This window comes from Gilliamella sp. wkB308 (assembly GCF_001690185.1).
GTDB lineage: Bacteria > Pseudomonadota > Gammaproteobacteria > Enterobacterales > Orbaceae > Gilliamella > Gilliamella apicola_I.
This window is the reverse complement of record NZ_LZGN01000038.1, coordinates 173,014-230,684: the sequence shown is the minus strand read 5'-3', so window position 1 is coordinate 230,684 and position 57,671 is coordinate 173,014. Positions and strand designations below refer to the sequence as shown.

45 protein-coding genes and 4 tRNA genes are annotated in these 57,671 nt (G+C 33.7%); 20 read left to right on the top strand and 29 right to left on the bottom strand.

All coding sequences use genetic code 11. The features are described from left to right. Window positions 1-240: 240 nt before the first annotated feature. Window positions 241-1,167, bottom strand: coding sequence for an ADP-glyceromanno-heptose 6-epimerase (gene rfaD / locus A9G10_RS08995; RefSeq protein WP_065559205.1), 927 nt, complete (start codon window positions 1,165-1,167; stop codon window positions 241-243). 203 nt (window positions 1,168-1,370) lie between these two features. Between rfaD and A9G10_RS08990 the strand changes: the two genes are divergently transcribed. After that, entirely contained in the window at window positions 1,371-2,459 is a 1,089-nt protein-coding gene (locus A9G10_RS08990) for a glycosyltransferase family 9 protein (protein ID WP_065559204.1), read from the top strand. A 70-nt stretch (window positions 2,460-2,529) separates the two neighbouring features. Here A9G10_RS08990 and A9G10_RS08985 read toward each other — a convergent pair whose 3' ends face one another. The 13 genes from A9G10_RS08985 to A9G10_RS08925 form a co-directional block, all read right to left on the bottom strand. After that, complete coding sequence (locus tag A9G10_RS08985; RefSeq protein WP_065559203.1) at window positions 2,530-3,450, bottom strand: hypothetical protein; 921 nt, start codon at window positions 3,448-3,450, stop codon at window positions 2,530-2,532. Between the two features lie 11 nt (window positions 3,451-3,461). Further along, entirely contained in the window at window positions 3,462-4,409 is a 948-nt protein-coding gene (locus tag A9G10_RS08980; RefSeq protein ID WP_065559202.1) for a glycosyltransferase family 8 protein, read from the bottom strand. Window positions 4,410-4,560: 151 nt separating this feature from the next. After that, window positions 4,561-6,330, bottom strand: coding sequence for a lipid A ABC transporter ATP-binding protein/permease MsbA (msbA, locus tag A9G10_RS08975; RefSeq protein WP_065559487.1), 1,770 nt, complete (start codon window positions 6,328-6,330; stop codon window positions 4,561-4,563). Between the two features lie 28 nt (window positions 6,331-6,358). Further along, window positions 6,359-8,095, bottom strand: a complete 1,737-nt coding sequence (gene msbA / locus A9G10_RS08970; RefSeq protein ID WP_065559201.1) for a lipid A export permease/ATP-binding protein MsbA — start codon at window positions 8,093-8,095, stop codon at window positions 6,359-6,361. A 195-nt stretch (window positions 8,096-8,290) separates the two neighbouring features. After that, window positions 8,291-9,769 carry a D-glycero-beta-D-manno-heptose-7-phosphate kinase gene (gene rfaE1, locus A9G10_RS08965; protein ID WP_065559200.1) on the bottom strand — a complete coding sequence of 493 codons (1,479 nt, stop codon included), beginning with the start codon at window positions 9,767-9,769 and terminating at the stop codon, window positions 8,291-8,293. Between the two features lie 20 nt (window positions 9,770-9,789). Continuing rightward, window positions 9,790-11,001, bottom strand: a complete 1,212-nt coding sequence (locus A9G10_RS08960) for a glycosyltransferase family 9 protein (RefSeq protein WP_065559199.1) — start codon at window positions 10,999-11,001, stop codon at window positions 9,790-9,792. Window positions 11,002-11,251: 250 nt separating this feature from the next. Continuing rightward, window positions 11,252-12,484, bottom strand: coding sequence for a glycosyltransferase family 9 protein (locus A9G10_RS08955; protein WP_065559198.1), 1,233 nt, complete (start codon window positions 12,482-12,484; stop codon window positions 11,252-11,254). An 826-nt stretch (window positions 12,485-13,310) separates the two neighbouring features. Then, complete coding sequence (locus tag A9G10_RS08950; protein ID WP_065559197.1) at window positions 13,311-14,426, bottom strand: glycosyltransferase family 9 protein; 1,116 nt, start codon at window positions 14,424-14,426, stop codon at window positions 13,311-13,313. A 99-nt stretch (window positions 14,427-14,525) separates the two neighbouring features. Continuing rightward, complete coding sequence (locus A9G10_RS08945) at window positions 14,526-15,767, bottom strand: sigma 54-interacting transcriptional regulator (protein ID WP_065559196.1); 1,242 nt, start codon at window positions 15,765-15,767, stop codon at window positions 14,526-14,528. Continuing rightward, window positions 15,748-16,794: a beta-N-acetylhexosaminidase gene (gene nagZ, locus A9G10_RS08940; RefSeq protein WP_065559195.1), complete on the bottom strand. Its 1,047-nt coding sequence runs from the start codon at window positions 16,792-16,794 to the stop codon at window positions 15,748-15,750. Before nagZ ends, A9G10_RS08945 begins: the two co-directional genes overlap by 20 nt. Continuing rightward, window positions 16,794-17,417, bottom strand: a complete 624-nt coding sequence (locus tag A9G10_RS08935) for a hypothetical protein (protein WP_065559194.1) — start codon at window positions 17,415-17,417, stop codon at window positions 16,794-16,796. The genes nagZ and A9G10_RS08935 overlap by 1 nt, the downstream gene beginning before the upstream one ends. 6 nt (window positions 17,418-17,423) lie before the next feature. Next, complete coding sequence (locus A9G10_RS08930; RefSeq protein ID WP_065559193.1) at window positions 17,424-17,771, bottom strand: HIT domain-containing protein; 348 nt, start codon at window positions 17,769-17,771, stop codon at window positions 17,424-17,426. Between the two features lie 149 nt (window positions 17,772-17,920). Then, window positions 17,921-18,727: a sulfite exporter TauE/SafE family protein gene (locus tag A9G10_RS08925; RefSeq protein ID WP_065559192.1), complete on the bottom strand. Its 807-nt coding sequence runs from the start codon at window positions 18,725-18,727 to the stop codon at window positions 17,921-17,923. 261 nt (window positions 18,728-18,988) lie between these two features. On the opposite strand from A9G10_RS08925, the gene A9G10_RS08920 reads away from it, so the two are divergent. From A9G10_RS08920 to A9G10_RS08910, 3 genes are all read left to right on the top strand, one after another. After that, complete coding sequence (locus tag A9G10_RS08920; protein ID WP_065559191.1) at window positions 18,989-19,408, top strand: OsmC family protein; 420 nt, start codon at window positions 18,989-18,991, stop codon at window positions 19,406-19,408. 107 nt (window positions 19,409-19,515) lie between these two features. Further along, window positions 19,516-20,871, top strand: coding sequence for an APC family permease (locus tag A9G10_RS08915; RefSeq protein WP_218837377.1), 1,356 nt, complete (start codon window positions 19,516-19,518; stop codon window positions 20,869-20,871). 102 nt (window positions 20,872-20,973) lie between these two features. Continuing rightward, window positions 20,974-21,600, top strand: a complete 627-nt coding sequence (locus A9G10_RS08910; protein WP_065559189.1) for a LysE/ArgO family amino acid transporter — start codon at window positions 20,974-20,976, stop codon at window positions 21,598-21,600. 443 nt (window positions 21,601-22,043) lie between these two features. Here the strand turns inward: A9G10_RS08910 and A9G10_RS08905 are convergent. The 3 genes from A9G10_RS08905 to A9G10_RS08895 form a co-directional block, all read right to left on the bottom strand. After that, window positions 22,044-22,119 (bottom strand) — tRNA-Lys (locus A9G10_RS08905). An 18-nt stretch (window positions 22,120-22,137) separates the two neighbouring features. Beyond that, window positions 22,138-22,213: transfer RNA gene (locus tag A9G10_RS08900), tRNA-Val, on the bottom strand. Between the two features lie 35 nt (window positions 22,214-22,248). Then, window positions 22,249-22,324 (bottom strand) — tRNA-Val (locus tag A9G10_RS08895). A 206-nt stretch (window positions 22,325-22,530) separates the two neighbouring features. Here A9G10_RS08895 and A9G10_RS08890 point away from each other — a divergent pair. The 6 genes from A9G10_RS08890 (at window position 22,531) to tusA (ending at window position 26,803) form a co-directional block, all read left to right on the top strand. Beyond that, on the top strand, window positions 22,531-23,475 hold the full coding sequence (locus A9G10_RS08890; protein ID WP_065559188.1) for a PilN domain-containing protein: 945 nt from the start codon (window positions 22,531-22,533) through the stop codon (window positions 23,473-23,475). Beyond that, window positions 23,465-23,938: a hypothetical protein gene (locus A9G10_RS08885; RefSeq protein ID WP_065559187.1), complete on the top strand. Its 474-nt coding sequence runs from the start codon at window positions 23,465-23,467 to the stop codon at window positions 23,936-23,938. Before A9G10_RS08890 ends, A9G10_RS08885 begins: the two co-directional genes overlap by 11 nt. After that, a complete protein-coding gene (locus tag A9G10_RS08880; protein ID WP_065559186.1) occupies window positions 23,935-24,306 on the top strand; it encodes a hypothetical protein in 372 nt (123 codons plus the stop codon). The genes A9G10_RS08885 and A9G10_RS08880 overlap by 4 nt, the downstream gene beginning before the upstream one ends. Window positions 24,307-24,323: 17 nt before the next feature. After that, window positions 24,324-25,619 carry a secretin N-terminal domain-containing protein gene (locus A9G10_RS08875; RefSeq protein WP_081299169.1) on the top strand — a complete coding sequence of 432 codons (1,296 nt, stop codon included), beginning with the start codon at window positions 24,324-24,326 and terminating at the stop codon, window positions 25,617-25,619. A gap of 120 nt (window positions 25,620-25,739) precedes the next feature. Beyond that, window positions 25,740-26,555, top strand: coding sequence for a Cof-type HAD-IIB family hydrolase (locus tag A9G10_RS08870; RefSeq protein WP_065559185.1), 816 nt, complete (start codon window positions 25,740-25,742; stop codon window positions 26,553-26,555). 8 nt (window positions 26,556-26,563) lie between these two features. Continuing rightward, on the top strand, window positions 26,564-26,803 hold the full coding sequence (gene tusA / locus A9G10_RS08865) for a sulfurtransferase TusA (RefSeq protein WP_143425989.1): 240 nt from the start codon (window positions 26,564-26,566) through the stop codon (window positions 26,801-26,803). A 37-nt stretch (window positions 26,804-26,840) separates the two neighbouring features. On the opposite strand, the gene A9G10_RS08860 is transcribed toward tusA, so the two are convergent. Beyond that, a complete protein-coding gene (locus tag A9G10_RS08860) occupies window positions 26,841-27,245 on the bottom strand; it encodes a protein YgfX (RefSeq protein ID WP_065559183.1) in 405 nt (134 codons plus the stop codon). Between the two features lie 412 nt (window positions 27,246-27,657). Here A9G10_RS08860 and A9G10_RS08855 point away from each other — a divergent pair, with 412 nt between their 5' ends. From A9G10_RS08855 to A9G10_RS08840, 4 genes are all read left to right on the top strand, one after another. Then, the gene (locus A9G10_RS08855) at window positions 27,658-30,201 is read left to right on the top strand and encodes a penicillin-binding protein 1A (RefSeq protein WP_065559182.1); all 2,544 of its coding nucleotides are present in this window, start codon (window positions 27,658-27,660) and stop codon (window positions 30,199-30,201) included. A gap of 13 nt (window positions 30,202-30,214) precedes the next feature. Continuing rightward, complete coding sequence (gene rsmD, locus A9G10_RS08850; protein ID WP_257006733.1) at window positions 30,215-30,778, top strand: 16S rRNA (guanine(966)-N(2))-methyltransferase RsmD; 564 nt, start codon at window positions 30,215-30,217, stop codon at window positions 30,776-30,778. Further along, entirely contained in the window at window positions 30,778-31,035 is a 258-nt protein-coding gene (locus A9G10_RS08845) for a DUF1145 domain-containing protein (RefSeq protein ID WP_065559180.1), read from the top strand. Before rsmD ends, A9G10_RS08845 begins: the two co-directional genes overlap by 1 nt. A 72-nt stretch (window positions 31,036-31,107) precedes the next feature. Continuing rightward, window positions 31,108-31,183 (top strand) — tRNA-Gly (locus A9G10_RS08840). A gap of 598 nt (window positions 31,184-31,781) precedes the next feature. Here A9G10_RS08840 and A9G10_RS08835 read toward each other — a convergent pair. The 11 genes from A9G10_RS08835 to A9G10_RS08790 all read right to left on the bottom strand — a co-directional run bounded on the left by A9G10_RS08835 (window position 31,782) and on the right by A9G10_RS08790 (window position 41,663). Next, window positions 31,782-32,063 carry a YciI family protein gene (locus A9G10_RS08835; protein ID WP_065559179.1) on the bottom strand — a complete coding sequence of 94 codons (282 nt, stop codon included), beginning with the start codon at window positions 32,061-32,063 and terminating at the stop codon, window positions 31,782-31,784. A gap of 24 nt (window positions 32,064-32,087) precedes the next feature. After that, complete coding sequence (locus A9G10_RS08830; RefSeq protein WP_065559178.1) at window positions 32,088-32,837, bottom strand: SDR family NAD(P)-dependent oxidoreductase; 750 nt, start codon at window positions 32,835-32,837, stop codon at window positions 32,088-32,090. Between the two features lie 11 nt (window positions 32,838-32,848). Beyond that, window positions 32,849-33,625: an SDR family NAD(P)-dependent oxidoreductase gene (locus A9G10_RS08825; protein WP_081299167.1), complete on the bottom strand. Its 777-nt coding sequence runs from the start codon at window positions 33,623-33,625 to the stop codon at window positions 32,849-32,851. Between the two features lie 5 nt (window positions 33,626-33,630). Continuing rightward, complete coding sequence (locus tag A9G10_RS08820; protein WP_065559177.1) at window positions 33,631-34,785, bottom strand: oxidoreductase; 1,155 nt, start codon at window positions 34,783-34,785, stop codon at window positions 33,631-33,633. A 21-nt stretch (window positions 34,786-34,806) separates the two neighbouring features. Continuing rightward, window positions 34,807-35,946 (bottom strand): AfsA-related hotdog domain-containing protein, encoded by a 1,140-nt coding sequence (locus A9G10_RS08815; protein WP_065559176.1) that lies wholly within the window; start codon window positions 35,944-35,946, stop codon window positions 34,807-34,809. A 12-nt stretch (window positions 35,947-35,958) separates the two neighbouring features. Continuing rightward, window positions 35,959-36,471, bottom strand: a complete 513-nt coding sequence (locus A9G10_RS08810) for a DUF2867 domain-containing protein (protein ID WP_065559175.1) — start codon at window positions 36,469-36,471, stop codon at window positions 35,959-35,961. Further along, window positions 36,443-37,060: an NAD(P)H-dependent oxidoreductase gene (locus A9G10_RS08805; RefSeq protein ID WP_065559174.1), complete on the bottom strand. Its 618-nt coding sequence runs from the start codon at window positions 37,058-37,060 to the stop codon at window positions 36,443-36,445. Before A9G10_RS08805 ends, A9G10_RS08810 begins: the two co-directional genes overlap by 29 nt. Window positions 37,061-37,479: 419 nt before the next feature. Next, window positions 37,480-37,608, bottom strand: a complete 129-nt coding sequence (locus tag A9G10_RS12950; RefSeq protein ID WP_257006731.1) for a hypothetical protein — start codon at window positions 37,606-37,608, stop codon at window positions 37,480-37,482. Window positions 37,609-37,782: 174 nt separating this feature from the next. Further along, on the bottom strand, window positions 37,783-39,138 hold the full coding sequence (locus A9G10_RS08800) for a hypothetical protein (RefSeq protein WP_065559173.1): 1,356 nt from the start codon (window positions 39,136-39,138) through the stop codon (window positions 37,783-37,785). Window positions 39,139-39,141: 3 nt separating this feature from the next. Next, the gene (locus A9G10_RS08795) at window positions 39,142-40,512 is read right to left on the bottom strand and encodes a DUF6384 family protein (protein WP_065559172.1); all 1,371 of its coding nucleotides are present in this window, start codon (window positions 40,510-40,512) and stop codon (window positions 39,142-39,144) included. Beyond that, window positions 40,512-41,663, bottom strand: a complete 1,152-nt coding sequence (locus A9G10_RS08790) for a merozoite surface protein 3b (RefSeq protein WP_065559171.1) — start codon at window positions 41,661-41,663, stop codon at window positions 40,512-40,514. The genes A9G10_RS08795 and A9G10_RS08790 overlap by 1 nt, the downstream gene beginning before the upstream one ends. Window positions 41,664-42,396: 733 nt before the next feature. Here A9G10_RS08790 and A9G10_RS08785 point away from each other — a divergent pair. The 6 genes from A9G10_RS08785 to A9G10_RS08760 all read left to right on the top strand — a co-directional run bounded on the left by A9G10_RS08785 (window position 42,397) and on the right by A9G10_RS08760 (window position 57,600). Beyond that, on the top strand, window positions 42,397-47,562 hold the full coding sequence (locus tag A9G10_RS08785; protein ID WP_065559170.1) for an autotransporter outer membrane beta-barrel domain-containing protein: 5,166 nt from the start codon (window positions 42,397-42,399) through the stop codon (window positions 47,560-47,562). A gap of 338 nt (window positions 47,563-47,900) precedes the next feature. Next, window positions 47,901-49,151, top strand: coding sequence for a serine/threonine transporter SstT (sstT, locus tag A9G10_RS08780; protein ID WP_065559169.1), 1,251 nt, complete (start codon window positions 47,901-47,903; stop codon window positions 49,149-49,151). Window positions 49,152-49,362: 211 nt separating this feature from the next. After that, window positions 49,363-50,010, top strand: a complete 648-nt coding sequence (gene acuR, locus A9G10_RS08775) for an acrylate utilization transcriptional regulator AcuR (protein WP_218837376.1) — start codon at window positions 49,363-49,365, stop codon at window positions 50,008-50,010. Window positions 50,011-50,414: 404 nt separating this feature from the next. Beyond that, window positions 50,415-55,568, top strand: a complete 5,154-nt coding sequence (locus A9G10_RS08770; protein WP_065559167.1) for an autotransporter outer membrane beta-barrel domain-containing protein — start codon at window positions 50,415-50,417, stop codon at window positions 55,566-55,568. Between the two features lie 311 nt (window positions 55,569-55,879). Beyond that, entirely contained in the window at window positions 55,880-56,881 is a 1,002-nt protein-coding gene (gene acuI / locus A9G10_RS08765) for an acrylyl-CoA reductase (NADPH) (protein WP_065559166.1), read from the top strand. 491 nt (window positions 56,882-57,372) lie between these two features. Further along, entirely contained in the window at window positions 57,373-57,600 is a 228-nt protein-coding gene (locus tag A9G10_RS08760) for a ChaB family protein (protein WP_065559165.1), read from the top strand. Window positions 57,601-57,671 lie beyond the last annotated feature (71 nt).

Below are 57,671 nucleotides of genomic sequence, written 5' to 3'. Positions count from 1 at the left end.
AAAGAAAACCTAGTATTTTCATAAAAAAGGGATGAATTGATTGTATTGGAATTGAACAACCCGTAACTTAAATAACCAATATACTATACCAATTATTTACAGCCAGCACTAGATATTATTAAAAACATGAGGATAATTACGTTATCAACCCGTCCCTTAATGATGTGACGATAAAACGGTTTATTAAGGGACGATGTTGTTAATATAATTAAAAATGCTATTGCCCAAAAAGCGTAAACTTTATTGGTTATTTAACCATTTCATGTATTCGGTAGTACCTTCGGTCACTGATTTGAATTGAATCGGACAACCCGAATTTCTAAATTTGGTTAAATCTGCTTGCGTAAAACGTTGATAACGTCCTTCTAAATGTTCCGGGAACGGGATATACTCAATTTCACCTTTTTTATGATAGTTAAGTACCGCATCGGCTACTGTTTGGAATGATTCAGCTTTACCGGTTCCACAGTTATAAATGCCTGATACTTTATTTTCCCAAAACCATAAATTGACATCAACCACATCTTCCACATAAATAAAATCACGTTTGAAAGTGTCACTACCGGCAAATAATTTAAGTTTTTCGCCTTTGTGAAGCTGTTCATTAAGATGATATGCAACGCTTGCCATACTACCTTTGTGTGTTTCACGAGGTCCATAAACATTAAAATAGCGAAAACCACATACTTGTGATTTAGCCGTTGGTAATACTTGTCTTACGTATTGATCAAATAAAAATTTTGAATATCCATATACATTCAACGGTTTTTCATAAGCTCTATCTTCGATAAAGTTGTCGCTACGTCCACCATAAGTTGCAGCGGAAGAAGCATATAAAAATGGTATATCAAATTCTAAACAGTAGTGTAGTAGATCTTTAGAATATTGATAATTGTTTTCCATCATAAATTTGCCATCCCACTCAGTCGTTGAGGAACAAGCACCTTGATGAAAAATGACATCGATATTTAAATTTTCGTTGGATAAAATGGTGACAATAAAATCATCTTTATCCATGTAGTCAGCAATATCGAGATCAACAAGATTAGAAAATTTTGTCCCATCCTTTAAGTCATCAACAACAAGGATATCTTTAAATCCTTTTTTATTTAGACCTCTTACAATATTACTACCAATAAATCCTGCCCCACCGGTCACAACAATCATAATAATTACCTTTTTAATTAATGAATAAAGATATTATATTGTATAATATCGTTATTTTCGAGTGTTCTTATTCAATCAGATTTAAATATTCTTTATTTGTTTTTCATAATTTGAAAAACATTTTATCTTATTAATGGTTATGTTTTACTGATACAAATTTTGGTACAATAAAAAAATCAAGACAAAACGATTAGACCTAGCCGATGCTTAAAAAAATTATCAATACAATTAGCAAATTAAACAGAAAACGAAATTATTTATTTAAAAATGTAAAACTTTTTATTTTGTCCTTTAAGCTGAAACGGTCTCAATTAGATTTATCAAAAATAAATAAAGTCACCATTCAAGCATGTAAAAATGGACTTGGCGATGCTGTTATCATATCAGGACTGCCTAAAATTCTCGCCACTCATGGTTTTGAAGTAACAGTGCTGACAAAAAAATCCAATGCTTTTTTATTTGAATCTAATCCTTATGTCAGTCAAGTTATTTGTCTTGACAGACCATTAACCAAATCGCAGATTCGTGTTTTAAAATCTTTAGAATGCGATCTATTTATTGATCCAAACAATAGAACCAGTTATTCCAATTGGATTTTTAAGATCATTAAGAAAATAAAACCTAAACATACTATTGGCTTTAACTATCCCAATTGTTACCGTGTATATGACTCAATCATTACCTATACAGATTTTAGTGCGCATTTTAGTCAAAGGTTTATGTATATTTTAAATAAAATTAATATACAAACAAGCGAAAATGATTACAAATATGATCTTCATTATTCCGATGAATATGATTTACAAGTTGAAGATCTTTTATCTAATTATCCATCTAAAAAGATCTGTATTTTTAATCCTTATGCATCCTCAGATCGCCGAAGTTTTTCAAGCAAACAGGCACAAGATATCATAGATCTTATGTCAAGTTACCCAGATATAGTCACCATTGTCATTGGTTTGCCAGATAAAATCAGTAAATTACATCCATCACCAAATATATTAATTAATCCACTCAATCATTTTTTTCATGCAGCATCGTTAGTTAAACATTGTGATTTTGTTATTTCGGTTGATACCTCTATTGTACATCTTGCCAATGCTTATAATAAACCTTTAATTAGTGTTTATAGTTCTGAAATAGATACTTTTGATCCCCGATATAAAAACAACGATGTGTATAAACCTAATTATGAAAATGCAATACAGATCATTGCACCCGATAACTCAGCCCGAAATTTAGATATTATGAACTTAAAACACTATATAGATCAGCTGGCAATAAATCCTTAATCAGATTTCAATAAAAAAGTTTTATTGCCATGATGTTTATACAGCGTAAGCAGTACTCACTTATAATGAATTAAAAAATATCGTTATAAGCCTGTTTTTCAAAAATATCTGTATCAAGAGCACTATCTAAAGACATATTTGTAACCTCTACCTTCAACGCTTTCATGACATAACTTGCATGCTCAAAAGCAGGAAGAATATTTTTTTCAAAATCAGATGCTAATTGTGAATAGGTGATATTATCAGGTGTTTCATAAAATCGAGGTAAATGGAAATTATTTAAGTCAACACCAGCTAAATAAAGTTGGTTAAAGCCTAAGTAAACGGCTATTTGAAGCGCCCAGTAAACGACAGTTTTAGCCGGAAATACACCATTGACAATATTTGTCTCAAAGGCTAATGGCTCATGTTCCCGATGATCATTATGATAGAAGTAAATACTTTTATTTCGAGTAGGATCTTTTTTAATTTCAGACAATGTTTGAATTGGTTGATAAGTCAGTTTGAATGCATCTTCAATTAACGCTACTTTACAACGAATGGATTGGTTACCGAAAAGGTTTATGATTTTCACTAATCCATCAACTTGTAAAAATAAGAGAAGATCTGGGTTAGCAATAATTTGTTCTACAATCTCAGGGCGTTGAGAAAAAAAGTGAATATCCGTGATAACGTAAAAATTAAAATTTATCTTGTCCTTTAGACAATATGAGCCATTTACCCCTAAAGTCAATACCGATGGAGAGTGTTTAAACGTTATTTGATTAATAGATGGCCCAGAAGCAACCATGATTAATTGACCGGTAAAGGCATGTTTCAATGACTTAAGATCGATGATAGGAATCGTGATCCCTTTATAAGCAAAATCGACTATTTGCCCACAATCCCCACGAGAGATTTTGACATGAGGCCAACGTTTACGGTTATGTTTATAACGCTTAGTGTGCGTTAGTCGATAGATTACTTTAAACAATTCATCACTTAATTTCATTTTGATTAACTTTATTTTTTGTTTTTAAGTTTAATATACATCAATGCATATTTTAAGGCTTTTAATACATGACCACTTTTAAAGAATTTTTTTGCATAGACTCGGCAATCAGTGGGTCTCATTTTATCTTGATAGCTGTCTAAACAACTATCTCGCCATGGCGTAAAATGTTTATAAAAAAGATACCAATTCTGGGCAGCACCCACATGCTCATGGTACCAAGGTTTTCTCGCTCCCGTAAAATGAATAAAGTAAGGTAAATTTTTTTCAGTTTCAAAAAACTTATCTTTGTCTTTTTCGTTAATCCATGTGAATAAGTAGTTCCAACTAGAATCAACGATTAACACATCATTTTGTAATACCATGTTAAGCGCATCTTGATCAGGATAACGCAACTGACCTTTATGTGATAATAAAAGCGTATTTACTTTATCTTCGGTGTTAAAATCATTCCAGTTTTTTACATTAATGTATAAAAAACCTGAATTAAAATAATGCGCAGTCGATAAGTTTAATCGTTGAATATTTTTAGAAACGTTTTCATTATTTAGTGAATCAATACTGGCCGCACACACGACATTATCGATGTCGATATCATTTATTGCTGATATATCTTTAAAACAAAGTATGTCAGCATCTAGATAAATTAATTTATCCACTTTTCCATTTAATAAACGCGGGACAAGTAGTCGAATAAACATGGAACGATTAAGATGCTTTATCGCATGTTCGTTATCATATTTGTCCAAACATGCTTTAGGTATAGGATAGACGATAATGTCTGAGCTTAAACGACTCAATTGATCAATATCGTCTTGTTCAACATCATAAAGAAAAACATGAAATTTTAACGCATTATTTAAATTGTTAAAATAGATTGATTGAATAGCTATCGCTACATATTTTAAGTAATTTTTATCTGAGCAAAAAGCGATGTTAATCGTATTCTGTTTATTCATCTAAATTATTTCCATGATGCACCATTTACTACAAATAATATTTTTAAATTAAATATCTTGCAATTATTCTTTTTACTCTTAAAAATCCTATAGTAGCGATATTTCCGGTTTTACTAATACAGCCTTTGATTATAGTTTATGTTTACTTAATTTATTGGAATTGTTTACCTGTGTATAAATTAAAGTATATTCCTTGTTTCTCTAATAAAGCTGCGTGATTACCTTGCTCGATAATATGCCCGTCATCAATGACTAGAATCTCATCGGCATTTTCAATCGTTGAGAGTCGATGGGCAATCACTAAAGATGTTCGACCTTTTTGTAATTCATCCAATGCTTTTTGGATGGCACGTTCAGATTCCGTATCTAATGCAGAAGTTGCTTCATCTAAGATTAAAATCGGGTTGTCACGCAATAATGCTCTTGCAATAGCAATACGCTGGCGTTGACCGCCGGATAATAATACGCCACTTTCCCCGACTTTGGTGTCAAAACCTTTTTCAAAATTCATGATAAAATCATAAGCAAAAGCCTTTTTAGCGGCTGCTTCTATTTCAGCTTGTGAATACTGATCAAGTCGACCATACGCAATATTATTGGCAATGGTATCATTAAACAGAAAAACATTTTGCGAAACTAATCCAATTTGGTTTCTTAAACAAAACAGGGTTAAGTCTTGGATGTCATGTCCGTCAATCAATATTTCACCTTCAGAAATATCATAAAAACGTGTCAGTAAATTTGTGATCGTTGTTTTCCCTGAACCCGAACGCCCAACAAAAGCCACGGTTTTTCCTGCCGAAACAGTAAAGCTAATATCTTGGATCGCGAGTTGTTGTCGAGTTTCATAACCAAAACTGACATGCTTAAATTCGATATCCCCTTTTACACGCTCAATGTTAAGTTTACCCGTGTCTTTTTCGACCGGTTGCTCCAAAATGGAAAAGAGTGTTTGACATGCCGCCATACCTTTTTGAAAACTCGCATTCACACTGGTCAAACTTTTGATAGGTTGCATAAGCGCAACTAAGGAAGAAAAAACAACCGTAAACTCACCCGCTGTGATATTTAAATCCGGATTACTTGCCGTTAATAAGACAAAAGCAATTGCAAATGAGATAACTAACTGAACAATTGGGGTAGAGAGCGCTGAAATAGAGACTAGTCTCATACCGTCACGACGAAACTTATTACTTATTTTAACAAAATTGTTCGACTCTTCGTCTTGAGCACCAAATACAATGATCTCACGATGACCTTTTAACATTTGTTCAACAGACATAGTGACATTACCCATTGAATTTTGCATGTTTTTAGCTAATCGTCGGAATTTCACAGAAATAAACGTAATTAAACCAATAACAATGGGAGTAATAATGATCAGTGACAATGATAATTGCCAACTGTTATAAAACATCGTATAAAATAGTCCACAAATGAATGCCGATTCACGAATAATAATAATTAAAGCATCGGATGATGACGAGGCTACCTGATCGGTATCATAAGTTATACGAGACAATAATCGACCATTCGAATTTTGATCGTAATAACTAACCGGCGCATCGACAAAATGGTTAAATAACCTTTGTCTAATCCGCATGACAATTTTACCAGAGATAAATGCTAACGAAACCGAATAGCCGTAGTTAGCGATACCGCGTAATAAAACCAACCCAAAAATATAGATGGGAGCCATAAGTAAAAAACTTTTATCACCATCACTAAACCCTCTATCTAAAAGGGGTTTTAATATTGCAATGAGTGATGTATCGGCAAATGCACTTAAGAAAAGTAATAATACAGAGACAAATAAAATAAGTTTATGCTCAATAATATATGGCCACAGTTTCAAAAACGTTTGCCATGTTGATGAATCTTTATCGAGATCATGCTTTTCTTGTTGATGTTTTTTAGTCATATTGTTCTTCATAAATAAATTAATGATATTACGCATTAAATTGCATTTTATGCATTTGAGAATAAATACCATTCAGCGCTAAAAGTGATTCATGATCGCCATCTTCAACGATTTTTCCCTCATCAATAACTAAAATTCGATCTGCTTTTTCAATGGTTGATAATCGATGTGCAATAATGATAGATGTACGATTTTTTTGCAAAATTTCAATGGCTTCCTGTACCAATCGTTCGGATTCATTATCTAATGCTGAAGTCGCTTCATCTAAAATTAAAATCGGGTTATTACGTAACAGAACTCTGGCAATTGCAATCCGTTGTCGCTGTCCTCCTGATAGCAATACGCCGTTATCACCAATTTCAGTATTAATACCTTGTTCCAATTTATCAATAAACTCTAAAGCATTTGCTAATTTTGCAGCGTGCATAATGGCTTCTTGAGAATGTTTTCCTTTCTCTCCATAAGCAATATTATCGGCTATTGTTCCATTGAATAAATGCACGCGTTGCGATACATATCCAATCTGGCTTCGTAACGATTTTAACGTGTAATCTTTTATATTAATCGAATCTAACAGAATTTCGCCATTTGTTACATCATAAAAACGAGGAATTAAACTGGCTATGGTGGATTTACCTGCTCCAGACCGTCCAACTAAAGCAACCGTTTGCCCCTCTTTTATCGTAAAACTGATATCATTGAGTGAGGGGGTATTTCGAGTAGGATAAGTATAGGTAACATGTCTAAACTCTATATTACCATTAACTTTATCTTTCTCAATTTTACCTTCATCTTCCTCTAATGGTGAATTTAAGATACCAAATAACGATTCACAAGCTACCGCACCTTTTTGTAATTCAACATGTAAACTGGTTAATTCACGAAGTGGGCGCATAACCGCTACCATAGCAGAAAATACCACGGTAAAAGATCCTGGCGTGATATCCAAACTTTCACTGGCAACCAGATACAAGATGCCCCCTAAACCTAAAGTTGCAATCAACTGGATGATTGGCGTTGACAATCTTGAAACAAATTCAATTTTTAATACGCCACGTCGCACAGTATCAGTTATTTGGCTAAAATTACGTTTTTCGTAATCCTTGGCATTAAATATTAGCACCTCTTTATGCCCGTTTAACATTTCATCGGCAGCAGTGGTGATTTCACCCATTCCTTTTTGCATCGATTTAATGGTTTCTCTAAATTTTTTGGCAATAAATTGTGCGATAAAAATGATTAAAGGAACAATGATAAATAGCACTAATGCTAATTTCCAACTACCATAAAACATGACACAACAAAGTCCGATGGCATAGGTGATTTCTCGAACCAAGATAATTAACGCATCGGATGACGCTTTGGATAAGAGTTGTGTATTAAATGTGATAACTGACACAAGATCACCCACAGAACTCTTATCATGGAAGCTAACGGGGCTTTTAACAAGATGATTGAAGATTAACTGCCTAAATTTGGTGACAACTTTGCCCGACAACCACGATAGACAGTAGGTCGATGCGTAGTTTGACAATCCTCTTAACAGTATTAAACCAATGATCGATCCGGCAATGATCATCAATAACGAATAATTTTTCCCCATTAAACCATGATCCAATAACGGTTTTGTAAGAGAAATTAGCGTAGCATCAGTAGCGGCATTTAATAGCAATCCAAACACGGCCGCAATTAATGCTTTTTTGTATGGTGCAACAAAAGGCCAAAGCAGTCTAAGTGTTTTCCAAGAGGTATATTTGTCCGACATAAAGTTAATTAAAAATTATCAAAATAATAGGTATTATACTACAAATAACGATGTCTCGTTAGTTTAATAAATGCTTAAAAGAGTCTTAATTAATTATTCCTACAATTAAACTTTGTTAAGTTAAAATAAAATAGAATCTTCTCACAAAAAAAATGCATATCTGCTCGATATGCATTTTGATCACCTAATGGTCGATTATTTTTTACATTTAGCAACTAATTGAGAGGTTGAATAACCTTCTATACGCTCAAGAATGATAGCCTCGCCACCATAACTTACTACTTTTTGCGCTTCAGGCCAATTATCAATGGTGTAGCCTTCTTTCGCAATCACATCAGGCCGAAGCTCTTCAACAATATGACATGCATTATCTTCATTAAATACGATGACATAATCAACTAATTCGAGTGAAGCCAGTAACGTGGCTCGAGTGTTTTGATCTTGAATTGGTCTATCTGCACCTTTATATTTTTTTATCGAATCGTCTGAGTTCACGCCCACAATAAGAATATCACAAACATTTTTGGCTTGTTGCAAAGAACTTAAATGCCCTAAATGTAACAAATCAAAACAGCCATTTGTAAATCCAATTTTTTTACCTCGTTTTTTTAATTCATCAATAATTGGCTTAGCGTCCGATAAACTAATAATTTTATTTATTCGATGACATTGACTTTCACATTTTTTTGTCGCTAATTTTGCTTTTAATTCATTAAATGAAACTGTGGCTGTACCTAGTTTTCCGACCACAATTCCTGATGCAATATTGGCTAATTGCATTGCTTCAGCGATTGGTGCTTTTGCACCTAAAGCAATACCTAATGTGGCTAAAGAGGTGTCTCCTGCACCTGAAACATCAAAAACTTCTTTAGCTTCTGTTGGTATTTTGACAATGAAATTTTTATTTTCACATGAAATATAAGCCATTCCATATTCACTTAAGGTCACAATAATATTTTTAATACCATATTGTTTTAAGAAAATATCAGCACCTTGTTTTAATTCATCATCAAATTGAGGGCTATCCGGATTGAGTTTAATGCCAGTTGCATCAAAAAATTCTTTGATATTTGGCTTAATTAATGTCGCACCACGATACTTAGAATAATCATTGCCTTTAGGATCGACAATAACTGGAATATTAAACTTATTACAAAGATTAATAATCATCTGTGTAGTTTCTTGATTAAAAATGCCTTTATTGTAATCCGATAACAAAACAATATCGGTCATCTTAATGGCTTGCTTCACTAACTTAGAAAATTTAGGGAGTAATTCAGGTACAAAAGGAAGTAACTTTTCAGCATCAGCACGAAGTAAATGATTATGATTAGCGATGAATCGTGTTTTGATAATTGTTGGATGATTTTTTAATCGATAAAGATGGCTATGGCTTCCTGCATTTTTCAAAAGTGAAGTAACAAGCTTACCGTTTGTGTCTAAACCAACAAATCCTAAAAAAGTAGGTTTACAGCCAAGAGAGGCTAAATTTGCCGCCACATTACCTGCCCCACCTAACATTACCTCTTCATGATCCAATCTGAAAATGGGTACGGGTGCTTCTGGAGAAATCCGCTCTACCGTTCCATACAAAAAACGATCCAACATAATATCCCCAATGACCGTTACTTTAGTATTTCTAAATCTATCAAGGTAAGAATAAAATTGATTCATATTAATATTTCCAGTTTATGCTATTTCAATATTTTTTTAATTTCTTCGAAAATCGAATTTGGTTTGATACTTTTCATGCAGATATGATTGTTATTCTTATTGATACAATATGATGCCCATTTATTATTTATCCATTCGCATGTTAAAGGACACGCACTGGAAGAAATATTGACATTATCTGAATAACCATAAAAGTCTGCAGAGGTCGGACCAAAAATCACGACAGAAACACCGCCTTGTAAAGACTTTCTTAAATGAACCATTCCACCTTCTCCGTCAATATGTAACATGGAATTTTTCAAAATAGCTTTCAACTGATTTAAGGTCGTTTTTCCAACTAAGTTTAAATCCGTGCCTTTAATTAACTGACATCTATCTGTCGATACACCTAATTGAACAATTTTGTATTCTGGAAACGCTGTTTTTATCAGTCTGACTAATTCATCATAGCATTCAAGTGGATATAATTTAGTGGATTCACTTTGAGGATTTGTTCCATCCACCCCACGATTAAGCGTAATAAACTTGGTATCGGCTAATTTTAGATCTTTTAAAACTTTTTCATCATCAGATAGTGCTGGTAAAAATTTATAATTGTTGCGATCAATATTCAAAAAACCATAAATATCTGGCTGTTGCAATCTATTTTGATTATTGATTATAGAATACTGAATACTTAATGAGTCAATTTTAGGTGGATCGTACACAATTTTACCATTTATTCGATAAAATTCTTCATACAATTTAACCAATTTTTTTAATTTCAAATTTACATTTGACGGGAGTAAAACTAAATTATTTTTAACTATTAGTGGAAAACGATCTATTTTAAAATCAAGTAAGTAAGCTACTCGATCTTGATTCCACTCATCTTTATGATAGATATTAAAGACTGATTCCCCAATCAATTCTTTAACTAATTTGGTATTCTTTACGAAAATATCGATAGTTTTAATTTCATCTTTCAAATAATCTAAGAGATAACTACAGTAATTAAGATTAATTAAGATATCACCAATACCCCCTGTAATGAAAAAAGATAAACGATCTAAGCGATATTCAATTTCATAGGGTTCATTAGTAATCGGATCAAATTTTTGCTTGTTTGATTTAAAGTCAAAAAGTTTACACAAATTCCACCACAACAATTTTAATGCAGCTTTTTTATACTTATTGGAATAAAGTGATTTATATTTGTTAACTTTTTGCTGTAATTTATCAAAATAGTTCATAATTGATTTCTTATTTACTCATATCGTTTCAATATTAAAATATATTTACATTAACCTAGCTTTTGGGCGGGGTATTATACCTTAAAATAAAGGAAAATTTTTAGAAAAATTTCTAATAATTAAAATTATTTTTAGAGCAAAAAAACTGAATAAATAAGTAATTATATTTATAACTTGAGTAAACAATCGTGTTCTTTAACTATACTTGTTTAGTCTTTGACCTTTCCAATAAAGCGACTATTGATAATAATTAATTTATACTTTCATTATGCTTTAAAAATTTTTTGACTTGTTCAAAAACAAAATTTGTATCTATAGATTTCATACAGATATGGTTGTTGAGACTATTGATGCAAGTTTTTGCCCATGTTTCATTTAACCATTCGCAACTAAATGGGCAAGCTTTAGAAGCGATATTAATATTATCAGCATATCCATAAAACTCAGCAGAGGTAGGTCCAAAAATTACTACAGACACCCCACCATTTAAAGCCTTTCTTAAATGTACCATTCCTCCTTCACTATCAATATGTAGTACAGAATGCTTAAGCAATACTTTAAGAGCGTCTAATGACGTTTCGCCAACCAAGTTAATATCAACATTATCAATTAGTTGACATCGATCGGTTGATGCGCCTAATTGAACAATTTTATAATTTGGATAATTGATTTTGATAAGATTCACTAAAGCATTATAATTGTGTAAGCTCCACAGTTTAGTGGACTCAATCACATTACCTTGATTATCAACGCCCCTGTTAATAGTAATATATTTACCCGGCTGGAGCCTTAAATTGTTTAATATTCTGTTTTCATGAAATATTTTAGGGGTATACTTAAAATTGCGGCTAATATTTAATAAATTAGCTATATCAGGTTGTTGTATTCTTTTATGTCCATTGATAAGCGAAAACTGATTAGTCATGCCGTCCATAAAAGGTAAATAATCAAAAAAACGGGTATTTTTCTTGTAAAAATCTTTGTAAACGTCAATAAGTTTAAGCAATTTTTTATTTTTGGAATGTTTTGAATAAATAAGATTATTTTCTAAAACTTGTGGGTATCTTACTAATCCTATTTTCAACAGATATTTATCATCTATTGGTTCTAAAACTGGATAAATATTAAATTCTGCTCCACCATCTAAAGATTTCACCATACCGGCATTGTTGACAAAAATATCGATGATAATGTTATTAGGCTTTAAATATTCTCGTAAATAACAAGCGTAATTAAAACCAATTAAAATATCACCGATTCCCCCTGATAAAATTAAGGCTATTTTATTTAGATTTTTCTTAGATATTTTATCTTTACTGGTTTTTAAACTAATTATTTGAACAATGTTCCACCAAATTAATTTAAGCGCAATTTTCTTGTCATTAACTTTGTATTTTGTTTTATATTTATTAACTTTTCTCTGTAACTCTTTAAGATAACTCATAATTAATATTACCCCATGTATTAATTTGAATTTTTTCATCCATTACAATTCGTAATTTAATAAACGCTATCAATTAAATGGGTTGCTACATTTCATGTTTACATCAAAACGTTAATAGCATTGACAATTTACCGCTTTTCTAACTTTCTAATCACTATATTACGTACTATTTTGCAATTGGGTTGAAACATTCAATTATTCGTTTGGTAAAATTAGCTAATATTTTAGTTAAAGGTTTGATATATTTTAATCACACAAAAAACTGACACAGATCATACAAGTGGTATTTATCACAAATCTGATCTCATTTTTCTATACAGTATCGTTTAACATTATAATATAACGTTTAAAGTGAACTTATCAATCATAGGTCAAATAACATCAGTCATGATTAAACACCAAAATCAGTATTCAATGTACGACAAAAATTTGATTTTTATAATGTTATTTAGTTTATAGCCAATTATTTAAAACAAAATGCCTTTATTTCAATTATAATTTTTAACTCAACATTCTGTATTTTTTATGCCAATCTATAGAAATCACACTCTATTAAAGATTTTTAGATTATTTCACGACAAAACGATTTTATTGACTCTTAATACTCAAATTTTATTACAGTGTTATATTTAATAATTGATAACTGGTCAACATTATTTTTATAAAAAAGTTAACTAATAATTCCAAACTCAATATTGGATGGCGCTAAGTTTATACTATTCGTTACTGAATTGGGAATGAAAGTTGGTAAATATTAATTTTTAAAGTTCGTTTGTATAAAAAATGATTAATTTACTTAACAATTGCAATCAACATGACCTAAAATCAAACGATTATCGAAAGCGTAAATTATATTACGCTCAAATTACACCAACGGTCTGAAATTTTTTAATGTTTCTTTAATCTGTTCGATAATTAATTGGATATCTAGTTCAGCAATCGGATCGCCTGCCTTTGTAATCTTGTTTTGTTGTGTAAATAAAAGTTTAGCGTTCGTGCCGATAGGTGCCCAAACTTTATTCAGATTAAAACCCGCATTAAAACGATTATTATAAACGGCTATCATGGGTTTATTATAAGTTGATGCAACATGCACAACCGATGTATCCACACTGATGACTAAATGACATAGCGAAACAAGCGCTGATGCCACAACAAAAGATGGATTTCTATTAAGATGAATATTCGGTAATTCATCAATACCACAAATTTGCTTCTGTTCTCCGACAATAATGGTAGTACAATTTTTTTGTTGTGATAAAAAGGCGTTAATTCGTTTTATTTGTTCATGCGAAAAACTTTTCGCTTCAGACGATCCAAATGGATTAAAAACAATAATAAATTTATCCGATCCATTACACACTTGGTCAATAAACTTTTTAGCTGCTAATAATTCATCATGATAAATATTAAGATGATATTGAACACAATTATAACTAATTTTTAGAAGATCTAGAATCATACAGCTTCGTTTAGTGATATGAGCGTTCACCTCGTTAAAATCAATTGAAGTATCATATTGTAAGAATTTAGATTGATTAAACCCTATGGTATGCGTGGGGTTAAAAGATGAGATAAGTTCAACCCTTCTAATACTGTTATCGCCTTCATCATAAAGATCAATGGCAAGATCTATCGAAATATTTTTTGCGGTTTTGCAAAATTTTTTTATCTCTTTTTTATTAAAAAAGTATGCATTGTCGACTTCAATAAAACCATTAAATAAAAAGCTTAACCGTTCATCCACAACAACATTTACTTGATAATTTTTCTGTCTTAATTCATTAATAAGAAAAGATGCAACAATTGCATCACCAATACCAAAATCGCACATGACTATTAATAATGAGTGATATTTTTCAGCATCAAAAACGGTTTGATTTAATTTTCGTTTATTAAGTTGATTTGTTTTCAGATTATTCTTAATCTTTTTAATTAAAAAATTTCTATATCGATTAAGGCGTTTGAAGCATTCAATCATTCTTTATTGTCTCGTTAGTTTTCCATAATAAATAGTTCAACAATTTTATTTTATAAAACAAATCAATCGTAATTTTCAATCGGATTTTTTCAAAAATAATCATCGATTCATACCATATTCCCGTAATTTATTGGCGATTGCAGTATGTGAAACGCCTAACCGTTTCGCCAATTTACGGGAACTTGGATATTTATCGTATAACTGTAATAAAATCTCTTTTTCAAACTGTTTGGTCATTTCATCTAATGTCTTATTTTCGATATTATCAATGCCAGATATTTTTGATGAAGTTTGCACCGGTAACTCAATATCATTGACGGTCAATTTAGTTGAAGTCAACTGAGATAGAGCGCAATAAAGGATATTTTTTAGTTGTCTTACATTCCCAGGCCATGAGTAGCGAGCTAAATAGTCAAAAACTTCATTATCGACATTCGGGGCAGGGATGCCTTGTTTATCGGCAAATTCATTGACAAACATCATGGTTAGCGGAGCTATGTCTTCTTTACGCTCACGTAATGAAGGAAGATGTAATGAAAGTACATTGAGCCGATAATAGAGATCTTTTCTAAATTTTCCTTGTTCGACTAAATCGGCTAAATCAACTTTTGTGGCACAAATAATACGTACATCAACATACACCTCATTATCATCACCAACCCGACGAAAATAGCCATCATTAATGAAACGTAATAACTTGGTTTGCATTTGGAAAGACATTTCGTCAATGCCATCAAGTAAAACCGATCCGCCATTAGCCTGTTCAAAAAAACCTTTTTTACTTTCTATTACCCCCGGGTAAGCACCGGCTGCATGACCGTAAAGTTCGCTTTCAACCACTTCGTCTGGCATTGCAGCACAATTTAATGCTAGAAAAGTCTGATCCCCTCGTGAACTGTATTGATGACAGGCATAAGCAAGCAGATCTTTACCGGTGCCAGTTTCTCCCGAAATTAATAGTGGTTCACGTTGCATCGAAAACGCTTTTGCTTGTGCAATTAATTTTTGCATGGCATTACTTTGGATCGCAAAAATGTCAAAAGCCTGACTTGCCACAACATGAATTTTAGATAATCTTTTTTTAAGATATTCTAAGGGTTGGATAATAAAAATAGTTTTTGATGTTTCGTTAACTTTTTGCAACAGATAATACTGAGCATTAAGTACAATAATGGTATCATCTAGCTCATCAACACTTTGCATCTTATCCAATTGAAATATTGTCTGAAAGTCAAACGGTTGCTGTAACGTTAACAAAGTCGATGAAAGTAACGCTTGAGCCTTGTCGTTATATGCTATCAGTCGTTTATTATGATCAATTTCAATGATGGCTACTTGCATTATAGTCCGCCCATTTTTTGTTTAGTTTCATCAAATTATTATATCGATTTTGCCAATCAGCTGTTTTGATTAAATCCTCATAGCTGATTTTGTTTTTTGTTAATAGCGATTGCGCTTTGGTTGATCTTAGGGAATGTTGTTTATCTAAACTTTCCAATTGATCTAAAATCGCAAAAGTTCCTTGACGGTTATTACACGCTAACAACAGATCACAACCTGCTGCTAATGCAATTTTGGCTCGCTCAGCGTAATTTCCCATGACAGAAGCCCCTTCCATCGATAAATCATCCGAGAAAATGACACCATCAAAATGTAATTGTTGACGAAGCACTGTTTTAAGCCAATAGCTTGAACCGCTCGCTGGTTTATCATCAAACGCTGGATAGATAACATGCGCAGGCATAATTGCATCAAGTTTTTTATCAGCAATTAACCTGGAAAATATTTGCATATCATGTTCAATTAATGATTGATTGCGATGATCAACTGGTGTTTCTTTATGAGAATCAGCAATAACATGACCATGCCCTGGAAAATGTTTACCGGTTGTTTTCATTCCTGCACTATGCATACCATCAATCATGGCTGATGCAATTTGGTATGCGATATCAACATCTTGATGAAACGAACGTGAGCCGATAGCTAAACATTCATGACCTAAATCTAATACGGGCGCATAACTCAAATCAATATCAAAAGCAATTAATTCCATTGCTAACAACCAACCGGCATCAAAAGCTAGGGACTTTGCTTGTTCAATATCATTCAGTAACGCATACGATTGTGCAGGGGGAATTAATGTAAAACCTTGTCTAAAACGCTGAACCCGCCCCCCTTCATGATCCACTGAAATTAATAATCGTTCTGGGGATACTGAACGAATCTCTTTTATTAATTCTGATAATTGTTCTACATTCTGAAAATTACGGCTAAATAAAATGACGCCCGCAACTAAAGGATTTTGTAACAGCGTTTGATCTTCTTTGGTTAAGGTCGTCCCCTCAAAATCAATTAATAGCGGTCCCATTACTCATTTGCCTCAGTTTGATTATTATCAGTTTGCGTCTTTGGCTGAGCAAAATCTTTTGAAGTTACTCTCCCTAAAATTTCGCCATTTTGGGTAGAAAGTAATTCCATTGAAAGATCAGCATCTGTACCATTATCATCATTAGGTAATTGATAAAGTGTGGTAAACAATACATATTGCGCATTGATTGATTTAGCTAACCCAATCATTTTTCCTCGAGACACAAATTTATCATCCGAAGCAATACCGATTGCTTGTTTAGCTTGATTTATTGATTGCTTATTAACAACTGAAAAAATGGGTTGCTTACTCATTAGCTGGTGTAGCGCTTCATCAATTTGATTATTTGCAACAAATTCACCTGTGCGATTTTGTATATCACTGATTAATAATACTCTATTGCCTTCAGGGATTGATGAGGATTGTAATATTTTAGTAATAAATGGCGATAAAATACTTCGCCAATCTGTTTTTTTAACAATTTGCGGTGGAGTTTCTATAATGCCTATTGGTGAATTATCAATTGGAGGAGTATCGACTGTTTTTTTGGAATCAAGAAGATGACAACTCGCCAATAAACTGACAAATGTACTAACTGCTAATAACCTTATAATTTTTCTCATATTAAATTAACCTATTAATCGCCCCAAATTTTTTCCACCGATTAGATGCATATGAATATGAAAGACCTCTTGTCCAGCATCTTTATTACAATTCATGATTAATCGATAACCACTTTCATCAATTCCTTCTTGTTTAGCAATGTTAGCTGCCACAATCACCATATGTCCAAGTAACTGTTCATCTTGTTCAGTCACATGATTAACGGTTGGAATAAGTTTGTTTGGGATGATCAAAATGTGAGTGGGGGCTTGTGGTGAGATATCTCGAAAAGCGGTTACTTTATCATCTTGAAAAACGATATCTGCGGGAATTTCATGTCGGATAATTTTACTAAAAATAGTTTCTTCTGCCATTATATTTTCCTTATATAAAACCCGATAAAAGTTAAATTTGTGAAAGCATAACATACTTTTATTATAAAAGTGTATAGATAACGTTACAATTTACAGAAACAAAAAAACAATCTAAATTGCTTACCATTTCAAAAATTCACAGTATAACGCTAAGAAATCATTAATTTTAATGCCAATACCAGTAAGAACAGCCCAAACAACTTAATCAGTTTATCCACTGAAATTTTTTGCGCTATATGGACTCCCACTTTTGCCATAGGAATACTGGCTAGCATAATGGCTAATACAGCAGGAACATAAACAAAACCAACGCAATATTTTGGTAAGGGCATTACTTGCCAACCAGAAATGATATAACCTATCGTTCCACCTATGGCAACCGGTAGCGTAAAAGCCGCTGATGTGCCGATTGCTTTACGCATACCAATACCGAATTTTTTTAGAAAAGGCACGACTAATACGCCTCCACCTACACCAACTAAAGCAGCAAAAAGACCAATAATCCCGCCCATTGCGATAAAAATACTAGTATTCAACTTTACCACTTCTTTACCGTGATTGTGAGCAACTTGGCGGGTTCTAAAAACAAATTGACTACCAACATAAATCATAAAAATGACAAAAATCCATTTTAACCAAACCCCCGGTATTAAAGGCGTAATGTAGGTTCCTCCGATTGTACCAATAATACAACCTAAAACCATTTTTTTTAAAATAGACCACTCGATATTGTGGTTTTTATTATGCATCCAACTTGAAGACAAACTCGTCCCAATGATTGTCGCTAAAGACGTGGCTATAGCGATATGGTTTGTCCAAACACTATTAAGGGTAAAGTGGTTAAGTGTAAAAATTAGCGCTGGCACAATCAAAGCGCCCCCACCGATACCAAACAGACCAGCTAACAGACCGGCTACCGCCCCAATGCAAAAAAACAGAATAAATTCTAGTATCATAAAGCGTCCTTCTGTTTTAGTGAATAAAATTAAAATCGAGATCATTAATTCAGATCTAAAAGAATATTCCAAATAATCATTTAGTTAAACATCGAAATTGTACGATTTTACAGATTTTATATTTGACAGACCACGCAAGTTTAACATGACAATGTATTCAGTCATGATCAAATAGTGACAGATGACAAAAAATCGCTTATGTTAGTAAACAATCAATGAATAAAATAAATTCTTAAAAATTAAAATGGTAAGGAGTACATCATGAAAGATCGATTAAAATGGGTTGATGAATTTTGTTTTATGGGCGAAACAGCAAGCGGACACGCCTTAATCATGGATGGCGGAATTGAACACGGCGGACGCAATCGTGGTGCTCGTCCAATGGAACTATTACTGCATGGTGCTGCAGGTTGTATGGCTTATGATATTGTTGCTATTTTAAAAACAGCTAAAAAAGATATACGGGATCTGTGGATTGATATTGATAAAACTCAAGCTGATTCTTCTCCTAAAGTTTACACCACAATTAACTTTCATATTGTTGTCACAGGTAAAAATATTGACAACGAAGCCGTCGAAAAAGCCATAAAACTTGCATCCGAAAAATATTGTAGCGCCTCAATTATGTTAGGTAAAACAGCAAAAATGAGCTACACCTATGAAATAAGAGAACACCATTAATCGTATAGATCGAAAAGTTATATATAAATAACAAGTTGATCTTAGCTGTGTAACCATTCATCCATTAACATATTGAATGTATGTTTTGATTTTATATGAGAATGGTTATGCCGCAGTTAACAAAGAGTATGCGATTTCGAGATCTGGTCATTCTCGGATTGCTTTTTATTGGCCCCGCAGCGCCGGTTGGATTATTTGGGGTATTAGATGCAATGAGTGATGGCGCCACGGCGTTAGTGTACATAGTAGCAACATTAGTTATGGGATTTACGGCATATTCTTATGCCAGAATGGCAAATGCGTTACCCCATGCCGGATCGGTTTATGCTTACTGTTCTACGGGAATTCATCCTCATGCTGGTTTTTTAGTTGGCTGGTTATTATTGCTTGATTATTTGTTTATTCCAGCTGTGGCTTATTTATTTAGTGGAATATCTCTTAATGCCCTCATGCCTGATATTCCAGTTTGGTTATGGACGGGTTTAGCAGTTATTGTGACAACAGCACTTAATTTAATAGGGATTAAAAAATCGATTAATATCACTTTAGTCATTTTAATTCTTGAAGTATTAATTTTATTAGCGATTTTAGCTATGGGAATTTGGATATTATTAACAAGTGATATTGAACGAGACTGGTTAAGACCATTTACAGGAGGACAATTATTTACTTGGGAAAAATTATTTACAGCGGTATCCATTGCCGTGTTATCGTATTTAGGTTTTGACGCTATTGCTACTTTTTCTGAAGAAAATCGTGGTGAACGTAATTTAGTTAGTCAAGCTATCCTAACTTGTTTATTCATAGCCGGATTACTGTTTGTTATTCAAATTTATATCGGTTCATTACTCAGTCCCTACTCTCCCGAGTATCTGCAAACGCATACAGAATTACAAGGAAAAGCCTTTTACAATATTGTTAACCAAGAGATAAGTCTATGGCTTGGATTGGCTTTAGGTTTAATGAAAGCAATAGGCGCATCATTTGCTGCCATGGTCGGACAAGCTGCTTCTAGCCGTTTACTATTTAGCATGGGTCGAGATAAACGCCTACCAGCAATGTTTGCGAAAGTCGGTAAGCAAAGCGGTGTACCTACCGTCGCAATTTTATTTGCGGCAATTTTTAATTTAGGCTTGGCAGCGATTGCGGCAATCAGCCCAAAAGGATTGCCAACTTTAATTTCATTTGTTGATATTGGTGCACTCACTGCATTTATTATGTTACACCTTTCAGTGATCGGCTATTTCAAGTTTAAAAGACAGAGTTTAAACCATGGGATTTCTTCCTTTATATCTGATATTTGCTTGCCTATTATCGGTATCTTGGTCTTAATACCGGTATTACTGCATATTGATAATCAAGCCAAAATAGTGGGGATTATATGGTTAACAATAGGCATTGTTGTTCTGATTTTTAATCAAGGAAAATGCCAATTAACGGCATTCACTAAAGCTAATATATAACCTAATCAACTTAAATTTTTATCAACGATGCTATAGTGTATTGAATAATAGAATGGAATATATCAAAATAATCATTAAAGACAGTTAAGGGATTATTACACTATGTTGGCGGAAATATTACGGGGAGCGATGATCTCCGGTAGTCTTATTATTGCTATAGGCGCACAAAATCTATTTGTACTAAAGCAAGGTTTATTAAAAAATCATATATTCTTTGTATCAGCTATCTGTTTTATATGTGATTTTACATTAATGTCAATCGGCATTATGGGAGTCGGAACATTTATTAGTGCCAATCCTATAATTACCAATATTCTTGCCATTTTAGGTGCGCTTTTTTTGATATGGTATGGATTTAATGCATTAAAAAGTGCGATTAAAGGCACAAGTAGTATGCAAATTGAATCTCAAGATACAAAAAACAATAGTTTACTTAAAGTCGTGCTTGCAACTTTAGCAGTAACATTACTTAATCCACACGTTTATTTAGATACCGTTGTTATTGTTGGGGGAATTGCAGGAACGTTAACCAGTGAGCAGAAAATAGCATTTTTAATTGGTGCCGTTTGTGTTTCATTTATCTGGTTTTTTGGTATTGGTTATGGCGCCAGACTTTTAACCCCCTTATTCAAACAAAAAAGAATGTGGGTGATATTAGATTGCTTGGTCGGTTTGGTGATGTTTTATATCGCTTATCGATTAATTATGTATGTTATTCAAGGTATTTAATTGACTTAAATCATTAATATACTATTATTAACCAACAAGATTGTTTCAACACTTGTGATCATTATGATGATTGCAAGTTAAGTTGAAATATTTGCAAATCCCGTCAAATTTTATTAACTAACCTGACTAATCAATTCTCTTTAATCTATGGCATAGTGGCCTTTCATTTTAAACAATGGCTATGTTTGCATTGAAAACTAGCTCTAATGCGTTTTATTACTGAAATATCTGCAAAATTAAAATCTTTAGCTTATTTTGTTGGTTAGATTAGTGGATTGATAATAAATTCAAATGAAAATTTGATCATCATAGAAAATGATGACTCGCTTTTTATATTATGCATATCAAATTCGTTCCAGACGAATTTGTCGAACGCTTGCGTTCTCATCGCTTAGATTTATCTAAATTAATCTTGTTGATTATGTAAAAAAGAAGAAAGAAAGTGGTGGGTCGTGAGCGATTCGAACGCTCGACAAACGGATTAAAAGTCCGCTGCTCTACCGACTGAGCTAACAACCCATATAAGAAAACTAAAAGTGGTGGGTGATACCGGGTTCGAACCAGTGACCCCCTCCTTGTAAGGGAGGTGCTCTCCCAACTGAGCTAATCACCCCAAATGTTTTATTACTAAAACGTCACGGTAAAGATTGGTGGGTGATACCGGGTTCGAACCAGTGACCCCCTCCTTGTAAGGGAGGTGCTCTCCCAACTGAGCTAATCACCCTTACCGTGTGGATGTGCATTATAAGGCACGTCTTATTTCAGTCAACCTTTTTTTTCATAATTTCGCAAAATTAACTTTGTTCGATTTAATTTTAATCTTATTTTGCGTAATACTTCGCAAAAATCCTTTTTTCTCATTTCTATTTAATCAATCCTTATTATGCTTGGTCACAAGGTAATTTAAAAATCATAAGTGCACAATCGATCATGTTTATCCGAAAATGTCGTATTAAAATATATATTGAACCCCAGTGGTTGAAGTATCAAATTATCTATTTGGTTAACACTCAAAAACCAAAACAAAATGAGACAACTGTTAACTACCCTTATCAAAACTTCAATGATGTTGAACAATTAATTCTTGAGCTGAAAACCCGGATTCCAAAACAATCGGTTTTTGAACTCTATCTAAATGAAAATGATGTCCAAACCAAACAACTCAAACTTCCACCACTCAAATTAGGCTTAGGCGAACTAGCTTTATATGTTGAAGCATCGATTTATAAATTATTTGAACTCACTACTACAAACGTCTGTTATGATTTTATCTATTCTGCTAACAAACCTTATCTTAGCGTGACAATATGTAAACGTGATTATGTCAATGAATGGCTAGATTTATTTAAAAAACACAATTTAAAATTACACTTGATTGGTGGAGTAATTAATGAAGAGATAATCAATTTTTTACCTTGGCGACAAGAAAAACAGAAAAAACAGAAATTTTCGTTACTTGTCACTATGGTGTGCGTAATGGGTATCGCTTGCTGCATAATGGGTTATTTATGGCATCAAACGCAACTTAAGCTCAGCCATTACACCCTATTAAATGCCAAACAGCAACATAGCGAAAAACAGTTAACTCAACAATTAGCAACCTTTATTCCTAAACTGTCGGTTAGCCAACAACAAATCTATCACCTTTTAACACTACTTTCAGAACAATTACCACCTGTTATATGGTTAGAATCATTCCATTATCAACCGCAACAAGTAATGATTTCCGGTTATAGCTTTCGTCATATCGAGATTATCAATTTTAATCAAACTTTATTACGGCACGATAACATCTTAACAAGTCAAATTTATGACATAACCAGACAAGAAAACAATTTGTCATTTAAAATGGAAATCACATTTAATGAAGAGTGATTTTTTTAATCGCCCACTTTGGCAACAATATACTATCGGTTTTGTTACTATCATCACAATGATCATCATTAGCTATCTATTTTTCATTGAGGATATTGCTAATCAAGCCAAACAGCAATTTAAACAGCATCAGATTCAGAGTGAAAAAATAAAACAGCTACAAACTCAAATTGACCGATATCAAACCCAAATGAATAGATCATTCATTTTACTTTCAGAAAAAGATTTTGCTCATGCGATTACACAAAACCAGTTAACTTTACATGCATTCAGATACTATCGAACGGATAATAAAACGATGTGGGATATTGAGCTACATGGACAATTTGCTAATTTTCTAAACTTATTATCGACCTTTAACCACAATAGCTATTATATTGATTTATCTGATTTTAGGATTATTCGACAACATAATTATCTAATCATTTCGTTTACATTATCTTTCGATCAGGAAACAACATGAATCATTATTTATTCTCTAGCTTAATTTTTATCATGATGATTTGCTTTAATGCTGATGCAAATAACCGTTTGGCACGTGATCCATTCAATCAGACTGATTCGATATCGTGTCACGAACAAACAGACCAATTATTAGCACAAATACAAAGATGGCAACTAAAGGGAATCATACAATCACAGGACAATAATTATTATCAAATCTGGTTAACGTCAACACAGCAATGGTTAGCCATAATGAATAATGAAATTCCTCCAATATTATTGCCTTGGCAAATCAAAACGCTAACGAATGAAAACATTGTTTGGCAAGCAAATCTGGCTCAATATTGTCAAGAAAGTATTGTCTGGACGATGCCATTAAACAAGTAATATGAGGGAATTACCGCATGGCTAACATCCAATATTTTTTATTAAAACACCTTAAAAAATGGCAAATTATTATCACTGTTTTATTTCTTATTCAGGTCAATGCGAGTTTAGCAACTAACAGTCAATTATCTAAGGTTAACCATTCGGAACTTATCACGTTAAATTTTTATCAAACGGATATTGGTATTATTTTGCAAGCATTAGCTGATAGTAAACAACTTAATATGATTATGACCGAAGACGTTGCACAAAAACAGACTATTAAGCTTCAAAATGTCGATTGGCATAAAGCATTAATGATTATAATCAATAGCGCTAACTTACAAGCCAAAATTGATGACAATATCTTATTTATTTCAAAAGCAGAAGATCCCGAACAGATTAATCAAAAACAACGATTAGATAAATTATCACTTGAACAGCGTTTACCCTTAAATACTTTACCTATACGTATTCAGCATGCCGATTTAAACACATTATTGGATACCATCCATAAGCAAACGCTATTGTCAGAACGTGGTAAAATTATTGTTGATAAACGGACTAACTCGCTTATCATCACTGATATTCCCCCCAAATTGACAGCGATTAAAAGTCTTATCACATTGTTGGATAAATCAGTACCACAAGTCCATATTTCCGCTCATATTGTCAATATGAGTGATGAAAGTATGTCAGAACTGGGGATTAAATGGGGTTATTTGGGGCAGCCTTCACAGTTAATCAATAAGTTCGATGTAAAATTAGGCGCTGCCAGTTCAACGGCTAATCTGGGCTTTAATCTTGCGAAAATTTCTGGCAGTTTACTCAATTTAGAATTATCTGCACTACAGGCGGAAAATCAACTTGAAATTATTGCCAGTCCTAACTTACTAACCGCCAATCAAAATATGGCTTCAATTAAACAAGGCACTGAAATTCCTTACGAAGTATCAAGCGGTAGCAATGGCTCGACTTCTATTGAATTTAAACAAGCCGTTTTAGGATTAGAAGTAACGCCTAAAATCATTGGGGAAGAAAGGATGATTTTAGATCTCCATATCACCCAAAACACGGCTGGGCAAGCGATTAAACGCAGTGATGGCGGTGAAGCACTCGCTATTGATACGCAAGAAATTAAAACCCAAGTTAAGGTAAAAAGTGGCGAAACAATTGTACTTGGCGGTATTTTTCACCAAATAAATAGCAAAAACGATCATCATGTACCTTATGTTAGCCAACTCCCTATTATCGGTAGTTTATTTAAATACAAAAATAAAAAGCAACAAAAGCGAGAATTAGTCATTTTTATTACACCGCAATTAGTTGAGTAAATGAATACAGAGTTGTATCATACCCTAAATTTTATATTTTACTTTGAGGTCAATAAAGAATTCAAAGTATTGTTTTTTAAATCATTGTGATTTTCACTTTTTACACTAGTAGAGAATATTATGTTTCATGTTGTCGCTTCGGATTTAGATGGCACCTTATTAACGCCTGAACACAGTCTTTCACCTTATACAAAACAAGTTTTGCAAGCATTACGTCAAAAAGGCATTCATTTTATTTTTGCTACAGGGCGACATCATATTGATGTTGCGCAAATGCGTGAAAATATGGAAATTGATGCATTTATGATAACGTCAAATGGCGCCCGAGTTCATGATAGTCATGGAAACTTAATTTTTAGCCAAAATGTCGAACCGACACTCGCCAGTCAAATCGCCCAAGAGTGTACTGACGATCCTTTAGTGTTTACCCATATTTACCGAGGTGATCAGTGGTTAATTAATAAAGAAGATACCTATTCTCTTAGTTTTCATCAAGAAAGCCGCTTTACTTATGAGTTTTTTAATCCTTTTGACTTTGAAACTGATGACATTGCTAAAATCTATTTCACAACAAGTGATGATGCCCTTCATCCACATTTAGTCAAATTAAAAAATCGGCTTGATGAAAAATATGGTGATCAAGTCAGTATTGCCTTTTCATCATTAAATTGCCTTGAAATTATGGGCGCTAATGTGTCCAAAGGCAGTGCGTTAAAAAAAGTGGTCGATAAATTAGGATTAGCGTTAAACGATAGTATTGCATTCGGTGATGGCATGAATGATTATGAAATGTTAAAAATGGTTGGAAAAGGGTGTATAATGCAAAATGCCACACCAGATTTACGACAAAAATTACCTGAATTAGAAGTGATTGGTTCAAATGCTGATGATGCCGTACCGCATTATCTTGATAAACTTTTTTCAATTAATCCCTAAGCATATTATTGATAAAAATGAAAGCAGACAAAGAACTTAACACAACTGGATTACGCTGTCCTGAACCTATAATGATGGTTCGCAAAACGATGAGAGAACTTGCTGTTGGGCAAGTTCTTCTTGTAATTGCTGATGATTTGGCAACAACGCGTGATATTCCCAGCTTTTGCCGGCATATGGATCATGAACTATTAAGTTCACAAATTGAATGCCCACCTTTCTATTACTGGATAAAAAAAATGCATTAAATGCAGGTTAACATGTCGCTAAAGATGGATATGTTTATCAATCAAAATCAAGTTGATATAAATAATATCGAAGTGTTCGCCAATCGTCAGTTGTCAAATTATCGCTCATCAAAAAAAGGGTACAGCGTTGCCCTGTACGCCTTGATTTCAAATTCAAAAAAAGACTATAACGTAGTATTAAGGGTTTTCGCATTAAATGCCATCGCTGATTATTCCAATAAATCTGATTGATATGATGAAATAAAGCTAATTCACCTGTTATTGTTTGAAAATAGCTAAGACTGCGCCACCACTCAACTACCAATAAAAAGATCACCACAAATGTATAAGCGTTAAATGATGTGTCGGCAAATAAAAATAGGCTAGCCATTATTAACAATAAATAAAAACTTGATGAAAAGATGATTTGCAAGTAAGATTGCTTAAGTTTTGTACTCCACATAATGATCATCCAAAAATAATAACGTCTAACTTTCTCATATTTTGCTAGAAATATTTTAGAATTAATCAATAATTGTGAAACAACACGCACATAGAATCGTATACGATAAATCGTTATTTATTAAAATGGTTAACTTCAAAATTACGATAGATACACTAAGATCAAATTTTTAATGTGCAATTGAAAGATGATTGAAAGATTTTTAGAAAGAGTATTTTATTTTGTTGTTCGATTAAATTGAGTGCTCAGTATTGAAAACGAACAAAGGGACTTATCACTTTTTGTCTTATGCAATTTACTATAATTAGTATATACTCATCGACCTAAAAAAAGTTATAAACCTTACAGGAAATAGAGTTTTTTTAATTATTTCCAAATTTACCTTAAATCAATTAGGTAGGAATGATTAGTGATGTTAGTTAGAGTAATAAAGTTTTTTCTCAAATTTTTTGCTGGTTGCTTACTGTGTGGCTTAGTCATCGGTATAGCTGGTTACGCCTATTATTCAAAGGATCTACCAGATGTTGCTACTCTAAAAGATGTGCAATTACAAACACCGTTACAAGTACTCAGTAAAGATGGTGAGTTAATTGCTATTTTTGGTGAACGTCGACGTACGCCTCTTAAATATGATGAAATACCTAAAACGGTTATTAATGCGGTTATTGCAACCGAAGATTCCCGATTTTATGAACACTTTGGTATCGATCCAATTGGAATTGTTCGCGCCATGTATATTGGATTAAAACAAAAAGGATTTTCACAAGGTGGAAGTACCATTACTCAGCAAGTTGCTAAAAACTTCTTTTTAACATCCGAAAAAAGTATTTCTCGAAAAGTAAAAGAAATGATTTTAGCGATCCGCATGGAAAAAGAGCTGTCCAAAGATGATATAATGGCACTTTACTTAAACATGATAAACTTTGGTTCACGAGCTTATGGCGTTGCGGCTGCTTCCTATACCTTTTTTGGTAAAACACCTGATCAATTAACTTTAGATGAAGCTGCTTTATTGGCTGGTCTTCCGAATGCGCCTTCTGCATATAATCCAATTTCGCATCCGAATAAAGCATTGACAAGACGTAACTGGGTATTGGGACGAATGTTAGATCAATCCTACATTACGCAAGCGGAATATGATGAAGCCATAAAAAAACCTCTAAATGTCAGTTATCATTCTCCACAGATCGCCTTTTCTGCTCCTTATATTGCTGAAATGGCACGGCAATTTATGTTTGAAAAATTTGGCGAAAAAGCCTATACGGACGGTTATAAAGTTTATACAACTATCTCAAAACAAGACCAAATTGCCGCAACAGAATCAATACAAAAATCGATCATTGATTACGACAAACGACATGGTTATCGTGGTGCTAATAAAATTTTATGGAAAGAAAATGAAACCGCTTGGGATGACTCAAAAATCCTCGAAACATTAAATAAATACACCTGTTATAGTGGAATTTGCCCAGCCGTTGTGCTGAAGTCTACGGATAAACAAGCATCAATTGTTTTAACTGATAATAGTCATGTTGAGATTTTGTTCGATGGCATGAAATGGGCAAGACCATTTATCAATGATAATAAACAAGGCGCTTATCCACATAAAGTATCAGACGTGCTAAAAGCGGGCCAGCTTATCTGGGTGAGAAAAGTTAACGACTTATGGGAACTGTCTCAACTACCCACTGTCAATGCGGCATTGGTTTCATTGGATTCTGAAAATGGTGCGATAAAAGCAATTGTCGGTGGTTTTGATTTTAATCTCAGTAAATTTAACCGTGCGACACAAGCACTTCGTCAATTAGGCTCAAACATAAAGCCATTTATCTATACTGCAACGTTAGAACATGGCTTAACAATGGCAACACTCCTTAATGATGCGCCAATTGTTCGAACAACAGGCAGCACGACCTGGAAACCCAAAAACTCACCACCGCAATATGCAGGCCCTTTACGTCTACGTATTGGTTTAGGTATGTCTAAAAATGTCATGATGGTACGTGCTTTACGTGCAGTTGGAATCGATTATGCAGCCACTTATTTAGAACGATTTGGCTTTCCTAAAGAAAATATTTCGCATAACGAATCGCTTGCTTTAGGTTCTGCATCATTTACGCCTTTACAAGTAGCAAGAGCGTATTCTGTTATCGTTAATGGCGGCTATTTAATTACCCCTTACCTAATCGAAAAGATTGAATACACGAGTGATAAAAGTATTATCTATCAACATCAACCTGTTATCGCTTGCCACAATTGTCAAGATGATCTCATTATTACTAACTCAACACCTCAAACCAATAATGATGTGGAAAATGCGACCAATGAATCTGGCAGTGAAGAGCCTGAACAAGCGAATCTCAGAGCCGATGATAATATCATTATTCCTGACATTGAAATTAATCATGAAAATAATAATAAGCCTATCACACCAATTTATGCACCGCATACATTAAGTAGTGATATTGCATTTATCATGAAAGATGGATTACGTTCAACGGTATTTGGTGGTTCAGATTGGCAAGGTACGGCATGGCGTGTTAAAGCTTTAGGTCGACGAGATGTAGGCGGTAAAACGGGAACAACCAATGCATCTAAAGATGTTTGGTTTTCTGGATTTGGTGCCAATATCGTCACAACTGTATGGATGGGCTTTGACGATCATCGTCGTGAATTAGGAAAAACCTTCCGTGCTGAAGGCGGTGCCAATACAGCCAATCCAATATGGGTTGACTACATGAAAGAAGCTTTAAAAGATGTGCCTGTTGTTACCGATGTTCAACCGGAAAACGTAATTAGTGTTACAATCGACCAAAAAACAGGATTATTACCACAATCTGGTGCAAACACCATGACAGAATATTTTATTAAAGGCACTGAGCCTACCCGTTATGCAACTAAAGAAGTCGGTACCGAAACAACAGATTCGGACGGTAACATTTCTGAACTATTCTAATTGAGGTATGATAATGAATGGTTCAATCAGAATAATTGGCGGAAAATGGCGAGGACGTAAATTGGCTGTACTTGACAAACAAGGGTTACGTCCGACCACAGATCGCATTAAAGAAACACTGTTTAACTGGCTAATGCCCGTTATTCATGACAGCACCTGTCTGGATTGTTTTTCCGGTAGTGGTTCATTAGGGTTCGAAGCTGCTTCACGCGGGGCTAAAAGCGTTACGTTACTTGAAAAAGACAAGCAAGTTGCAAGCCAACTCAACAAAAATAAACAGCTCATAGCAAGTAACGCTATCGATATCTACCATACAGACACCTTAAATTGGTTGAATAAACCAGCCTCAAAAAAGTTTGATATTGTGTTTATCGATCCCCCCTTTCATCAAGGTCTGGTTGCCGATACGGTAAACTATCTTGAGAAAAATAACTGGCTAAATGCCTCATCCTACCTCTACATTGAGACGGAAATCGATCACAATGTATTAAGTTATATTCCGAATAACTGGCATTTACATCGTGAAAAAACCGCCGGTCAAGTTCATAGTTATTTATTTATACGAGAAGAAATTTGATGTTCATATTATTTGGTAAGATTTTTTATTCTATAGTTTGGCTATTTTTATTCGTCAATTTAATCCACCCCTACCCCACTCCAGCTAACGTTGTTGCCTATGTTGGATTACTTATTTTTGCGCTAACACATGGTTTACAAGCTTGGATTCTATATACAACGATGACCAGCCAAGAAAAGCGAGAGGACAAATTTAAACCACTTAGACTTTTTATTTTTGGTTTTTTTGAATCACTTAGCTGGAAAAATAAAAAATAGTTAAAAAAAAATCTTGCGACCTCAAAAATTTTTTGTATAATGCTCACCACTTCTTACGAAGAATTCCAAAAAGCGGGAATAGCTCAGTTGGTAGAGCGCAACCTTGCCAAGGTTGAGGTCGCGAGTTCGAACCTCGTTTCCCGCTCCAAATATTTATCTTCAAAAATACGATAGCCTATCCAATTTATCTAAATGAAATTTTTATGTCTGTTCTATATTTCCAAGCAAAGACATTAAAATACATTCAAATAGATAACCAATAATCATTTAATTAAGTACATCTTTTCTCAAATTTAGTACTTTGGTAATCATTATCTAATTTAGTCTGATTCCACTGCGTTTTTCGTAAGTTGACCGCTTGAGGTTTTCTATTTTTTGTTTTGTTTTTTTGGTTTTATCTTTTATCAACAGTATATGAGTATAAATCGTTTAAGGAATTTAGGGATTCACTGTGCGAAAGCGAATTTTCCGTTATATACACTAAAAAAATAGTCCCAGTTTGGAGAATTAGAGACTGAATCAAGTCAGATTAACGTTTGCACTTTTAGTTTTGTTGGCTAGGTAAACCGCAGTGTAAAGATACGAAGAAAATTAAGACACATTAAAATCCCAAATTATATGATTTTCAAAAAGCGCCATAAGATAAAAGCTTCATAAACTGATTCGATATAATCAATAATAAAAGAAAATCGAGATCTATCCCATAAACTTAACATATTAAGTTATGGGTTAGAGCACTACTTAATTTATCTGACCGATAGACTAGGCGACAATTTTGATGCCTGAAAGAAAGTATAGTCAAAATCTACAAGATCATGAACGTAAAAAGGATCATTTTTCATAATATCTTTTACCTCTTCAATCGAATCACTCATTACTAAAATTATACCACCCGTTTTATCTTCTAAAAGTCCTGACGCCAAAAACTTGTTTTGAGCGAAATAATTATCTAAAAATACATTATGTTCGTCCAATTTTTCAAGGATTTCTGGCATTGGTTTTTTAAATTTTAAAGCTACAATTATCACTTTATTCTCCTTGTATAATAAAAACTAAATATCACATAGTAGGTCTCGTATCTCAAAGAAATCGCCAGATGTGATGTGAAAGTTATCAATGTTATTTAAAACATAAATCAATTCTTGCGCTCGCTGTTGGGCAGATACTATATAGCCTTCGATTTTAGATAAACGTTCAGTTAACTTTTTTAGTTCTAAAAACTGGTCTATATCTCGATTATCTAAAGCCAACACACGAGAAACAGTTGAATCAAAAAGACACAATCCGATGACTGCAAAAAATAAATGTGGATTTTCGAGTGCATATATTTTTATCATCATATTTAATGCCGCTTTAGATACAGCATATACAGACATTCCTTCTCTCGGGCGAACGCCTGCAATCGAACTTGATATTATAATTTGTTCTAACGATATCTTTTCATTATTTAGAAAAAAATCCAATAATACTTTGTAAGAAAATAGATTTACGGACATAACGTAGTTAAAATCATCAACACTCAGTTTATCTAGCCTGCTTATTTTATGGATTAAACCCGCATTTAAATATAAACGATCAATCTTCATAATTTGCTTTAAAGCAGAAAACGCTTCTAAATGTTCAATTATATTATTTGATTGTGACAAATCGACGCTATGATAGTGAAAATGCGCATATTCTTGTAGTTCATCGCAATGGGTACGAGAAATACCATATACACTGTCACCTTGTTTTAAATGATAAAGAGCAAGTTCTCGACCAATTCCCTTGCTTACACCTGAGATAAAAATATTTTTTTTCATCGTTTTAACTTCTAATTAAATTTACCCGAGCTGAAACCACCATCAACAGGTAATATAATACCTGTCGTGTATGATGATTGTTGGCTTAACAACCACAAAATACTATTAGCAACTTCTTCTGCGGTACCAAACTTTTTCATAGCAGTAATTGATAATTTTCTTTGTGTTTTCTCAGGGTTTTTTGCTAAATTTTCTTCACTATTCATACCACCCAATATAGGTCCAGGCGCTACAGCGTTAATACGGATTGAGTGAGCATCATCACGATCAATAGCACATTCTATAGCAGCAACTTGAGTTAACATATTTATCGCAGCTTTACTTACCGAATATGCAGCTTGCATTTTTAACGCTTGTAACCCTGCACAGGATGAGACATTTACGATCGCACCATTTTTGTTCTGAGAAATTAATTGAATTTCCCGCTTTAAACAATGTGCAGTTCCTGTTAAATTAATATCAATAATTTTTTTCCACTGGATAATATCAAGCTCTGATATATTGCTATAAGGAGCTGTCACCCCCGCATTATTGACAGCAAAGTGCAAGGTATTATATTTACTTTTAATCTGGTCAAAAGTGTCATTAACCTCTTCAATATTTGCTATATTACATGTAAAAAAATCACATTTACGTCTTAACTCTTTCAATTCGGGCTTATCAATGTTTCGTCCCAACACGATCACATTTGCTTTTAATTCAACGAGCCTCTGTACTAAATAAAGTCCCATTCCATTTGTGCCGCCACTCACAACAATATTTTTATTTTCAAAATCGATATATTTCATTTTAATTACTCATATTTAACTTGAGGATCTCTCAAATAATCGGGGTTAACACAACAATAAACTTGGTCTAGTTTTGGATTGCTTTTATCTTGAAAACAAAAGCCATCAAATCTACAAGCATTCACTTTACTCTTTTCATAAAATTTGGGTAACAGCCTAGGATCGGCAAACAGTGCTCTCGACATACCTATATAGTCAATTTTATATTTTTGGAGTAATTCTTCAGCATCCGCTATTGAACTGACCAATCCCGTACAGCCGATAGGAATTTTGGTTGTAAAAGACTTGATTATACTTGCACCAGAGAAAATTCGGTCTTTAATTTCTTGATGATAACCATTAAAAAAGCGATTAAATGTTTCTCCAACACACATCGAACATTCTATTCCGTCAATATTTAATTGTTCTAAATCATGAATTACTTCTTGTAAATATTCCGGTTTTTGTCCTTCCCCATTATCAAAACAATCATCAATTCCTAGACGGACAAAAATACTTAAATCATTATTTGTCTTAAGTTGAATCGCCTTAATTATTTGCATTAGTATAAGGGATCGCTTTTGAGGATTTCCACCATAGTCATCAACCCTTTTATTGGTATATGGTGATAAAAAACTACTTATCAAATACCCATTAGCGGCCTGAATTTGAATGGCTTTTCCGCCTGCCTGCTGAACTAGCCATGCAGAATGAGCAAATTCTTCGATTACAGTTTCAATATCATTTAATGACATTTCTATTACTCTATCCTCTGGGAATTTTTTTTTCATTTTTTGACAAAATTGCCCGCTGGGTGATAAAAGAGGAGAACCAGTATATTTTGAAGAACCTTGAGCGCCATAATGTTGAAGCTGAACCACGACCAATGTATTTTTTTCTTGTGCATATTCAAATATAGGCTTTAAAGCTTGCGCATGTTTTAAGTCATACAAAGCCAATCCTCTTTCATGTAAACGAGAGGATGGTGATACGGTTGAATTACCGATTTTGAGCATTCCCACACCGCCATCGATAATCTTTTTATAAAAATTGATTAATTCGCCAGAACATTCGCCTGAAGGGGTTGCTAAATCTAGCCCTATTGATGATAAAAATAGTCTATTTTTAATTGAAATCCCGCTTGCCAGTTTTAGAGACGACAGAAGGTATAAATCATTCATGTGTGTTTTTATCTCACTTCATCAAATATCCAATGCTGCAAACATAGGGCGGTGGAAAAAAGAAGTATTTATCATATTATTTAATATCAGTAATTGAGATTTAGATAAATCTTTAAATATTAGATGATGCAAATTATTATTAGCTTCTTTTACTTCAGACTGTTTTATTGAAAACTCGTACTTATCTTGTAGAATAACACTAGAAATATTTGTAATATCGTTTTCATAATCTTCAATTATAACGCCCTTCAAGGTTAGAGATACTATTTTTTTAATTAACTCATTGCCGTTATCGCTCAATACTTTTAACGAAATATTTTTATCAAAAGGATAAAAATCATGCGTTTTAGAATAATTTTCATTTCTTAAACGAGAGAAAATACTCATGGGAATAATTCCGCCAATCAAACAGAACGTTCCTGTGAGTTTACCCCTTTGATAAAACCAAGCTTTCTTTTCAATGGTTTTGGGCTTATATCTACGAACATAATCTTTATGTGAAAATAGTAATTCAACTGGATAAGACGAGACTGTATAACTTAAGAAATCGACATGGAGACTCGATATCGAGATAGAAATATCTTTGAATACATGTCCGGATAATGAATAAACATAATCATATACTGCCTGCCTCGCAGCCTCGATTAACATCATTCCAGGAACGTGTTCATGATTCTTTTTATAAAAATATTGATTTTTTGTATCATTGAATAAGAGATAAGAATAAACTGTAGCCGTACTTTGTAGTGCAGAAATTGTTTTCTTATCATTATCACTAATTGAAAGAATATCTGGTAATAACCTGCTTCTAATTATCTCTTCTAAATGTAAAGGCATAAAAGAGCCAATCAACTCTAGCGTTTCATCATCACCTTTTTCATAAAATTCAGATAACTGTATATCAGAAAAGAGTGTACAAGCGACATCTTTTGCTATTTCTAATGGTAGGGTTCTGAGTATATACACATACTGATCTTTATATTTACACTGTTTATAAACAGATCTAAATAAGTGCTCCTGCTCAGGATTATGTAGTATTAAATCATTAAAATCATTCTCTGCAATTTTATTAATTAATACAATATTCGGTTCATAAATAAGTACATCTTCTGTTTCTGATTTATGAACTAAATTAGTATCAACAAGCTTTTTCTTGTACATCTCCATTCCCTTTTAAGAATTAATATTTTCAAATAATTTATAAACAATATATGGATGTATAATAGAAACAGGAACCATATATAATCTTCCCCAAAAATTATGAAACTTAACAGAAGTAATGAGGTATAATTTTTTTTTATGATCATTAGTTTCAATAATACGAAGACATACACATACATCGAGATGAAAATCCCTTATAATTAATGTAAACGTATCTCTTTTTTTCTCAATAATTGTGAAAAAATGAACTGTACTACCTATATCGGGTTCTTTTTCTACCAGATTATCAAATCCATTAATAGGTTTGATTCCGATAATTTTTCCTAAAAAATCTCTAATTTTAAACAGTCCTACCAACCATTTTGGTTGATAGGATGTCATCATTTTATAGACCTCGTATGCAGTAATATTTTTACAAACATCCAGACACTGATAGCTTAAATAATCAACCTTTTCATCTATTAATGTTATGTTATTCAACAAACTATTGAGTAGTTTAATAGTAGCCTTTTGCTTTTTTTTCATAAGCTAACTCAATTAATTTTTTATATTGTTTTTCCTTAGGAATATATTCTGAAAAAATATACTTTTGGTAATCTTTAAAAATATCATCCAATTGAGCCTGTTCTTTAATAAAAGCTGAACCGTAAATAAAAAAAGGATAGGTATATATACCACCAACATACTCAATTGTTGTTTGAAAATTTCTTAATAATTCATTAATAGACACTCCTACAACACCGCCTGGGGTATGCATCTGTTCAGTTCCACCGATAGAAACAATGATACTGAACTGCTTTCCAATGAGTTTCGTTCCCAATTGCTCTCCCTTTCTGCCATACGCAAAGCCAGGAAGAAAAACTTCATCAATCCATTTTTTTAATATTGCAGGGTAAGAATACCAATACAACGGGAATTGAAAGATTACTCGTTCAGAATTTGATAAATGAAATTGTTCATTTGCTATGTTAAAGTAATTATCTATACAACATTCTGATATATTGCGAATAATCAGATTTTCTGATGTGAATGGAGTTAATTTTTTTATTAAAGTTCTATTAACAATAGATTCATCTAAATTTGGGTGAGCAAGCAAAAGTAATGTTTTTTTCATTAATTATATTCCATAAATTTAGCCAACCATAATATTTCAGTTAACTATTTATAACTAATTTGATTAATCAAATTTTATTATCATTATAATGTAAATTGATCATATTTACTACAACTATTGTTGTGAATATTAAACTTTTTAAAAATTTATAATTATAAGTATTAATATTTTTAAACAACATTATTATAAATATTAATTTTTTTAAAAAAAATTATTTAGTTAAACAAGTTGAAGAGAGAATGATTTAATATATTGAGAAAAATAGAAAAAAATTTTATTTAACATTATTAAAGACAAAGTTATTTGCACTTGTAAAAATCAATTTCAAGTGATCAGACTTAAATGTGCTCATTTTCCAATTTAACCATGTCGATGTTCAACATTTGATAATGAATTTTTAGATTTTGATATGATTGAATTCATGGCTTTTGTGGAGTATCTGTTGCACATACTAGAAATCGATGACCATCAGGATAATTACCTACAAAAGCATAATCAAAATAAATCAATTGAGGGGCAAATTCAACTTTAACATCTAATTTTTTCATGCTGAATAAATTTCATCGACCTCATTTTTAGTGACATTGCCGCAATGATTGCCTTATAGAACAATTACGTTGGCAAAATAAGAACTGAATTTATCTTACTCTCACCCAATATTTCGTCGTAAACTTGCAATGCCAAACGTTTGCTTTACTAATATTATTTTGTTTGCTAAACAACTAAAAACTATTTGTTGTTTTAAAACCACCCCCACCTGATGAGGAACTCGATCTAAATCCACTACTTCTTGAAGAAGAACTCCTTGACGAAGAACGGCTAGAAGATGAACCACTTACTGACCAACCTGATGAATGCGTTTCTTGTCTTACTACTCTATAGGCTAACAGTGTTTGAATGATGCTTTCAGGAAAAACACGACTATTAAATAATGTATTCAATAAATCATCAAGTTTTGATGATGATATGTTAAATTCATAAAGAGAACTTGGGATATTATTTTCTTTGAATATATAAAGTGCTTGTTCAAAGCGATGATAAGTATTCTCTAATTCTCTAATCGTTTTTAGTAAAGTGATAAGATGGGTTTCCGTATCCTTAATTTGTTGGTTTAGTTCTAAAATCCTTTCTAACAATGCATCATCTTCTTTCGATTGAGTCTGCAAAGTCAAATCCGCTAACTTATTAAATGTTTGTTCTTGGAACAATTTAGCAAGTTGATTTGAAATCGTTCTAAACTGAAAACTTTCGCCTTTTCGAACTTCTTCTAACGTATTTTCAGTCTCCAGCTTTTGTTTTTTATAATCAGCTAAATATTGCTCAGTTTGAGCTAATTCGGTTTTTGTCTCGGGTAATTTTAAGCTTTTTTCAACTTCATATTCTTTTTGTTCTTTCTGTTTCGAAATTTGTTCGTATACGTTTTTTTTATTTTCAAAACGCAATTTAGACTCTTTTATTAACGCCTCAAGTATTATCTGATTTTTGTAGTTTTCAGAAAAATTTACAAATCTGGCTACCCAAGCATCTAACTTACGAAATATCCCAAAAGCTTTATAATTACTTTCACCAAATCGGCGATTAACCAAATAGTTGTAATAACGATTCTTATGATATTGTGCTAATTTGGTTATAAATTCTTGTTTTGACGCATTATAATTTTTTGTTTCGGAGGTTAACGCTAGTTTAGCTTCGTTATAATGATTAAAAATTAAAACATAATCAGCATCACTTTCAAGTTGCATAATCTTCTTTGTTGTTAGCTCATCTAATCGCAATAGCACCTCTGCCATTTTTTGATTATAGTCTTCAATGACATGATCTAATTGACCCGATTTATCTTCTAAATTACGGCATAACTCTTGTAATTGTCGGATGAACTTTTGAATCTGAAAATCATCATTTTTAGGCGATTCTAATAAATAAATCGTTGCTATCTTCTGATATTTTTCGACCTGTTCATTTTTCATATCCACAATTTTTTGACGAGAATCTTGCAACTCTTTTTTCGCTTTTGTTAATGAAACATTTACACCCGAAAGTTTATCCTCAATATTTCTTTCAATTTTTTTAGGTTGCATTTTTTACCACTCCAAAATCCGTCCTGACTTAACCGAATTTGGGCAAATGAACGTTAAACGTCCTTTCGGTTTATTGCATAATTGGTTATTATCAATATGCCCATCATCAATTTTATCCGCTCTGACACTATTATAGGCTTTTTCAGTTACTTGCTGACCAAACATATCCACAAATTCTGTTTCGCCCGTTTCGATACTTTTTACCCATAACGAAGTGGTATCTCCATTCGGCAATGTTGGAGTAACAATAATGTACCAAGATTTTCCATTCGTATTTTCGTGTGTCCGCTCAACACCCGATTTATAATACGGGTTATCAACAATCGTTAACGTCAAATTAGTTTGAGCCAGCTTAAGATAATAAGCTATCATTTTTTGATAGTTTTCTACATTATCAAAACTAAGATTTTTTAAATCTGCTTGTAAAACATCTTGTAATGCAACCACAGGCCCCATATCCGAATTAGGCACATTAAGTGCTAAAAAATGATTATTATCAGCTTGGATTTTATTTGCTATCGCCTTTGCCCTATCGATAGAATTGTAGAGCATTTCAATTTGACTAAAATCGATAACCTGTTGTCCTTGATTCAGATTGTCAATAACTGAATCAACCGCATGTTGTAATACAGGATACTGCTTACTTTCCTCAATAAATTGGTCACTTTTAATTAATTCTGCTAATCGTTTATCATCTTCAAGTAATCTATTTAACGTTTGCATTTGTAAACGTATTTCAGATAATTTATCACTTACGGTAAGACTGGTCTGCTTGAATTTATTATATGTTTCTTGTTCACTTTCGGTAATAAAAGAACCTGCAACCGTTGGTTTAACCAACGTTGGAATCAAATCTTGATTAAGCAGACTTGCAATAGAAGCTTTTAATTTTTTGGCGGGAATCTGTGCATAATGAATAGGATAATTATCAATTTTGGTAAACTGATTTTTTAACTCAGTTAAGGTGTTTTTAGACGTTAAAATTTGACTATAATAGTTATCGATGTTGGCTTTGATATCTTTTGTCACACTTAATTTACTGTAAACTGCTATGACAGAAAAAAACAAAAAAACACTGACAACTATTGATATCACCTTTCTTTTAATATAACAGCGAACCAACAAATGCTGAAACCAAGAACGCTTAGGGGCATTAAAACGTAACCGATGATCAAACCATCGATTAATGCCTTCTTCAATGATTTGATTATCGACAATTTGCCCTTTAGCTTGATAATAGGATTTAATACTTTCTTCTAAATTACTCCGTAATTTATCGCGATCCAAATGCTCAAGTAATAGTTGCTGTTTTTGGTAAAGCTCATCAATTATTGCCATTGCACCTAATTGATCACTCAGTTTAATATCCTGCATCAACCCTCAACCTTCAAAATGATATTATTAAAGCGTTGTTTTCCTTCTTCAACAATTCGATCAATTTCTTTGGCGTTATCAATCGACTCATTTCTGAGTTCTGCAATTAATTGTTGGCTTGATTCTTGGTAATTAACAATTGATTCGACCAAAGCTCGCAATGAATCCGCTTTAATGGTTGAGCCATAACCTGCTTTTAAACCTTCCTCTAGTTGTTTATTACCAGAAGTCGCAATGCTTTCAATACCTTTACTCATACCTTCTTTCATTGCCTCTAAGGTTTTCGTACTTTCACTTAATCCTGTTAATGAAGTAATTGAAGCACTCAAAGCAGTAAATACAATTTCATTGGTTGAAAAAAAGCTAACACTTTGTTGATAAACACGTTCTTTCACAGAAGTAGTTTGCTGTAATCGGGCAAAGACTGCTTCGGCAGAATTATAAGAAACAGTTAAATTATTAGCGAGATCTAACACAATTTGATAACGACTATCTTCTTGTTGAACATTACGTAATGCTTCATCTCGTAACAATTCTAAGCGAGAACGTGCGACAGGGTCTTCAGCATTAAAATTATCAACTTCAGCAATAGCTTCTGTTAATTTTTGTTTGCAGTCATCAAGGCGAGCAGTAGCAATTTGCAATACTTCTTGCGCTACGATTTGAGCTTGTTTTAAACCAAAACGGAAATCTTGATAAGCATTTAAAATAACATGTTCACGTTGAACCTGATTACCAGTTTCTTTCGAAACCTCTAAATAGGTTTTCTTAATCAAGTTAAATCGATCTGGAATAGAACCACGTTGAAAGGTCATCCAACCCATTTTGATTTTTTCGATAAAATCCAATTTACCGTCATCCAGCCAACCCAACATTTTTTCCATATCCGTACGAATACTGTCAAAATGGCTGACAATTTTGGTATAGCGATCTGAAACGTGTACACCGTCTATTTGCTCCCGAACCACTTCATTAAATGCACTTTGCTGTTGAAGTGTTCGCGCAATGGCAATAATACGATTTTTATCAATTTCAGCAATATTGTCTAATAGTTTTAAAATCGGCGCATCGGCTTGAGGCTTAATCATAATTCCGATTTTATTTAACAATTGTACAGCTCTATCTACATATGAAACAACCTGACTAGACATCCTTTTTATTCCTTTAACCATTTTATCTTTAATATTAATCGCTTAAGCGAGCTGGTTAAATTATATCTTAATAAAAAACTAATCACAATTTGTGATTGTTTTTTTAAATAAGGGAAGGTTAATAAATAAATTTTATAATAAAAACGCCACCACCGTTTTGGCATAATATCCCTAATATATTTCAAAAACATGAACTAAGATTTAATCTTTGTTTAGACATATTGCCATTTTTGATAATGGGAGTAATTGACTATCGCTGACAATAAAATTGTAGTTAGTTTTTTTATAATAAAAGACTAAGAAAATGGATTAAATTTATTAGATAAAAAAATAAACTATTTAAATGAATATCAAAAGTAAACAATTTAACTAATCATGATTGCTTATTTTTTGATTGCCAATTTTATTGCTATATGGTAAAAAAAGCTTAGTTACTTCTTTTTTAGTTTTATTTCTTTAAGTAAAAAAACAAACAAATTACAATTTTACACTTTCCCATTTTTAGTAATATAAACTGTTTTCATATTTAGCATTAACAATAATCTGTTGCTAGTCAAAAAAATCGTTTCCAATTATTAGTTATATAAGTAGGTATATGTTCAAAAAATTAAGCCCTCTTTGTTTTTTAACATAATTGCCAGATTCACGTAATGAGTTCTCAGCTGTCATTTTCAACTATTTGCTCTGTCGATTCAGAGTTCTGTTTAATTGTTAATATAAATGAGAGATTACCATGAATAAAATATATAAGTTGGTATGGAATGCACAGCGTCAAGCTTTTATCGTAACTTCAGAAAAAGCACAATCTAAGAGTAAATTATTTTTCACCAATTTACTGTCAATAACAACATTAACGTTAGCCTCGATTTCCATAAGCTATGCACAATGTATTGATAATCTTTCAGACAGTAATACGAATTGCCAGCAGCAAAGTGATCAACAACCATACGACAATCATCAAGTTAGCCAGCAAACTCCAAAATATTTTCAATATCCTTACTCAATAACTAATTTAAACAATTCGGTAGAAATCACACTGCCAAATCATATTGAATCGAATGACGATGGTTATGATTACTCAAGTAGTTCTGATGTCGATAATTTAACTGTGAATCAGCCAGCGGGTGAAATCATTGGCGGTAAATATGGCATTAACATCAATCATAATGGTAAAGGCTCTACAAATCTTACCATTTCTGGCAGTGTTATTGGAAAGACAAATGCGGGGATACAAGTCACACATGCAATTGATGCCCAAGATTTAAATATTACAGAATTAGTTGGTGCTAATATTCATGGACAAGAATTTGGTATCCAGGCAATAAATAACGGGCGTGGGGTAACAACAATTACCACCTCAGAATCCGTGATCGCTGATAAGGGGATTGCTATTAATGTGGAAAATAACGTTGATACTAAAGGTTTAAATATCACGCAATCGGCTGGCGTCATTCATGGTATATTAGCGATTAGAGCTATGCATAATGGTAAAGGTTCATTGAACATCTCAACGTCGGGAGAAGTCATTTCTGACTCAGGAGATGGAGTCTTCGGAATCAACAATTCAAACGCAAGTGATATTACTATTGGTCAATATGGCGGTTCAATCAAAGGTGCTCTAAATGGGATTTTTGCTAATAATGCAGGCAACGGTTCAACTACAATCACAACGGCTGGAAACATAACAGCACAAACACAATATGGCATATTCGCTCATAATGATTACAATACTCATGACTTAACAGTTACCCAGTCTAATGGACATATCACTAGTCAATCCCACGGTATGAAATTGGAAAACTATGGTAATGGTTCAACAGTCGTAACCACGTCGGGGGATATTATTAGTCAGGAAGGAGATGGGATAATAATCGATAATTTAAGCAATACCAAAAAACTTACATTTAACCAATTAAAAGGCAGTATAACTGGTTATCATCAAGGTATTAATTTAATCCACACTGGTAATGATGCTATGTCAATTACCGCCAATGGGGATATTATTGGTCAACAATCAAATGGTATAGCCGCTTTTGGCGCTGCAAATACTCAAGAATTAACTATCAATCAATTGAAAGGCAATATTATTGGTTACACTGTTGGTATTTTTGCTCAAAATCGCGGCACAAATTCAACACTGATAACCACTTCTGGTAACGTAACAGGACAAAATTTAAGCGGAATATCTGTTCAGAATGATACTAATACGCATGATATCACCATAAACCAAGCATCCGGTACAATCCATGGGAATTTAAATGGGATTGAAACTTTCAATATGGGTAATGGCACAACGCTAATTACAACTGCAGGTGAAATAACCTCAAGCTCATCAAGTGGTATCTATTCGATGAATTATAACAATGCGAAAGATATTAATGTGATTCAATCAATTGGAAGCATTTCTGGAAAAAACTATGGTGTTTATCTTGATAATAACGGTAATGGTTCAAGCTCTATCACTGTAGCTGGCAACGTTACTGGCGATAGTAAAGATGGTTTATTTGTTAATAATCATACTAATACTAAAAATCTAACCGCTAAACAATCTTCGGGTATGATTCAAGGAAAAGAGAATGGTATCAATTATAACAATTCTGGTAATGGCTCAACCTATATAACAACTTCAGGCAGTGTAAGTGGTGAAGAAAATGATGGTATATATGCAATTAACGATATTCATACACATGATTTGAATGTTATGCAAACGAAAGGTAGCATTAATGGATATCTAAATGGAATCAATATACAAAATAAAGGCAGTGGCTCAACATCAATAATTTCATCGGGTGATGTGGTTGGTAGCCAAAAAAATGGTATTCATGCATTAAATGATCAATCAAGTACTAACTTTGTTGTTTCGCAAACATCGGGATTGATTAAAGGGTTACTTTATGGTGTGTACATTGAAAATAATGGAACAGGATCAACATCAATTAATACATCTGGAGATATTGTTGGCGGTCAAGAAGACGGCCTTTATGCAGTAGGAAATGATAATACACAAGAAATAAAAATTGGTCAATTAAACGGCAATATCACAGGATCAAATCATGGCATTAATATTTTAAATAATGGTCAAAATTCCAGTACCATTACCACATTAGGTAAGGTTAATGGATTAGAAGGTCATGGTATTAATGCTATCAATAATTCTCATGCTAAAGATCTGACCGTGATTCAATCATCTGGCGAAATTAATGGTAAATTAAATGGCATAAAAATGCTCAACAATGGAACACGTTCAACCCTAGTCAGTATAGCCAGTAACGTTACCGGTAACTCGCTTGATGGAGTAGAAGTTATAGGACAGTCTTCAACCAATAATTTGATATTTGGACAGATAAAAAACAGTGAAATTAAGGGATATATTAACGGCGTTAATTTATTAAATAATGGACAAGGTTCAACAGGATTAAAAGTGGCAGGGAAAATAAATAGCCAAACCCGAGATGCAGTCCTTGTGGTTAATGATACCAGCACGAACAACCTTTCGTTTAAACAAGAGAAAGAAGGCAATATAGAAGGCGCTTTAAATGGTGTTTACCTCACCAATCAGGGACGTGGATTTACGCATATTGTTAATGAAGGTTCAATTCTTTCTAATGGTGGTAATGGTATTTTCGTGGTAAATAAAAATTTGACACAAAGCCTCAAAATTGAATCGTCTGGTAATATTAAAAGTTTTGATAATGGTATTAATGCCCTAAATGAAGGAAAAGGCTTTACCTCATTATCATCTTCATCAAATATTACAGCTAACATGGGTTCAGGAATTCATTTAATCAATGGCGAAACAGCAACCGATATGACAATTACTCAATTAAATGGCGTAATCTCAGGTTTTGATAGTGGTATTAAAGCGATAAATAATGGTTCAGGCTTCACGCAAATTGATATATCGGGCAAAGTGATTAGCCAAGATGATGTATCGGGTAATGGTATTTATACCTCAGGTAAAGAAAACGCGAAAACCTATATTAATCTTAATCAAGGTGCTGATGTTTCATCAGCCAATAATATTGCAATAAGAAATGAATTGACCGATTCTATCGTCTCATTAAATAATGGTTCCAAAGTAAGTGGAGAAATCAGATTAGGTTCGGGCAATGATACCTTGATCATGAATCAAGGTGCTGATATTTCTGCACTCACTATCATTGATGGTAGCGAGAAAAAAAATCAAATCAGGCGTGCATCTGAACTTGATACGCTCATACTTAATTTACATCTTACTGGTTCTTCAACCTCTGATGGTGCCATTAATAATGTTGCTATTTATAATTGGGAAGATATCACACTTAAAAATACAGGTAGATTAACATTAACAGGTGATCTTAACACCAATAAGCTAACGCTTGAATCTGGTGCAGTAGTTGATCTTCAACCTTCTCTTCATCAAGTTAAGGTCAATGGTAACGTCTACAATGGTGGAACGATTACTTTAAGTAACGCTTTTGCCGGCGATAACATGACAATAAGTGGTGATTACATAGGTAATAATGGTAAATTAATAATAGACACGGTTGTTCAAGACAGTGATAGTCCAACAGATAAATTAATTGTAAACGGTAACACATCGGGCAATACATTTATCAGCATCAATAATATTAATGGATTAGGTGCGGATACAGGTAATACGAATGGCATTGAAGTCGTTCATGTTGATGGTACGAGCACGAATGATGCATTTAGCATTGAAAATCAACATATCGATGTGGGTGCTTACGAATATATCCTATATAAAGGCGATATTAATAAACAAAATAATAATTGGTATTTACGATCATTTCTGATTAAAGATCCAGAGCAACCAACCAATCCGGACAACCCAACCAACCCCGAAAATCCGACTAATCCGGATGACCCGAACAACCCAGATAACCCTACAGAACCGACCGATCCGAGTATCGATCCTGATCCGCAAGATCCTAATGTCACACCTGGAACAATAACATACCGAAAAGAAGTCCCAATGTTTGCAGCCATTCCCGCCCTATTACGTCAAGCTGATAATATTATGCAAGGCAATATGCATCAACGTATCGGTAACACGCCATTTTTAGATTCACCGATGACTTGGGGCCGATTCATTAATAAACGAATCAATTTACAACAGAGCGGTATAGCTAACGCACATAGCAAAGGGAATTATACAGGCTTACAGTTAGGTAGTGATATTTTGCAGAATGAAGAATGGCGTATGGGGGCTTATTTTGGTTATTTGCGTGGAGATTTAAGTGTTGATGGCTTTGCGAGTGGCAAAAATGGTCGAGTGGGAAGTAACAAAATCGATTCATACTTTTTAGGTGCATATGGTACCTATATGCAAGACAATGGCACATATGTGGATATTGTTTTACAAGGTGCGCATCATAATACCGATGTAAAACCGAATGGAAATAAAAACAGCAAACAAAAAGGATACGGGTTTAGTGCATCGATCGAAACAGGCAAACCATTCAATTTATCGGATAGTGGCTGGAAATTAGAACCACAAGCTCAGATCATTCACCAATGGTTAAATTTGGATGATAGTCATGTAAAAGGAAACACCAAAATTAAACAAAGTCACATCAATAAATGGTTATTCCGTGTTGGTGGTCGATTTGAAGGCCTATTCCAAACCGAAACCGGTATTTTACGTCCCTATGCAAGGGCGAATTTATTCTATTCACCTAATGGCGCCGATCGTATTAACTTTGCTAGCCAGAGTGCATCGACAAAATTCAGTAATGGCGCAAAATACCTCAGCTCAGAAATTGCCCTTGGTGGCAGTTATGAATTAAACAATCAAATGAGTATTTACACTGAAGTGGGGCATACATGGACTAATGGTGGAAAAGCAAGAGTTAAAGCACCGTTCAGTAGTTCAATAGGTATTAAAGCCAATTGGTAAAATTACTTAGCATTCTAAATCAACAACAGATAAAACCGATAACGTTGTTCTTATCGGTTTTATCTTTATATTTGTTCACTACTTTCATTATTTAGCCCAACTCATTCATCCAATCGATAAAAAATAAAACACATTTTCAAACTTTTCTCATAATAATCGTTGTTGTCGAATAACCATTAAAAATCTTTCTTAAATCACTGCGTAATTAATCTTAATAATTATCTCAAGCACTATATAAAAAAACATTATGATAATGATTATTTTCTATAAAGATACCAATGAATTATGGTACTGTTTCGGCTTGTTATACAGATTTGTTTCAAAATAGGAAAACAATTATGAGTCAATCATCCAATCCATTAGTTCGTTTCTATCTGAAAGTAGGATTAATACCACAGATACTATTAGGATTAATTTTAGGCATTATTTTAGCTGCCGTATCAAAAGAAACTGCCCTAAATATGTCTTTGATTGGAGAACTATTTATCAATGCGCTTAAATCTGTTGCGCCAATATTAGTTTTGATTCTTGTTATTGCCTCAATTGCCAATCACCAACAAGGCAAACAAGCAAATATGAAACCCTTAATTGCACTTTATTTGACAGGAATGATGTTAGCAGCATTATTAGCGACAGTTGCCAGCTTTCTATTTCCGTCGCAAATCTCATTTGGTGATACGCTTGAAAATTTAACCTTTACTCCACCTAATGGCATTTCAGCGGTATTAAAAACCTTATTAGAAAAGATGATCGATAACCCAGTTAGTGCCCTTATTAACGCCAACTATATTGGCTTAATTATATGGGGGGTGGGCATTGGTTTAGCCTTAAGGCACTCAAGTGAAACAACCAAAACCATGATGAATGATCTATCTTATGCTATCTCATTTATTGTGAGAATTATTATCCGTTTTGCGCCTTTAGGTGTATTTGGACTTGTAGCATCAACATTGGCAAAAACAGGCTTTGGCGAATTATTAAAATACGCACATTTACTTATTGTATTAGTCGCTTGTATGCTAATTGTTGCATTAGTGATTAATCCCCTTCTTGCATTTCTGGTTATGCGTAAAAACCCTTATCCATTAGTATTTACATCTTTAAAAGAAAGTGCGATCCCTGCCTTTTTTACCCGAAGCTCTGCCGCCAATATTCCTGTCAATATTGAAATCTGTAAAAAATATAAAATGGATGAAGACACCTATTCGGTTGCGGTACCACTTGGTGCTGCGATTAATATGTCTGGCGCAGCAATCACAATAACCGTTCTGACACTAGCAACAGTAAACTCAATGCCAGCAAGTGCAAATATCCATGTCGATATCTACTCCGCACTTCTACTGTGTATCATTACGTCTATATGTGCTTGTGGTGCATCAGGTATTGCCGGTGGCTCACTGCTTCTTATTCCAGTTGCCTGTAGTATGTTTGGCATACCGAATGAAATTTCAGCAAAAGTGATTGGTATTGGCATTGCAATAGGTGTCATTCAAGACTCCGTTGAAACCGCATTAAACTCATCCAGTGATGTAGTGTTTATCGGTGCGGTATCATCAGCAGCGCAAAAAAAACAATCGGCATTAAACTAAAATTTTATTTTTTATGAAGGATTATTTAAAAAAATTAATCAGATAAAATACTTCGTTTTATAAATATCCCCCCAAAGGCATGATAATCTACCCCTTATCATGCTTTGCGATGAAAATCATATTTTTTTCAGAATGCTATTAACACAATTGACTTTTGTGTCTAAAGCCAATATGCATAATAAGATTGCTTTTATCAAAACGACTATTTATTATGAGAATCTTTAAACGATTCAACTACTCCATATACATCACTATGTCAACACAGTCATTCTCAAAAAAAGGTAACGACACTAAAGCAGCATTGATCCGTAGTGGCATGGCGTTAATGACAACTTATGGCTATCTATCCTCAAATCTAGAAAGCATATTGAAACAAGTTGGCGTACCCAAAGGGTCATTTTATTACTACTTCAAAAGTAAAGAAGATTTTGGGCGAGCCATTATTGCATCTTATGATAGCTTTTTCAGTCATAAATTAGATAAACATCTAACCGACAGCTTAATATCATCACCACTGGCTAGAATCAAAGCTTTTTATGAAGATGCAAAACAAGGTATGGCAAAATATGATTTTAATCGTGGTTGTTTAATTGGCGAATTAATTCAAGAAGAATCGTTATTACCGGAAGGCTATGTACAACTACTTGAACAAATTTTACAAAATTGGCAGGCCAAATTAGAAAAATGCTTATTACAAGCGCAACAATGCGGAGAACTAAGTTCTGCGGTAAACTGTAAAGCCCTTGCAGAATTTTTTTGGATTGGGTGGGAAGGTGCGGTAACTCGTAGCAAACTAACAAAAAAATCGGCACCTTTAGATCTGTTTATTCAACTTTTTTTAGATAAAATGACTCAATAATACCAATGGTTAATTTTGATTTACTCTCCTTAATTGATTCGTTTTACAAACGCTTTAATAACCTATAAAAGACATTTTTATTTTATTTTGATTGCCTATCATTAGGCAATATGATACAAATAATAACGAATTGTCGTACTATTTTTTTAAACAAAAAATAATCGATAAATTCAATATACAATCTTTCCACCTTGTACTTCGTTTCATCATTTTATTTGTAAATAAAGCGATTTTATTAGTACTTATACATATCTTTACATAATGCATTAAATTTTCAATAGTTTTTGTATCTCTTTAAATTAATAAAAATAGTCATTTGGTTAATTTTCTATCAGCATTTTCATTCAAATTAAAAACTATATTTTACCTAAATATAATTATCTCTGATTAAGTGAGAGGGAATAATGAACAAAGTCTATAAGCTTATTTGGGATGCAGTACGTCAAAGTTATGTACCAACTTCGGAAAATACCCAAACAAAAGGGAAAAGTTTTTCGGTCAAATTGCTTACTGTTGTGAGTTTAAGTATGGTATTAACAAATTATAGTTATGCAAGTAACACGACAGACGATTTAAATAATGCAATTGCTTTACAAAAACACCAGATCAATCAATCATTAAATTTGCCATATAAAGGTAATCAACTACAGAATTTTATTAATTACAGCGCTGGCATAAGTCCTTTTGCTACCTCAAAAAACATCACCATATCAAACGACATTACAAACTCAAGTGATGGATACGATTACACAACCGACAATAACACCAGTGATCTTACTTTTAACCAAGCAGCTGGCTCAATAACCGGTGAAGCCAGTGGTGTCAATATTTCACACGGCGGTATTGGTTCAAGTAACATCATTCTATCAGGCGTGATAACGGGAAAAGCTGATAATGGGCTCGGGGTAAAAAATACCGAAAGCACAAAAGATTTAAAAGTCTCACAAATGGCTAACAGTACCATTCAGGGTAAAAAAAATGGGATTGAAGCCGAAAATAAAGGTAATGGAACCACAACACTCACCACTTCTGGACGCGTTGTCGGTGAAGAAGCCAATGGAATACAAGCTGATAATGCGACTAGTGCAAAGGATCTTAAAGTTATCCAACTGATAGGAAGTATATCAGGCGGCACAAACGGCATTTATGCAAACAATAGCGGAACGGGCTCAACAACGGTCACTACCTCTGGCGAAGTCATTGGTAGCAAAAATGAAGGAATTTACATATTTAATGATACCACAGCCAAAGATATCACCGTTACACAAATGAATGGCAGTAGTATTAAAGGCTACTCAAATGGTGTCAATATTATTAACAGCGGTATAGGATCAACGTTGATTAATGCATCAGGAAGTGTTGAAGGTCAAACAGCAAATGGCATGTTTGTCGTCAACAAAGAAAGTACAGAAGATCTCACCGTTAATCAATTAGAAGGCACGATTCATGGTAGTACAAATGGTATTAACATGATAAATAATGGTAACGGTTCAACACTGGTCACGACTTCAGGCGATGTCATCGGTGATCAAAATGACGGGTTATACAATGCTAATCATGCCAATGCCCATGACCTCACACTTAATCAGTTATCTGGCAAGATTCAAGGTAAGCAAAACGGTATCAATATGGCGAATAATGGTAAAGGTTCAACCTTTATTACCACCTTAGGTAATATTATTGGTACTGAAAATGATGGGCTATACTCTTATAACGGTAACAATACGCATGACCTTACTGTGCATCAATCAGGGGGCACTGTTAATGGCAAGCTTAATGGCATCAATCTTGCCAACCAAGGAAACGGATCAACCACCATTAACTCAGTGGGCGATGTCATAGGTGACAATAATGATGGCATGTATGTGGCGAATGATGTCAACACGCAAGATCTGACTATTAAACAAAACGGCGGCAAAATCAGTGGCAATATGAACGGGATTAATCTTGCTAATAAAGGAAAGGGTTCCACATCCATAACAACACAAGGAAAAGTGCTAGGCAACCAAAATGATGGTATGTATGCCTTTAATGATACTACCACTCAGCATCTTACCGTCGAACAATCAGACGGAAGTATTCAAGGTAATAAGAATGGCATAAACATGGCGAACAAAGGCAACGGTTCAACCCAAATCACCACATCGAGTGAAGTCATTGGGAAAAATAATGATGGTATGTATGCCTTTAATGATATCAACACACAAGACATCACCGTCAACCAAAAAGGTGGAAAAATTTCTGGTAATTTAAATGGCATCAATATGGCCAATAGCGGTAAAGGTTCAACCACTATCACCACCGCAGGCGAAGTATTTGGCAATAATAACGACGGTTTATATGCGGCGAATCAATCCAACACTCAAAATTTATCTATTACACAATCGGCAGGCATTATTGACGGGAAGGCCAATGGGATCAACATTGCCAATCATGGTAATGGATCGACTTCTATTTCAACATCAGGTGTGATAAAAGGACAGAAAAATGACGGTATGTACGCCTTAAATGGCGCCAATTCACATGATCTAACCGTTAAGCAATCATCAGGAAATATTTATGGTGAATTAAACGGTATCAATATGGCAAACAGTGGTCTTGGTGAAACCAACATTACCACGTCGGGAGATGTAATCGGTGCAAAATACGACGGGTTATATGCTGTTAACGATGTCCATACAAAAGATATGAAGATAAATCATATACAAGGTAACATCACAGGCCAAAAAAACGGTATTAATATCACCAACAAAGGTGAAGGATCATCTTATATAACATTAACCGGTAATGTAACCGGTTCAACTTATGATGCAATCGTCGCTTCAAATGATTTAACCGCTAATGATTTATCAGTAAAACTTGATAATAATGCCACCATTACAGGACAACTTAATGGCATCAATTTAGTAAATAAAGGTCATGGTTCAACTTCTATTAACATTAATGGATCTGTCCTAAGCCATTCTTTAGATGCAATTATTGTGGCTAATGACGTCACAACAAAAGATCTGATCTTTTCGCTCCAAAATCAGGCACATATTCAAGGAAGTAAAAATGGGATCAATCTGACTAACCAAGGATTAGGATCGACAAGCATTACTGTCGAAGGTAACATTCAAGCAGGGCGTGGAGATGCGATCTCTGCGTCAAATAAAAATAAAGCTCAACATTTATATATTGAACAAAAGGCAACCAGTAGCGTAACCAGTTCAGATAATGGTATTAATGTGAGTAATTTAGGAACAGGGAATTCATCCATTACTGTATCAGGAAATATTAATGGTGATAACGGTTCGGGAATATTAGTTAAAAACGGTAATACATCAAGCGATCTTATCTTATCCCAAACGGCTGGTAAAATAATTGGTCTAAATAGTGGGATTAATGTCACCAATAACGGGACAGGCATAACTAAAATTGATATCGCAGGCACGGTGGTTGGTAAGGGGCAAAATCAACTTAACCTTCCTGGTGCTGGCATCTACTCATCAGGTAATGTTGGGACAAAAACCTATATCAATCTCAATGCAGGATCGGATGTTTCAGCCCTAGTAGGCGCATCAATTAAAAATGAAATTAGTGATGCGATAATTACCCTCAATGATGGTTCAAAAATCAGTGGACTAATCCTACTTGGCACGGGTAATAATACCCTTACCATACATAAAAATGCGAATATTACTGATCTCACTATTATTGATGGTGGTAGTGATACAATGCGCAGTTCACAATCATCGTCAACCGATACACTCAATCTTTACCAAGATCTGACAGGATCATCAACAGGTACGGGACGTAGCGGCGATGTATCTGTGCAAAATTGGGAAAATATCAATGTAGGGCAAGGGATAACATTTACATTAACAGGCGATTTAGATACCCAAAACCTTACCTTAAACGCTGATTCTGTTTTGAAATTACAAACATCGTTAAATCAAGCTACTGTAAACGGTACCATCAATAACGCAGGTACCATAACGCTGAGTAATTCAAAGGCTGGCGAAAATTTAATAATTAACGGTGACTATGTCGGCAACAATGGTAAATTAATACTGGATACCGTTGTACAAGGTAGCGAAAGTGATACCGATAGATTAAATGTAAATGGTCATGTAACTGGACAAACACAATTACAGATAAATAATGTCAATGGAATTGGAGCGGACACCACAAATACAAATGGCATTAAAGTGGTGAATGTGACAGGCAGTAGTACCAATGACGCATTCAATCTTCAAGGTGGACATTTAGATGTCGGCGCTTTTGAATATTATCTTTATAAAGGTGATCTCAATAAACAAAATGATAATTGGTATTTACGCTCCTATTTAGACAACATAAATGAAGATCAAAATACCGACAAGAATAATACTCATTCAAATAATGAAGAAAATAACTCGGGTACAACTAATTCTAACAATGATGAAAATAACACGGGAACAACTAATTCTAACAATAATGAAAATAACTCGGGAACAACTAATTCTAACAACAATGAAAATAACTCGGGAACAACTAATTCTAACAACGATGAAAATAATCACGATTTGAACCCTATTATTGATTCAAATCATCAAAAAGAAGAAAAGCATAATACCAACAACAAACGCATAACTTACCGAAAAGAAGCCCCACTTTATTCAGCGGTGAGTAAGCAATTACGTCAAGCGGATATTATCATGCTTAGCAACCTTCACCAACGAATTGGTAATACGCCAAGCAACGATGTCACTAACACATGGGGAAGATTCATTGCAGCACGCAATGATATCAAACAAAACGGTGTATTGAATACTCACAGCAAAGGAAATTACACCGGTTTACAATTAGGTAGTGATATCTGGCAAGATAATGATTGGCGTATAGGCGCTTATTTTGGTTATCTATACGGTGACTTAAAAGTTAACGGGTTTGCTAGTGGTGTAAATGGACATGTTGGAAAAAATACGACTGACACGTATTTTATTGGTGCTTATGGGACTTACACGCATGATGACGGCAGTTATCTGGATTTAGTGGTGCAAGCAGCACGACATAAAATCAATATCAAACCAAACAGTAACACCAACAGCAAACAAAAAGGCTATGGCGCCACCGCTTCACTCGAATTAGGTAAACCGTTTACATTCAGTGATATGAGTTGGAAACTAGAGCCTCAAGTACAGATTATACACCAATGGCTCGATTTAGATAAAAGCCATATAAAAGGTAACACAACCGTCAAACATAGTAATAATAATGCTTGGCTATTCCGTATTGGGGGCAGAATCGAAAACGATTTTGTTACGGATTTTGGCACGTTACGACCCTATGCACGCGTAAACCTGTTCTATTCGCCGAACGGTGCTGATCATACCCACTTTGCTACACCAAGTTACACCAAGACAATCCGTAGTGGTGCATCACATACCAGTACTGAATTAGCGATTGGTGGAAGCGTTGACATCAACACTCAATTTACCGCCTACGGTGAATTGGGTCACACTTGGTCAAATGGAGGAAATGCCAGAGTCAAAGCTCCAATAAATGGGTCAATAGGCCTCAAAGCCAACTGGTAAATTAATATAACAATCCCATTAAAACCGATATTAGTGATCAAACAAATATCGGTTTTTTTATATTTAAACCATTATACAAATTTAGGCTAACTAAAATAAGCGTAAAATTAACCCGATTGATTAATACGATTGATGGCGATTTTAGCGCTTCAATAGCTTGATTAATATCTGTTGCAATAGACTAGACAATCGGTCTATAATTTTTAGACCGACTGTCTAGCAATATAAAATCAGCATGTTCACTGACTACCTGCTCTACCAATTAAGTGAGTAAACCAATCTCAAATTGTCAAATGTAATAAGGATTAACCATGTCATTTAAAGCTATTGTGTTAGAAAAAGATGAAAACCACGGTTTTACATGTTCTATAAAAACCGTCCCCCAACAACAATTACTTGCTCAGCAAGGTGACACATTAATCGAAGTTCACTACTCAAGCATTAACTATAAAGATGCATTAGCACTCACTAACAAAAGCCCCGTTGTCCGGCAATGGCCAATGATACCGGGCATTGATGGTGTGGGTTGTGTTATTGAGAGTGCAAATGGTCACTACCAAAAAGGAGATATGGTCATCTTAAACGGTTGGGGATGTGGTGAAACCCACTGGGGGTGTTTAGGACAATATGCCTATTTAAAATCACAATGGTTAATTCCATTACCGCAAAATATCACACCTTATCAATCAATGGTTTTGGGTACTGCGGGCTATACCGCCGCCTTATGTGTAAAACGACTGCTTGATTTCGGTATAAAACCACAAAATGGTGCTATTCTTGTAACCGGTGCAAGTGGTGGCGTGGGTTCCGTTGCTGTTGCCCTGCTAAGCAAATTAGGTTATAGCGTGACCGCTTCGACCAGTAAAATGGATGATCAAGACTACCTACGCAAACTTGGTGCAACCAATATCATTGACAGCCAACCTTTAAAACAAACAGGCAAACCACTCCAAAAAGAGCAATGGGCAGCCGTTGTTGATGTCGTTGGATCACACACACTTGCAAATGCGTGTGCACAAACACAATATGGTGGCATAGTAGCTTGCTGTGGATTGGCACAAGGAATAGACTTACCTGCAACGGTTGCGCCGTTTATTTTGCGTGGCGTAACATTAGCCGGTGTTGATAGTGTGATGGCAACTTATCAAAATCGTTTAGCGGCATGGCAGTTATTATCCCAACATCTTGATGCATCAATGCTATCCCATATTGGCAAGACCATCACTTTAAATGACTGTAATGATATCGCCACTAAAATGATAGCAGGGCAAATAAAAGGTCGATATGTGGTTGATGTTAATAAATGTATTTAAGGTTTATAAATATCATACGAGTATGATTTCCTAAACGTTGGGTTTGTAGCATTTTGTTAAAAACGAAGTTTCATATTCACTCCGTTTTTAACAAAAAATATCAATTTAAACATTAGATCTTTTACAAAAGAGCATTCATTAGATTTTATAGCGAAAAACTATTATCTCAGTTAATTAAAGATATTGGCATTAAAAAGAATAGAATTTTCTATTCCCTTTTTATAAACGATTATAGCTTTTTATTACATTTCATCATGTTAGTTTGATCATGTAACTCATTCAAAAGTATCCAAATTTTTATTACTTTTTATTCTAGTTATAAATTTAAATTGTGGTATTTAAACAACGGTTGTGAGTTAAATAATAATTCTTGTTTTTTGCCAGAAAAATGGCTACAGTCGAATTCGAGCAAATTGTTTTGAAAAAGAAATACACGATTACCAATTAAAGTTTTCAGCTTCGCATGAATAATTTAAAAGAGGAAATGTGATATGCCATACAAAACACGCAATGATTTACCTGAATCTGTACGTCATGTACTGCCAGAACATGCTCAAGATATTTTTAAAGAAGCATTTAATAATGCGATTAAGGAATACCAAGATCCGAAAAAACGCCGAGATAATAGTCCGCCTGAGCAAGTTGCCTTTCGTGTTGCTTGGTCGGCAGTTGAAAAACTTTATCATAAAGATGAAAATGGCAAATGGGTTGCTAAATAATATTATCAATATGATTTGAGTATTAGAACAATACAAAAGCCAACTATGATAGTTGGCTTATTCATATGTTC

Excerpts from the sequence above, each read along its gene's own strand:
- A9G10_RS08920 (WP_065559191.1), top strand. The coding sequence starts at position 18,989 with ATGAAAGATCGATTAAAATGGGTTGATGAATTTTGTTTTATGGGCGAA.
- A9G10_RS08960 (WP_065559199.1), bottom strand. The coding sequence starts at position 11,001 with ATGAACTATTTTGATAAATTACAGCAAAAAGTTAACAAATATAAATCA.
- A9G10_RS08785 (WP_065559170.1), top strand. The coding sequence starts at position 42,397 with ATGAATAAAATATATAAGTTGGTATGGAATGCACAGCGTCAAGCTTTT.
- A9G10_RS08845 (WP_065559180.1), top strand. The coding sequence starts at position 30,778 with ATGTTCATATTATTTGGTAAGATTTTTTATTCTATAGTTTGGCTATTT.
- A9G10_RS08760 (WP_065559165.1), top strand. The coding sequence starts at position 57,373 with ATGCCATACAAAACACGCAATGATTTACCTGAATCTGTACGTCATGTA.
- A9G10_RS08930 (WP_065559193.1), bottom strand. The coding sequence starts at position 17,771 with ATGGCAGAAGAAACTATTTTTAGTAAAATTATCCGACATGAAATTCCC.
- A9G10_RS08795 (WP_065559172.1), bottom strand. The coding sequence starts at position 40,512 with ATGCAGGATATTAAACTGAGTGATCAATTAGGTGCAATGGCAATAATT.
- A9G10_RS08950 (WP_065559197.1), bottom strand. The coding sequence starts at position 14,426 with ATGATTGAATGCTTCAAACGCCTTAATCGATATAGAAATTTTTTAATT.
- A9G10_RS08820 (WP_065559177.1), bottom strand. The coding sequence starts at position 34,785 with ATGAATGATTTATACCTTCTGTCGTCTCTAAAACTGGCAAGCGGGATT.
- A9G10_RS08810 (WP_065559175.1), bottom strand. The coding sequence starts at position 36,471 with ATGAAAAAAAAGCAAAAGGCTACTATTAAACTACTCAATAGTTTGTTG.
- A9G10_RS08880 (WP_065559186.1), top strand. The coding sequence starts at position 23,935 with ATGAATCATTATTTATTCTCTAGCTTAATTTTTATCATGATGATTTGC.
- A9G10_RS08870 (WP_065559185.1), top strand. The coding sequence starts at position 25,740 with ATGTTTCATGTTGTCGCTTCGGATTTAGATGGCACCTTATTAACGCCT.
- A9G10_RS08915 (WP_218837377.1), top strand. The coding sequence starts at position 19,516 with ATGCCGCAGTTAACAAAGAGTATGCGATTTCGAGATCTGGTCATTCTC.
- A9G10_RS08890 (WP_065559188.1), top strand. The coding sequence starts at position 22,531 with ATGTTTATCCGAAAATGTCGTATTAAAATATATATTGAACCCCAGTGG.
- rfaE1 (WP_065559200.1), bottom strand. The coding sequence starts at position 9,769 with ATGAATCAATTTTATTCTTACCTTGATAGATTTAGAAATACTAAAGTA.
- A9G10_RS08980 (WP_065559202.1), bottom strand. The coding sequence starts at position 4,409 with ATGAATAAACAGAATACGATTAACATCGCTTTTTGCTCAGATAAAAAT.
- A9G10_RS08910 (WP_065559189.1), top strand. The coding sequence starts at position 20,974 with ATGTTGGCGGAAATATTACGGGGAGCGATGATCTCCGGTAGTCTTATT.
- A9G10_RS08815 (WP_065559176.1), bottom strand. The coding sequence starts at position 35,946 with ATGTACAAGAAAAAGCTTGTTGATACTAATTTAGTTCATAAATCAGAA.
- A9G10_RS08860 (WP_065559183.1), bottom strand. The coding sequence starts at position 27,245 with ATGTGGAGTACAAAACTTAAGCAATCTTACTTGCAAATCATCTTTTCA.
- A9G10_RS08825 (WP_081299167.1), bottom strand. The coding sequence starts at position 33,625 with ATGAAATATATCGATTTTGAAAATAAAAATATTGTTGTGAGTGGCGGC.
- acuI (WP_065559166.1), top strand. The coding sequence starts at position 55,880 with ATGTCATTTAAAGCTATTGTGTTAGAAAAAGATGAAAACCACGGTTTT.
- A9G10_RS08935 (WP_065559194.1), bottom strand. The coding sequence starts at position 17,417 with ATGAGAAAAATTATAAGGTTATTAGCAGTTAGTACATTTGTCAGTTTA.
- sstT (WP_065559169.1), top strand. The coding sequence starts at position 47,901 with ATGAGTCAATCATCCAATCCATTAGTTCGTTTCTATCTGAAAGTAGGA.
- rsmD (WP_257006733.1), top strand. The coding sequence starts at position 30,215 with ATGAATGGTTCAATCAGAATAATTGGCGGAAAATGGCGAGGACGTAAA.
- A9G10_RS08830 (WP_065559178.1), bottom strand. The coding sequence starts at position 32,837 with ATGAAAAAAAATATTTTTATCTCAGGTGTAAGCAAGGGAATTGGTCGA.
- A9G10_RS08805 (WP_065559174.1), bottom strand. The coding sequence starts at position 37,060 with ATGAAAAAAACATTACTTTTGCTTGCTCACCCAAATTTAGATGAATCT.
- A9G10_RS08990 (WP_065559204.1), top strand. The coding sequence starts at position 1,371 with ATGCTTAAAAAAATTATCAATACAATTAGCAAATTAAACAGAAAACGA.
- A9G10_RS08945 (WP_065559196.1), bottom strand. The coding sequence starts at position 15,767 with ATGCAAGTAGCCATCATTGAAATTGATCATAATAAACGACTGATAGCA.
- A9G10_RS08800 (WP_065559173.1), bottom strand. The coding sequence starts at position 39,138 with ATGCAACCTAAAAAAATTGAAAGAAATATTGAGGATAAACTTTCGGGT.
- msbA (WP_065559201.1), bottom strand. The coding sequence starts at position 8,095 with ATGTCGGACAAATATACCTCTTGGAAAACACTTAGACTGCTTTGGCCT.
- rfaD (WP_065559205.1), bottom strand. The coding sequence starts at position 1,167 with ATGATTGTTGTGACCGGTGGGGCAGGATTTATTGGTAGTAATATTGTA.
- nagZ (WP_065559195.1), bottom strand. The coding sequence starts at position 16,794 with ATGGGACCGCTATTAATTGATTTTGAGGGGACGACCTTAACCAAAGAA.
- A9G10_RS08955 (WP_065559198.1), bottom strand. The coding sequence starts at position 12,484 with ATGAAAAAATTCAAATTAATACATGGGGTAATATTAATTATGAGTTAT.
- A9G10_RS08885 (WP_065559187.1), top strand. The coding sequence starts at position 23,465 with ATGAAGAGTGATTTTTTTAATCGCCCACTTTGGCAACAATATACTATC.
- A9G10_RS12950 (WP_257006731.1), bottom strand. The coding sequence starts at position 37,608 with ATGAAAAAATTAGATGTTAAAGTTGAATTTGCCCCTCAATTGATTTAT.
- A9G10_RS08770 (WP_065559167.1), top strand. The coding sequence starts at position 50,415 with ATGAACAAAGTCTATAAGCTTATTTGGGATGCAGTACGTCAAAGTTAT.
- A9G10_RS08985 (WP_065559203.1), bottom strand. The coding sequence starts at position 3,450 with ATGAAATTAAGTGATGAATTGTTTAAAGTAATCTATCGACTAACGCAC.
- A9G10_RS08790 (WP_065559171.1), bottom strand. The coding sequence starts at position 41,663 with ATGTCTAGTCAGGTTGTTTCATATGTAGATAGAGCTGTACAATTGTTA.
- A9G10_RS08855 (WP_065559182.1), top strand. The coding sequence starts at position 27,658 with ATGTTAGTTAGAGTAATAAAGTTTTTTCTCAAATTTTTTGCTGGTTGC.
- msbA (WP_065559487.1), bottom strand. The coding sequence starts at position 6,330 with ATGACTAAAAAACATCAACAAGAAAAGCATGATCTCGATAAAGATTCA.
- acuR (WP_218837376.1), top strand. The coding sequence starts at position 49,363 with ATGAGAATCTTTAAACGATTCAACTACTCCATATACATCACTATGTCA.
- A9G10_RS08875 (WP_081299169.1), top strand. The coding sequence starts at position 24,324 with ATGGCTAACATCCAATATTTTTTATTAAAACACCTTAAAAAATGGCAA.
- A9G10_RS08925 (WP_065559192.1), bottom strand. The coding sequence starts at position 18,727 with ATGATACTAGAATTTATTCTGTTTTTTTGCATTGGGGCGGTAGCCGGT.